The organism is Modestobacter sp. VKM Ac-2979 (assembly GCF_026967995.1).
In the GTDB taxonomy this organism is placed as follows: Bacteria; Actinomycetota; Actinomycetes; order Mycobacteriales; family Geodermatophilaceae; genus Modestobacter.
Genome location: NZ_JAPVBO010000007.1, coordinates 56542 through 114212 on the forward strand (window position 1 = coordinate 56542; position 57671 = coordinate 114212).

The 57671-nt window shown below is 72.0% G+C and carries 52 protein-coding genes (2 of these 52 only partly in view); 32 read left to right on the plus strand and 20 right to left on the minus strand.

Going from position 1 to position 57671, the window contains the following annotated elements; genetic code table 11:
* On the minus strand, positions 1 to 1160 hold the 5' portion of the coding sequence (locus O2W15_RS19865; RefSeq protein WP_269180647.1) for a DUF349 domain-containing protein. Its footprint begins 535 nt before the window's first position; only the first 1160 of its 1695 coding nucleotides appear in the window; it begins with the start codon at positions 1158 to 1160; the stop codon falls past the left edge of the window.
* 40 nt (positions 1161 to 1200) lie between these two features.
* Here O2W15_RS19865 and O2W15_RS19870 point away from each other — a divergent pair, with 40 nt between their 5' ends.
* Genes O2W15_RS19870 through dapF form a run of 3 tightly spaced genes read left to right on the plus strand, consistent with a single transcriptional unit; the run spans position 1201 to position 3748 of the window.
* Positions 1201 to 1893 (plus strand): hypothetical protein, encoded by a 693-nt coding sequence (locus O2W15_RS19870; RefSeq protein ID WP_269180648.1) that lies wholly within the window; start codon positions 1201 to 1203, stop codon positions 1891 to 1893.
* Positions 1890 to 2864 (plus strand): tRNA (adenosine(37)-N6)-dimethylallyltransferase MiaA, encoded by a 975-nt coding sequence (miaA, locus tag O2W15_RS19875; protein WP_269180649.1) that lies wholly within the window; start codon positions 1890 to 1892, stop codon positions 2862 to 2864. The genes O2W15_RS19870 and miaA overlap by 4 nt, the downstream gene beginning before the upstream one ends.
* A complete protein-coding gene (gene dapF / locus O2W15_RS19880) occupies positions 2861 to 3748 on the plus strand; it encodes a diaminopimelate epimerase (protein WP_269180650.1) in 888 nt (295 codons plus the stop codon). Before miaA ends, dapF begins: the two co-directional genes overlap by 4 nt.
* A 24-nt stretch (positions 3749 to 3772) precedes the next feature.
* Here the strand turns inward: dapF and O2W15_RS19885 are convergent, their stop codons facing one another.
* Positions 3773 to 3973, minus strand: a complete 201-nt coding sequence (locus O2W15_RS19885; RefSeq protein WP_269160231.1) for a hypothetical protein — start codon at positions 3971 to 3973, stop codon at positions 3773 to 3775.
* A gap of 72 nt (positions 3974 to 4045) precedes the next feature.
* On the minus strand, positions 4046 to 5359 hold the full coding sequence (locus O2W15_RS19890) for an MFS transporter (RefSeq protein WP_269180651.1): 1314 nt from the start codon (positions 5357 to 5359) through the stop codon (positions 4046 to 4048).
* A gap of 70 nt (positions 5360 to 5429) precedes the next feature.
* Here O2W15_RS19890 and O2W15_RS19895 point away from each other — a divergent pair, with 70 nt between their 5' ends.
* From O2W15_RS19895 to O2W15_RS19910, 4 genes are all read left to right on the plus strand, one after another.
* On the plus strand, positions 5430 to 6020 hold the full coding sequence (locus O2W15_RS19895) for an ArsR/SmtB family transcription factor (RefSeq protein ID WP_269180652.1): 591 nt from the start codon (positions 5430 to 5432) through the stop codon (positions 6018 to 6020).
* Positions 6021 to 6069: 49 nt separating this feature from the next.
* Complete coding sequence (gene hflX / locus O2W15_RS19900) at positions 6070 to 7566, plus strand: GTPase HflX (protein ID WP_269163573.1); 1497 nt, start codon at positions 6070 to 6072, stop codon at positions 7564 to 7566.
* Between the two features lie 106 nt (positions 7567 to 7672).
* Positions 7673 to 8401, plus strand: a complete 729-nt coding sequence (locus O2W15_RS19905) for a phosphatase PAP2 family protein (protein WP_269180653.1) — start codon at positions 7673 to 7675, stop codon at positions 8399 to 8401.
* Positions 8373 to 9443, plus strand: a complete 1071-nt coding sequence (locus tag O2W15_RS19910) for a hypothetical protein (RefSeq protein ID WP_269180654.1) — start codon at positions 8373 to 8375, stop codon at positions 9441 to 9443. The genes O2W15_RS19905 and O2W15_RS19910 overlap by 29 nt, the downstream gene beginning before the upstream one ends.
* 27 nt (positions 9444 to 9470) lie before the next feature.
* Here O2W15_RS19910 and lexA read toward each other — a convergent pair whose 3' ends face one another.
* A complete protein-coding gene (gene lexA / locus O2W15_RS19915) occupies positions 9471 to 10295 on the minus strand; it encodes a transcriptional repressor LexA (RefSeq protein ID WP_269163576.1) in 825 nt (274 codons plus the stop codon).
* Between the two features lie 554 nt (positions 10296 to 10849).
* On the opposite strand from lexA, the gene O2W15_RS19920 reads away from it, so the two are divergent.
* From O2W15_RS19920 to O2W15_RS19955, 8 genes are all read left to right on the plus strand, one after another.
* Positions 10850 to 11134, plus strand: a complete 285-nt coding sequence (locus O2W15_RS19920; RefSeq protein ID WP_269180655.1) for a LysM peptidoglycan-binding domain-containing protein — start codon at positions 10850 to 10852, stop codon at positions 11132 to 11134.
* 336 nt (positions 11135 to 11470) lie between these two features.
* Positions 11471 to 12082 (plus strand): transcriptional regulator NrdR, encoded by a 612-nt coding sequence (gene nrdR / locus O2W15_RS19925; protein ID WP_269163578.1) that lies wholly within the window; start codon positions 11471 to 11473, stop codon positions 12080 to 12082.
* A 130-nt stretch (positions 12083 to 12212) separates the two neighbouring features.
* On the plus strand, positions 12213 to 15098 hold the full coding sequence (locus tag O2W15_RS19930; protein ID WP_269180656.1) for a vitamin B12-dependent ribonucleotide reductase: 2886 nt from the start codon (positions 12213 to 12215) through the stop codon (positions 15096 to 15098).
* 979 nt (positions 15099 to 16077) lie between these two features.
* Complete coding sequence (locus O2W15_RS19935) at positions 16078 to 17586, plus strand: DUF3375 domain-containing protein (protein WP_269180657.1); 1509 nt, start codon at positions 16078 to 16080, stop codon at positions 17584 to 17586.
* Positions 17583 to 18308, plus strand: coding sequence for a DUF4194 domain-containing protein (locus tag O2W15_RS19940; RefSeq protein ID WP_269180658.1), 726 nt, complete (start codon positions 17583 to 17585; stop codon positions 18306 to 18308). Before O2W15_RS19935 ends, O2W15_RS19940 begins: the two co-directional genes overlap by 4 nt.
* The gene (locus O2W15_RS19945; protein ID WP_269180659.1) at positions 18305 to 21700 is read left to right on the plus strand and encodes an ATP-binding protein; all 3396 of its coding nucleotides are present in this window, start codon (positions 18305 to 18307) and stop codon (positions 21698 to 21700) included. The genes O2W15_RS19940 and O2W15_RS19945 overlap by 4 nt, the downstream gene beginning before the upstream one ends.
* On the plus strand, positions 21700 to 22848 hold the full coding sequence (locus O2W15_RS19950; RefSeq protein WP_269180660.1) for a Wadjet anti-phage system protein JetD domain-containing protein: 1149 nt from the start codon (positions 21700 to 21702) through the stop codon (positions 22846 to 22848). The genes O2W15_RS19945 and O2W15_RS19950 overlap by 1 nt, the downstream gene beginning before the upstream one ends.
* A gap of 140 nt (positions 22849 to 22988) precedes the next feature.
* Positions 22989 to 23294: a hypothetical protein gene (locus O2W15_RS19955; RefSeq protein WP_269180661.1), complete on the plus strand. Its 306-nt coding sequence runs from the start codon at positions 22989 to 22991 to the stop codon at positions 23292 to 23294.
* On the opposite strand, the gene O2W15_RS19960 is transcribed toward O2W15_RS19955, so the two are convergent.
* Both O2W15_RS19960 and O2W15_RS19965 read right to left on the minus strand, forming a co-directional pair.
* Complete coding sequence (locus O2W15_RS19960) at positions 23254 to 23922, minus strand: SH3 domain-containing protein (RefSeq protein ID WP_269180662.1); 669 nt, start codon at positions 23920 to 23922, stop codon at positions 23254 to 23256. The genes O2W15_RS19955 and O2W15_RS19960 overlap by 41 nt on opposite strands.
* Before the next feature lie 85 nt (positions 23923 to 24007).
* Positions 24008 to 24613 carry a hypothetical protein gene (locus O2W15_RS19965; protein ID WP_269180663.1) on the minus strand — a complete coding sequence of 202 codons (606 nt, stop codon included), beginning with the start codon at positions 24611 to 24613 and terminating at the stop codon, positions 24008 to 24010.
* Between the two features lie 287 nt (positions 24614 to 24900).
* Between O2W15_RS19965 and O2W15_RS19970 the strand changes: the two genes are divergently transcribed.
* The 4 genes from O2W15_RS19970 (at position 24901) to O2W15_RS19985 (ending at position 27847) form a co-directional block, all read left to right on the plus strand.
* Entirely contained in the window at positions 24901 to 25185 is a 285-nt protein-coding gene (locus tag O2W15_RS19970) for a hypothetical protein (protein ID WP_269180664.1), read from the plus strand.
* Positions 25186 to 25200: 15 nt separating this feature from the next.
* A complete protein-coding gene (locus tag O2W15_RS19975; RefSeq protein ID WP_269180665.1) occupies positions 25201 to 25878 on the plus strand; it encodes a TetR/AcrR family transcriptional regulator in 678 nt (225 codons plus the stop codon).
* Positions 25879 to 26047: 169 nt separating this feature from the next.
* Positions 26048 to 27031, plus strand: a complete 984-nt coding sequence (locus tag O2W15_RS19980) for a DUF4238 domain-containing protein (RefSeq protein WP_269180666.1) — start codon at positions 26048 to 26050, stop codon at positions 27029 to 27031.
* 408 nt (positions 27032 to 27439) lie between these two features.
* On the plus strand, positions 27440 to 27847 hold the full coding sequence (locus tag O2W15_RS19985; RefSeq protein WP_269180667.1) for a BlaI/MecI/CopY family transcriptional regulator: 408 nt from the start codon (positions 27440 to 27442) through the stop codon (positions 27845 to 27847).
* Here O2W15_RS19985 and O2W15_RS24100 read toward each other — a convergent pair.
* The gene (locus O2W15_RS24100) at positions 27844 to 28131 is read right to left on the minus strand and encodes a cupin domain-containing protein (RefSeq protein WP_442929954.1); all 288 of its coding nucleotides are present in this window, start codon (positions 28129 to 28131) and stop codon (positions 27844 to 27846) included. The two genes, O2W15_RS19985 and O2W15_RS24100, sit on opposite strands and share 4 nt — an antisense overlap.
* A 59-nt stretch (positions 28132 to 28190) precedes the next feature.
* Between O2W15_RS24100 and O2W15_RS19990 the strand changes: the two genes are divergently transcribed.
* Entirely contained in the window at positions 28191 to 29249 is a 1059-nt protein-coding gene (locus O2W15_RS19990; RefSeq protein WP_269180668.1) for a GIY-YIG nuclease family protein, read from the plus strand.
* Positions 29250 to 29613: 364 nt separating this feature from the next.
* Here O2W15_RS19990 and O2W15_RS19995 read toward each other — a convergent pair whose 3' ends face one another.
* On the minus strand, positions 29614 to 30984 hold the full coding sequence (locus tag O2W15_RS19995) for a type II toxin-antitoxin system HipA family toxin (RefSeq protein ID WP_269180669.1): 1371 nt from the start codon (positions 30982 to 30984) through the stop codon (positions 29614 to 29616).
* Entirely contained in the window at positions 30974 to 31267 is a 294-nt protein-coding gene (locus O2W15_RS20000; protein WP_269180670.1) for a helix-turn-helix transcriptional regulator, read from the minus strand. Before O2W15_RS20000 ends, O2W15_RS19995 begins: the two co-directional genes overlap by 11 nt.
* A 974-nt stretch (positions 31268 to 32241) precedes the next feature.
* Here O2W15_RS20000 and O2W15_RS20005 point away from each other — a divergent pair.
* Positions 32242 to 33021 (plus strand): hypothetical protein, encoded by a 780-nt coding sequence (locus O2W15_RS20005; RefSeq protein ID WP_269180671.1) that lies wholly within the window; start codon positions 32242 to 32244, stop codon positions 33019 to 33021.
* Between the two features lie 180 nt (positions 33022 to 33201).
* Here the strand turns inward: O2W15_RS20005 and O2W15_RS20010 are convergent, their stop codons facing one another.
* Complete coding sequence (locus O2W15_RS20010) at positions 33202 to 34692, minus strand: hypothetical protein (protein WP_269180672.1); 1491 nt, start codon at positions 34690 to 34692, stop codon at positions 33202 to 33204.
* Between the two features lie 404 nt (positions 34693 to 35096).
* On the opposite strand from O2W15_RS20010, the gene O2W15_RS20015 reads away from it, so the two are divergent.
* The 5 genes from O2W15_RS20015 to O2W15_RS20035 all read left to right on the plus strand — a co-directional run bounded on the left by O2W15_RS20015 (position 35097) and on the right by O2W15_RS20035 (position 38502).
* Positions 35097 to 35447 carry a hypothetical protein gene (locus tag O2W15_RS20015; protein WP_269180673.1) on the plus strand — a complete coding sequence of 117 codons (351 nt, stop codon included), beginning with the start codon at positions 35097 to 35099 and terminating at the stop codon, positions 35445 to 35447.
* A 267-nt stretch (positions 35448 to 35714) separates the two neighbouring features.
* Positions 35715 to 36551 (plus strand): TIGR02587 family membrane protein, encoded by an 837-nt coding sequence (locus O2W15_RS20020; protein WP_269180674.1) that lies wholly within the window; start codon positions 35715 to 35717, stop codon positions 36549 to 36551.
* A 7-nt stretch (positions 36552 to 36558) separates the two neighbouring features.
* Entirely contained in the window at positions 36559 to 36975 is a 417-nt protein-coding gene (locus tag O2W15_RS20025; protein WP_269180675.1) for a hypothetical protein, read from the plus strand.
* A gap of 148 nt (positions 36976 to 37123) precedes the next feature.
* Complete coding sequence (locus O2W15_RS20030; protein ID WP_269180676.1) at positions 37124 to 37699, plus strand: GNAT family N-acetyltransferase; 576 nt, start codon at positions 37124 to 37126, stop codon at positions 37697 to 37699.
* Positions 37700 to 37887: 188 nt separating this feature from the next.
* Entirely contained in the window at positions 37888 to 38502 is a 615-nt protein-coding gene (locus O2W15_RS20035) for a hypothetical protein (protein WP_269180677.1), read from the plus strand.
* Positions 38503 to 38524: 22 nt separating this feature from the next.
* On the opposite strand, the gene O2W15_RS20040 is transcribed toward O2W15_RS20035, so the two are convergent.
* The 5 genes from O2W15_RS20040 to O2W15_RS20060 form a co-directional block, all read right to left on the minus strand.
* The gene (locus O2W15_RS20040) at positions 38525 to 39760 is read right to left on the minus strand and encodes an AI-2E family transporter (protein ID WP_269180678.1); all 1236 of its coding nucleotides are present in this window, start codon (positions 39758 to 39760) and stop codon (positions 38525 to 38527) included.
* Between the two features lie 31 nt (positions 39761 to 39791).
* Positions 39792 to 39959, minus strand: coding sequence for a hypothetical protein (locus tag O2W15_RS20045; RefSeq protein ID WP_269180679.1), 168 nt, complete (start codon positions 39957 to 39959; stop codon positions 39792 to 39794).
* A gap of 182 nt (positions 39960 to 40141) precedes the next feature.
* Entirely contained in the window at positions 40142 to 40762 is a 621-nt protein-coding gene (locus O2W15_RS20050; RefSeq protein WP_269163599.1) for a CAP domain-containing protein, read from the minus strand.
* A 127-nt stretch (positions 40763 to 40889) separates the two neighbouring features.
* Positions 40890 to 42377, minus strand: coding sequence for an amidohydrolase family protein (locus O2W15_RS20055; RefSeq protein WP_269180680.1), 1488 nt, complete (start codon positions 42375 to 42377; stop codon positions 40890 to 40892).
* Complete coding sequence (locus tag O2W15_RS20060; protein WP_269180681.1) at positions 42377 to 43783, minus strand: serine hydrolase domain-containing protein; 1407 nt, start codon at positions 43781 to 43783, stop codon at positions 42377 to 42379. Before O2W15_RS20060 ends, O2W15_RS20055 begins: the two co-directional genes overlap by 1 nt.
* A 159-nt stretch (positions 43784 to 43942) precedes the next feature.
* Between O2W15_RS20060 and O2W15_RS20065 the strand changes: the two genes are divergently transcribed.
* The 5 genes from O2W15_RS20065 to O2W15_RS20085 all read left to right on the plus strand — a co-directional run bounded on the left by O2W15_RS20065 (position 43943) and on the right by O2W15_RS20085 (position 51132).
* The gene (locus O2W15_RS20065) at positions 43943 to 45331 is read left to right on the plus strand and encodes a serine hydrolase domain-containing protein (RefSeq protein WP_269163602.1); all 1389 of its coding nucleotides are present in this window, start codon (positions 43943 to 43945) and stop codon (positions 45329 to 45331) included.
* Between the two features lie 124 nt (positions 45332 to 45455).
* On the plus strand, positions 45456 to 47039 hold the full coding sequence (locus O2W15_RS20070; protein ID WP_269180682.1) for an ABC transporter substrate-binding protein: 1584 nt from the start codon (positions 45456 to 45458) through the stop codon (positions 47037 to 47039).
* A 43-nt stretch (positions 47040 to 47082) separates the two neighbouring features.
* Positions 47083 to 48129, plus strand: a complete 1047-nt coding sequence (locus O2W15_RS20075; RefSeq protein WP_269163604.1) for an ABC transporter permease — start codon at positions 47083 to 47085, stop codon at positions 48127 to 48129.
* A gap of 4 nt (positions 48130 to 48133) precedes the next feature.
* Positions 48134 to 50158, plus strand: a complete 2025-nt coding sequence (locus O2W15_RS20080; RefSeq protein ID WP_269163605.1) for a dipeptide/oligopeptide/nickel ABC transporter permease/ATP-binding protein — start codon at positions 48134 to 48136, stop codon at positions 50156 to 50158.
* Positions 50155 to 51132, plus strand: a complete 978-nt coding sequence (locus O2W15_RS20085; RefSeq protein WP_269180683.1) for an ABC transporter ATP-binding protein — start codon at positions 50155 to 50157, stop codon at positions 51130 to 51132. Before O2W15_RS20080 ends, O2W15_RS20085 begins: the two co-directional genes overlap by 4 nt.
* Before the next feature lie 21 nt (positions 51133 to 51153).
* Here the strand turns inward: O2W15_RS20085 and O2W15_RS20090 are convergent, their stop codons facing one another.
* On the minus strand, positions 51154 to 51687 hold the full coding sequence (locus tag O2W15_RS20090; protein ID WP_269180684.1) for a DinB family protein: 534 nt from the start codon (positions 51685 to 51687) through the stop codon (positions 51154 to 51156).
* A 92-nt stretch (positions 51688 to 51779) separates the two neighbouring features.
* On the opposite strand from O2W15_RS20090, the gene O2W15_RS20095 reads away from it, so the two are divergent.
* Positions 51780 to 52742, plus strand: a complete 963-nt coding sequence (locus O2W15_RS20095) for a helix-turn-helix transcriptional regulator (protein WP_269180685.1) — start codon at positions 51780 to 51782, stop codon at positions 52740 to 52742.
* 19 nt (positions 52743 to 52761) lie between these two features.
* Here O2W15_RS20095 and O2W15_RS20100 read toward each other — a convergent pair whose 3' ends face one another.
* The 4 genes from O2W15_RS20100 to O2W15_RS20115 form a co-directional block, all read right to left on the minus strand.
* On the minus strand, positions 52762 to 54456 hold the full coding sequence (locus tag O2W15_RS20100; RefSeq protein WP_269180686.1) for a helix-turn-helix domain-containing protein: 1695 nt from the start codon (positions 54454 to 54456) through the stop codon (positions 52762 to 52764).
* Positions 54457 to 54549: 93 nt separating this feature from the next.
* Positions 54550 to 55656, minus strand: a complete 1107-nt coding sequence (gene menC / locus O2W15_RS20105; RefSeq protein ID WP_269180687.1) for an o-succinylbenzoate synthase — start codon at positions 55654 to 55656, stop codon at positions 54550 to 54552.
* Positions 55653 to 56621 (minus strand): GNAT family N-acetyltransferase, encoded by a 969-nt coding sequence (locus O2W15_RS20110; protein WP_442928884.1) that lies wholly within the window; start codon positions 56619 to 56621, stop codon positions 55653 to 55655. Before O2W15_RS20110 ends, menC begins: the two co-directional genes overlap by 4 nt.
* A 40-nt stretch (positions 56622 to 56661) precedes the next feature.
* On the minus strand, positions 56662 to 57671 hold the 3' portion of the coding sequence (locus O2W15_RS20115; RefSeq protein WP_269180688.1) for a M20 family metallopeptidase. 181 nt of this gene lie beyond the right edge of the window; only the last 1010 of its 1191 coding nucleotides appear in the window; the start codon falls outside the window, past its right edge; it ends in the stop codon at positions 56662 to 56664.

Genomic DNA, 57671 nt, shown 5'->3' on the forward strand with positions numbered 1-57671 from the left:
GCGCTGGTGGGGCCCCACTCGGTGGAGGCGGACAGCCGCTCGGCCTCGGCGATCAGCTCGCTCTTGGCCGCACGCGACTCACCCCGCTGCTTGTCCAGCTCGGCGAAGTGGGCGCCACGGCGGCGACCGAAGGCGTCCCGCGCGGCCGCGAAGCGCTGCCACAGCGCCTCGTCGGTCTTGCGGTCGATGCCCTTGATCGTCTTCCACTCCTCGACGATCGCCTTGAGCCGGTCACCGGCGGCCTTCCACTGCGTGGAGTCCGCGGCGATCTGCTCTGCCTCGGCGGCGAGCGCCTCCTTGCGCTGGACCTGCACCGCGCGCTGTGCCGCCTTCTCGGCCCGGTTCGCCGCGACGGCGGTGTCGGCCATGCTGACCATCGCCCGCGCGCGGGCCGACAGGCTGTCCAGGTCGCCGACCGCCTGGGCGAGCGGGATCGAGTCGGCGAGCTCCTGCGCCTTGGTGCGGATCTCGCCCGGGTTGCCGGTGTGCGCGGCCAGCCGCGCCTCGAGCAGGGTGACCTCGGTGGCCAGGTCGTCGAAGCGGCGGCCGTAGTGGGCCAGGCCCTCGGCCGGGGCGCCTGCCTGCCAGGAGCCGACGGTGCGCTCGCCGGTGGCGGTGCGCACGTAGACCGTGCCCTCCTCGTCGACCCGGCCCCAGGCGGACGGGTCGGAGGCGGGCATGGCCGGGATGACGGTCGGGACGTCGGCCGGCCCCGAGCTGCTGGCGGTGCTGGACGGCGCGGGGGAGGGGGAGGGGGTCGGCCGTGGGGCGGACGCAGGGTCGTCGCCGGTCGGTGCGTCGCCGGTCGGTGCGTCGGTGGCCGGGAGGTCGGTGGGGACGTCGGTGGTGGGGGCGTCGCTCGTCGGGTCGGCGACCGCGGCATCGGCCGGGGCGGCGGCGGCAGGGGTGCCCGCCTCGGGGGTGACGGCCGCGGAGGCGGTGTCATCGGGCTGCGCAGCCGGGGGCTCGGCGGCCCCGGGTCCGTCGACGGCGGGGCCGCTGCCGTCGGGCTGCGCGTCCGCCGGGACGGCGGCGCCCGGGGTCGCGGCCAGTGGCCCCTCGTCGGCCGACGTCACCTCGACGACCGCATCCTCAGGGCGCTCCTCGGGGGCGGCGGTGGCCTGCTGGGTCCGGTCTCCGGTGTTCTCCGTGCTCGACACGTGAGCAGTCTCCCACGATGCATCCGCGACACTCCCTGGCGTGAGACCTCCTCCTCCGGTGACCGTGGCCTTCTGCCCGCAGTCACCCCTGTTGCTCCCCGCGGTCGCCGGTGCCCCCAGCTACGCGCTGTCGGTGCTGCGCGCCGCCGTCTCCACCGCCGTGCAGACCGTCCTGGAGCACCAGCCGGAGGTGGTGGTGGTCGTGGGGGAGGGCGCCGACGGCCTCCGGTTCGGTCCCGGGGACGCCGGTGACCTGCGCGGGTTCGGCATCGACCTGGAGGTCCCGTTCGCCGGCCGGGTGCGGCCCGGCGGGCACCGCGTCCCGCTGCCGCACCTGGTGGCCGCCTGGCTGCTGGACCGCGCTGGGCACACCGGCGGCCGGCTCGGGGTGGGGCCGGCCGACCTCCCCGCCGCGCTGGCCGACCTGCCCGGTCCCGTGGGGTTGCTGGCGATGGGGGACGGGTCGGCCCGCCGCACCGAGAAGGCGCCCGGTGCGTTCGACGCCGCTGCCGGCCCCTTCGACGCCGCGGTCGCCACTGCGCTCCGCGCCGGGGACGCCACCGCCCTGGCCACCCTGGACCCCGCCGCGGCGCGGCGACTGCTCGCCGCCGGGACCCCGGTGTGGCGGGCGGTGGGCGCCGCGCTGAGCGGGCGCGTCGTCACCGCCGAGCTGCACCACGACGACGCCCCGTTCGGCGTCGGCTACCCCGTCGCCACCTGGCAGGCCCGGTGAGCGCCGTGGACGGCGGCGGGCCGCCGGTCACCGCCGTCGGCGGGCCGCCGGTCATCGCCGTCGTCGGGCCGACCGCCACCGGCAAGACCGCGCTGGCCGTCGCGCTGGCGCACCGGCTGGCCCGGTCCGGCGCCGGGGGTCAGGTGGTCAACGCCGACTCCATGCAGCTCTACCGGGGGATGGACATCGGCACCGCCAAGCCGACCGAGGCCGAACGCGACGGCGTGCCGCACCACCTGCTGGACCTGTGGCACGTGCGGGAGCCGGCCTCGGTGGCCGAGTACCGGCAGCGCGCCCGCGCCGAGGTCGACCGGCTCCGCGCCGTGGGCGTCGTCCCACTGCTGGTCGGGGGCTCCGGGCTGTACGTGCGCGCGGTGCTGGACGAGCTGGACTTCCCCGGCACCGACCCGGTGGTGCGGGCCCGGCTGACCGGCGAGCTGGAGGCCCAGGGCGCGGCGGTGCTGCACGCCCGGCTGGCGGCGCTGGACCCGGCCGCCGCAACCGCGATCCTGCCCAGCAACAGCCGGCGGGTGGTCCGGGCGCTGGAGGTGATCGAGCTGACCGGACAACCGTTCACCGCGACGCTGCCCGCCCCGCGACCGCACTACCCGGCGATCACGGTCGGACTGGACCGGGCGCCCGACGAGCTCGACGACCGGGTGGCCCGCCGGGTCGACGCGATGTGGGCAGCCGGATTCGTGGCGGAGGTCGCTGCGCTCGCCGACGACGGGTTGCGCGAGGGGCCGACCGCATCCCGCGCCCTGGGGTACGCGCAGGTGCTCCAGCAGTTCGACGGGGTGCTCACCGCGCAGGAGGCGCGCGAGCGGACGGTCACCAGCACCCGCCGGTTCGTCCGCCGGCAGCGGTCCTGGTTCCGCCGCGACGCCGGCACGGTCTGGTTCGACGCGGCCCGGCCGGACCTGCTCGACGTCGTCCTCGCCCTGGTCGCCGACCGTACGATCGACCGGTGATCGACAGCTCCGGCCCGCGGGTCCTCCTCGGCCACGGCACCGAGAACGACTTCGTCGTCCTGCCCGACCCCGACGGGGACGTGTGGCCGGAGGCGCGCCTGGACGCGGACCTGGTGCGCCGGCTCTGCGACCGCCGCGCGGGCCTGGGCGGGGACGGCGTGCTGCGGGTGGTCCGGAGCCGGCACGTGCCCGACGCCCCCGGCGTGCTCGGTGCGGCACTGGCCGACTGCGAGTGGTTCATGGACCACCGCAACGCCGACGGCTCGTACGCGGAGATGTGCGGCAACGGAATCCGGCTGTTCCTGCACGTGCTGCTGGCCGAGGGGCTGCTGGAGCGGGCAGTGGCCGAGGCCGGCGTCCTGGTCGGCACCCGGGGCGGGCCCCGCCGGGTGGGCGCCCGGCCCGACGGCGGCTACTGGGTCGACATGGGCCCGGCGGTCCCGCTGGGCCGGAGCGAGGCGCGCGTCGCCGGCGTCGCCCACCCGGGGCTCGGGGTGTCGATGGGCAACCCGCACCTGGTCTGCCTGACCGACGTCGAGGTCGACACCCTGGACCTGTCGGTGCTGCCCGGGGTCGACGACGCGATGTTCCCCGAGGGGGTCAACGTCGAGCTGGTGAACGTGCTCCCGCCCGAGGGCGCCTGCGCGCACGTGCGGCTCCGGGTCCACGAGCGCGGCGTGGGGGAGACCCGCTCGTGCGGCACCGGTGCCTGCGCCGCGGCCTACGCCACGTTGGCGGACGGCGGACGCGACGCCGGGACGGTCCTCGTCGACGTGCCGGGCGGCCGGCTGTCGGTGCAGTTCGACGGGACGACGACGGTGCTCTCCGGCCCGGCCGTCGTCGTCGCCACCGGGACCCTCAGCCGGGAGTGGCTCGCCGGCTGAGGGTCCTGGCTGCGCAGTCGCAGGTCAGGGACGGTCGGGCTCGTCGGCCCGCGTCTCCGGGTCGTCGGTGGGCGCCTCGGGCTTGTCGCCGGGGCCCACGTTCCCGGTGCCGCGGGGTGCTCCGCGGCCGGTGTCCTGGTCCGCGCCACCGAAGACGTTGCGCGGTGGGTCGAGGCCGGCGGGGTCGCGGCCTGGGTCGTCGAGCTCCTCATCGGGGCTGGTCATCGTCGTCCTCTCGAGCGGTGGACCGTGCCCCGCCGCCCTACCCGGCACCCGGCCGGCCAACCCGTCGGCTGCTCAGCCGGACCGCTCGGGATCGCTGCCGGCGGTCGGCGCCCGCGCCTCGGGCACGGTCGTCACCTCGCCGGCCGGGGTGTCCGGGCCGTCGGGCAGGTCGCGCATCCGCAGCAGGGGGCTCGCCACCACCCAGCCGGCCGCGAGCAGCTGTCCGGCCGCGGCGATCCACAGCGTCGGCAGCACGCCGAGCCAGGTGCCCAGGACGCCGCCGAGCAGGCCGCCCAGCGGCATCGTGCCGTAGACCAGGAAGCGCACCGAGGCGTTCATCCGCCCCAGCAGCGCCGGTGGGCACAGCCGCTGGCGGAAGCTGACCTGGGTGATGTTGTAGACGACCACCGCCCAGCTGAAGCCGAACTGGCCGAGCGTCAGGAACACCAGCGGGGCGCCGGTGGCGGCCAGCGGCGTGAGAGCGGTGAACGGCACCAACACCATGACCGCCAGCGGGATCGCCCGGCCCTCGCCGACGGTGCGGGCGAAGCGCGCGGCCGTCGCCGCGCCGACCAGGCCGCCCACCGCGCCGGCGGAGAAGACCAGGCCCAGCACGCTCTCGGACAGCTCGAGCCGGCGCAGCGCGTAGAGCACCAGCAGGGTCGTGGTGATCGTGGAGAACAGGTTCGACGTGCCGGTGCAGGCGACGATCCGGCGGAGCAGTGGCTGGTGGACGACGAAGGACAGTCCCTCGCCGATCTCGGTGCGCAGCGACCGCCGGCCGGCCCGGTCGGGGACGGTGTCCGGGCGCTGGATCCGCCCGATGAAGAACGCCGAGAGCAGGAAGGACGCCGCGTCGACGGCGATCAGCAGTGGCGCGCCCAGCACCCGCAGCAGCACGCCGGTGATGCCCGGCCCGGCCACCTGGGCGACGGCCCGGCTGGCCTCGAGCTTGCCGTTGCCGTCGACCAACTGGTCGCGGTCGACCAGGGCGGGCAGGTAGCTCTGGTAGGCGACGTCGAAGAAGACGGTCGCCGTGCCGGTCGCCGCCGCGACGACGAACAGCTGCCCGAGGGTGAGGGCGTCGAGGAGGTACGCGATCGGCAGGGTCGCCAGCACCGCCGCGCGCACCAGGTCGGCGGTGACCAGCACCCGACGGCGCCGCCAGCGGTCGACCCAGGCACCGGCCGGGAGCCCGATGAGCAGGAAGGCGGCGGTCTCCAGTGCCGTCAGGACGCCCATCTCCAGCGGCGTCGCCTCCAGCAGCGAGACCGCCAGCACCGGCAGGGCCAGCAGGGTCACCTGGGTGCCCACCTGGCTGACCGTCTCAGCGGCCCACAGCTGACGGAAGTCGTGGTGCCGCAGCAGGCTCCGGTCGCGGGTCACCGGCGCAGCCTCCCGCCACTGATCGGGGGAAGTCAATCACTGAGCCGTGTCGACGTCCTAGGCTGCCGGGATGGACGAGCCGGAGGCCGGTGCGAGCGAGGCGGTGGCCGGTGCGGGGGCGCGGCGGTTCGTCGGGGAGCGCCGGCCGGCCACCGACGCCGAGGCGCGCGCCCTGGCCTCCGCCGTCCGGCTGCGGATCCTGCGGCTGTGCCTGGACGAGGCGCTGACCAACAAGGAGCTCGCCGCGCGGCTGGGCCGCAACCCGGCGACCGTGCTGCACCACGTCCGCACCCTCGTCGACACCGGCTTCCTGGTCGCCGAGAGCGCGCGGCGGGGCGCCCGGGGCGCCCGGGAGGTGCCCTACCGGGCGACCGGGAAGAGCTGGCTGATGGACGGCGCCGGCGCCTCGGGCGCTGCCCGGGACGCCGCGCTCGCCGCCTTCCTCGAGGAGGTCGCCGCGGTGGGGGAGAGCCACCTGGAGAGCACCCGGTTGGGCCTGCGGCTGGGTGCGGCGGACCTGGCCGAGTTCCGCGAACGGCTGCACCGGTTGCTGGACGAGTACGCCACCCGGCCGGCGGACCCCGGGGCGGAGCGCTGGTCGCTGTACCTCGGGATGCATCCGGAGGTCCGAGGTGTTGTACCGGGCGATGACAACAGGTGATGTGACAAGTCGGTCGCCCCAGGACCAGGGGCATGCCACGCTGGAGACGATGACGACAGCCCAGAACCGCGCGATCCTCGACGAGGCCGAAGCCCGTGTCGACAAGGCGCGCGCCAGCATGCCCGACACCAAGCCGGCACCGGCCGGTCAGTGGGACGCCGCCGACGACACCACCGGCTCCTACGTCAAGGAGGAGCGCGGCGCACTCCGCCGGGTCGCGGGGCTCGGCACCGAGCTCACCGACGTCACCGAGGTCGAGTACCGCCAGCTCCGCCTGGAGCGGGTCGTCCTGGTCGGCGTCTGGACCGAGGGGACGGCGGCCGACGCGCAGCGTTCGCTGACCGAGCTCGCCGCGCTCGCCGAGACCGCCGGTTCCCAGGTGCTCGACGCGCTGATGCAGCGCCGGGACAAGCCGGACCCGGCCACCTACGTCGGCTCGGGCAAGGCCGCCGAGCTGCGCGAGGTCGTCGCCGCCACCGGCGCGGACACCGTGATCTGCGACGGGGAGCTGGCCCCCGGCCAGCTCAACCAGCTGGAGAAGGTGCTCAAGGTCAAGGTGGTCGACCGGACCGCCCTGATCCTGGACATCTTCGCCCAGCACGCCACCAGCCGAGAGGGCAAGGCCCAGGTCGAGCTGGCCCAGATGCAGTACATGCTGCCCCGGCTGCGTGGCTGGGGTGAGTCGCTGAGCCGGCAGGCCGGTGGTCGGGTCGCCGGCGGTGGCGGCATCGGCACCCGTGGTCCGGGTGAGACGAAGATCGAGACCGACCGTCGCCGGATCCGCTCCCGGGTGAGCAAGCTCCGCAAGGAGATCGCCGGGATGGCGACCGCCCGGACGACGCAGCGCAACTCCCGCGACCGCAACGCGACGCCGAGCGTGGCGATCGCCGGCTACACGAATGCCGGCAAGTCCAGCCTGCTCAACCAGCTCACCGGGGCCGGCGTGCTGGTCCAGGACGCGCTGTTCGCCACCCTGGACCCGACGGTCCGTCGCGCGCAGACGCCCGAGGGGCGCGAGTACACGATGACCGACACCGTCGGCTTCGTGCGCCACCTGCCGCACCAGCTGGTCGACGCGTTCCGCTCCACGCTGGAGGAGGTGGCCGACGCCGATCTGCTCGTGCACGTCGTCGACGGTTCCGACTCCGACCCGCTGGGCCAGATCGACGCCGTGCACACGGTGCTCAACGAGATCGACGCGTCCGCCGTCCCGGAGCTGATCGTCGTGAACAAGGTCGACGCGATGACCGAGGAGGACATGCTGGCGCTGCGCCAGGCGCTCCCCGGGGCGATGTGGGTCTCGGCCCGGACCGGCGAGGGCATCGAGGCGCTGCGCGACGTGATCGCCCAGCGGCTGCCGCACCCGCACATCGACGTCGAGGTGCTGGTGCCCTACGACCGGGGTGACCTGGTCGCCCGGGTGCACCGGGACGGCGAGGTCGTCGAGGAGGCGCACGAGGCCACCGGGACCCGGCTGACCGCGCGCGTCAACGCCGGCCTGGCCGCCCAGCTCGACGATTTCACCGCGCCGGCCACCGAGGACTGACGGAGGGCCCCGCTGCCGCTCGCACGTTCGTGCCGGGCTCCCGCAGCGGGGCGAGCGGACAGCCCGGCGGATCACGACCAGGTCACGGCCCCGGTACCGTGACGCGATGACCAGGGGAGCGGTGGACCGGACGGCGACCGCTGCCGATCGACCGGTCGCACCGGTGGTCGGGGTGGGCCGGCCGCCGTGGTGGCTGCTCGTCCTCGCCGCCCTCGTCACCGTCGCGGTCACCGTCAACCTGCTCAGCCGCGGGTGGCTGGAACGGATGGACCTGCGGGTCTCCGAGGTGACCAGTGTGTGGGCGCTGCGGGACTCGTGGGCCTACTGGCCGATCTGGGTCGTCACCCAGATCGGCGGGCGGGTGACGATCCTGGTGGTGCTGGCCGGGCTGGTCGGGTGGCTCGCCGTGCGGCAGCGGACGCTGGTGCCGCTGGTCCGGGTGGTCGTTGCGCTGGCCCTGCTCACCACCGTGGTCTACGCGTTCAAGTGGGGCACCGGTCGTACGGCCCCGGCCTTCCCCGGGTCGTTCTTCCACACGGACGGGGCCAGCTACCCCTCGGGGCACGTGGCGAACGCCGTCCTCATGTGGGGGGTGGCCCGGTGGCAGGCCGTCGAGTTCGGCCTGCCCGCGGGCGTGCAGCGGGCCACCTGGCTGCTCAGCGTGCTGGGGCCGGTGGCGACGGGTGTGGCCATGGTGGCGCTGGACTTCCACTGGGTCACCGACGCGGTGGTCGGGCTCGCGGTCGGACTGCTGCTGTTGGGCGTGGTTCACGCACTGGACGCTGTCGCGATGTCACGCTGGGTTCGTGCCAGAGCCGGCCGATCCCAGGCGTAGCAGCGCCACCCGCCGCAGGACGACGGCCGGCGCCGCCCTCTGTGCGCCCGTCGGCCTGCTGGTCGCACTGCTGCCTGCCGGGCCGGCGGCCGCCGACGACGGGACCGCTCCCTACGGCGAGCCGACCACCCGGTGCGAGATCACCGACCCGCGGCTCCCGGAGCTCTCCGGCCTGGCCAGCGCCGGGGAGTCGATGCTCGCGATGAACGACGGCGGCGACCGCGCCGAGGTGCTGGTGCTCGACGGAGCCTGTGCGGTGGGTGAGGTGCGCACGGCGGAGGTCGACCCGTACGACCCCGAGGACCTCGCCCTCGCCGCCGACGGGACCATCTGGCTCGCCGACATCGGGGACAACGCGCAGAGCCGGGAGACGGTGGCGCTGATCGGTCTGCGCCCCGACGGGACCACCGTGCTGACCAGGCTCACCTACCCCGACGGTCCGCACGACGCGGAGGCCCTCCTGCTCGCGCCCGACGGCACCCCGTACCTGGTGACCAAGGAGGTGCTGGGCGCCAGCTCCGTGTACCGCCCGGATGCGCCCCTCGGCGACGGAGCCACCGTGCCGATGAGCAAGGTGGCGGCGCTCGGGCTCACGTTGACCGGCACACCGGGCGGCCCGGTGGGCCGGGCCGGCCAGCTGCTGGTCACCGGTGGCGCCGTGTCGTCGGACGGCTCGCGGATCGCCCTGCGGACCTACACCGACGCCTATGTCTGGCCGCTGAGCGGCTCCGACGTCGCCGGGGCGTTGGCCGGGCCCCCCGTGCGGGTGGCGTTGCCGGAGGCCCCACAGGGCGAGGCCATCGCCTTCGCGGCGAACGACCGGGACCTGCTCGTCGCCGGCGAGGGACTCCCTGCGGTGGTCACCCAGGTGCCGGCCACCGGTGACCTGACGGGGACGGTCCCGGCGGAGCCCACCGAGGCCGCCGACGGGTCGCTGGCGACCGCCGGTGGGGTCGAGCCGCTGACCGCCGGTCTCATCGCCGCGGCCGTGGCCACCGTGTTCGTGTGGGCCGGCGGCAAGCTGCGGCGGAGCCCGGCCTGAGCACGGGCCCGGCGCCCGTGCCCGAGGTCAGACCCGACGGAGCACGGTGACGACCCGGCCGAGGACCGTGGCGTCGTCGCCCGGGATGGGCTCGTACGCGGCGTTGTGCGGCATCAGCCACACGTGCCCGTCACGCCGCTTGTAGGTCTTCACCGTCGCCTCGCCGTCGATCATCGCGGCGACGATCTCGCCGTTCTCCGCGGTCGGCTGCTGCCGGACGACGACCCAGTCGCCGTCGCAGATCGCCGCATCGACCATCGAGTCACCCGCGACCTTCAGCATGAACAGGGTGCCCTCGCCGACCAGCTCGCGGGGGAGGGGGAAGACGTCCTCGACCGCCTGCTCGGCCAGCACCGGACCGCCGGCGGCGATCCGGCCGACCAGGGGCACGTACGTGGGTCGGGGGGCAGTGGCGTCGTCGACGCCACTGGCTGCACCGGAACCGGCCAGCGCCTCGGCCGTGGCCTCGTTCGTCGTCGCGGTGCTGTCGCCGGGGAGGCGCACGTCGAGTGCGCGCGGCCGGTTCGGATCACGGCGCAGCCAGCCCTTGCGCTGCAGCACTGACAACTGGTGGGCCACGGACGAGGCGGAGGAGAGACCGACCGCCTCACCGATCTCGCGGACCGAGGGCGGGTAGCCGCGGCGCTCGATCGAGTCACGGATGACCTCGAGCACCCGGCGCTGCCGCTGGGTCAGTCCGTCGCCGTCGGCGGCCCGGTCGGGGAACTCCCGCACCGCTGCTCCCGCCCCCGCTGCAGCCGTGGGCGCTGCGCCGTCGGCGGGTGCCGGGCTGGACGCTCCACGCCGCGAAGGGCTCTTGCCGCCGCGCGCCTTCGGGCCGTCGACCGCCATGTGTCCTCCTCGTCCGGCTGCCTCGGCAGCAGTTCCCGGTGGCGTCCTGCCGTACCGACGGCCGTGTCGCCACGGCGAGCCGGGACCTCGGACGCTGTCCTCGATCGCCTCGGAACCGTATCGCCTCAGGCCTCTCCGTTCAAACACGTGTTCGAAGAAGTCGCCGTGTCGGCGTGTTCCTGTCGGGGGTGTGCGGTAGACATCGCCCAGACGTTCTGTTCGAACGCCTGTTCGACCACCCGGTACCGCGAGACCTCTGGAGCACCCCGATGGCCAGTCCGCAGCTCGAGCTCCCCGTGGCCGCCCCGGCCTCGATGGCGGTCGTGCTCCCGTTCCCGGGGGCGCGCCAGGTGGCGCACTCGCCCGGGTCCGTGGTGCGCGGTCGGCCTGCACCCCTGCCCCGGGCGGCTCGCCCTGCGGCGGCCCTGCGGGGTCCCGGGCATCCCGACGTGCGCCCTGGTCGGCGGGTCGGCGTTGCGGGCGGGGGCGCCGCCGGCTGCGCGAGGCGCACGGGAGGGGGTGGCGGTGGGGCCGCCTCGGGTGCACAGGCGCCGTTGCGGCTGACCCGGCGCGGGCGGCGAGTGGTCGCCGGGCTGTCCATCGCCTTCGGGGTGTCCGTCGCCGCGGCGACGTTCGCCGCCGAGTCCGGCGGCCCCGGCGGCGGCCTCGAGCTGGCCGGCTCGACGATGGTCGTCGTCCAGTCCGGGGACACCCTGTGGTCGATCGCCGGCGAGATCGCGCCGGAGGAGGACCGTCGCGCGGTCGTCGACGCGCTCCTGAACGTGAACGGCCTCTCCGACGTCGACCTCGTCCCCGGTCAGGTGCTCGAGCTGCCCTGACCGGCGGCGCACCGGTGTCCACCGCGGTGCGAAGGGCCCGGCCGAGGCGCCGGTGGTTGTGGCGGGAGGGGCTCCGAGGGGCGCCCGGGTCAGATGCGGAAGACGACACGCTCGCCAGGGCTTGCACACCTGTAGGGGTGGTCGTACGGTTCCACCACAACATCTAGTAGTTACAGAGCTGTAAGCCATCCACAGTCGTTCCACACGTTGTCCCCGGCGCATCCACCGGATGTCCCCGGCCCAGTCCACAGCACGGCCATCGGGTCGGGGCCCGGTCACGGTGTCACGACGCCGCGGCGAGACCCTGCGCGACACCTCGGGAAGGAGGAGATCGACATGCGTTGTCCCTTCTGCCACAACCCCGACAGCAGGGTCATCGACTCGCGGGAGACCGACGAGGGGGCGACCACCCGCCGTCGACGCTCCTGCCCGGGCTGTGGACGCCGCTTCACCACGGTGGAGGAGGCGGTCCTCGCCGTCGTCAAGCGCAGCGGCGTGAGCGAGCCCTTCGCCCGGGGCAAGGTCGTCGCCGGGGTGCGGCGGGCGTGCCAGGGGCGGCCGGTCGACGAGCACCAACTGGCCCTGCTGGCCCAGCAGGTCGAGGACGCGGTGCGCGCCACCGGCTGCGCCGAGATCCCCAGCCACGAGGTCGGCCTGGCCATCCTCGGCCCGCTGCGCGACCTCGACGAGGTCGCGTACCTCCGCTTCGCCAGCGTCTACCGCAGCTTCTCCTCGGTCGCCGACTTCGAGAAGGAGATCGCCGAGCTGCGCGCCGCACCGGCCCGGAGCACTGCCCGCGCCGGTGACGCGCCACCCGTCGAGCGCGACGCGGTCGACGGCGACCAGGAGACCCCCGCGACCGGGAGCCCCGCGACCGGGACCACCACCCGCCGGCGAGCCCCCGAGCGGCCGCGACCGGCCGACACCGGCAGCGCCGCCGGCCCGTGAGAACTGTCCGACCCCTCCGCTAGACAGGTCTCGACGAGGAGACCGCACGACCCGGCTCCGGCACCCGCCGGCTTCCCCAGCCGCTCCGCCCGCACCACCGCACCAGTCCGACCCAGGGAGCCCTCGCACGATGACCGAGACAGCTGACCGCCTCACCACCAGCCGGAACCGCCGCACCGCCAAGGCCCCCAGCCGGGGGAAGGGCCTGAAGGTCAAGCGCGTGTTCACCACCGCGGGGGTGCACCCCTACGACGAGGTCGTGTGGGAGCGCCGCGACGTCGTCATGACCAACTGGCGGGACGGCTCGATCAACTTCGAGCAGCGTGGGGTCGAGTTCCCGGCCGAGTGGAGCATCAACGCCACCAACATCGTCACCACCAAGTACTTCCGGGGTGCGGTCGGCAGCTCGCAGCGCGAGACGAGCCTGCGGCAGCTCATCGACCGGGTCGTCCTGACCTACGGCGCGGCCGGCCGTGAGCACGACTACTTCGCCAGCGAGGGCGACGCCGAGGTCTTCGAGCACGAGCTGACCTGGATGCTGCTGCACCAGGTGTTCAGCTTCAACTCGCCCGTCTGGTTCAACGTGGGCACGGCCTCCCCGCAGCAGGTCAGCGCCTGCTTCATCCTGGCCGTCGACGACCAGATGGACTCGATCCTGAACTGGTACCGGGAAGAGGGCCTGATCTTCAAGGGCGGCTCGGGTGCCGGGCTGAACCTCTCCCGCATCCGCTCCTCCAAGGAGCTGCTCTCCTCCGGTGGCACCGCCTCCGGGCCGGTCTCCTTCATGCGCGGGGCCGACGCCTCCGCGGGCACGATCAAGTCCGGTGGCGCCACCCGCCGCGCGGCGAAGATGGTCGTCCTCGACATCGACCACCCCGACATCGAGGAGTTCATCGAGACCAAGGCGCGCGAGGAGGACAAGATCCGCGCGCTGCGGGACGCCGGGTACGACATGGACCTGGGCGGCAAGGACATCACCAGCGTCCAGTACCAGAACGCCAACAACTCCGTCCGGGTCAACGACGAGTTCATGCGCGCGGTCGAGGAGGGCACCGACTTCGGGCTGCGGGCCCGCGGCGACGGCTCGGTGATCGAGACCGTCGACGCCCGTGAGCTGTTCGGCAAGGTCACCAAGGCGGCCTGGGAGTGCGCCGACCCGGGCATCCAGTACGACGACACCATCAACGACTGGCACACCAACCCCGAGACGGGGCGGATCAACGCCTCGAACCCGTGCTCGGAGTACATGAGCCTGGACAACAGCTCGTGCAACCTGGCGTCGCTGAACCTCATGAAGTTCCTCAAGGACGACGGCACCTTCGACTCCAAGAACTTCGTCAAGGCCGTCGAGCTGATCATCACCGCGATGGACATCTCGATCTGCTTCGCCGACTTCCCGACCGACCCGATCGGCGAGACCACCCGGGCCTACCGCCAGCTGGGCATCGGGTACGCCAACCTCGGCGCGATGCTCATGGCCACCGGCCACGCCTACGACTCCCGCGGCGGGCAGTCCCTGGCCGCCGCCATCACCTCGCTGATGACCGGCACCGCCTACCGTCGCTCGGCCGAGCTGGCCGGGGTCGTCGGTGCCTACGACGGCTACGCCCGCAACGCCGACGCCCACGCCCGGGTCATGCGCAAGCACGCTGCCGCCAACGACGCGATCCGCCCGGTCGGCGCCGACGACGCCGACGTGCTCAAGGCCGCGACCGCTGAGTGGCAGGAGTGCCTGGCGACCGGCACCGAGAACGGCTGGCGCAACGCGCAGGCCTCCGTGCTGGCCCCCACCGGCACGATCGGCTTCATGATGGACTGCGACACGACCGGCATCGAGCCGGACTTCTCGCTGGTCAAGTTCAAGAAGCTGGTCGGCGGCGGCTCGATGCAGATCGTCAACCAGACGGTCCCGCGGGCGCTGAAGAGCCTGGGCTACCAGGACGAGCAGGTCGAGGCGATCGTCGAGTACATCGCCGAACACGGCCACGTCGTCGACGCCCCGAGCCTGCGCCCGGAGCACTACGAGGTGTTCGACTGCGCGATGGGCGAGCGGTCCATCTCCCCGATGGGCCACGTGCGCATGATGGCCGCGGTGCAGCCGTTCATCTCCGGCGCGATCAGCAAGACGGTGAACATGCCGGAGTCGGCGACCGTCGAGGAGGTCGCGGACATCTACTTCCAGGGCTGGAAGATGGGCATCAAGGCGCTGGCCATCTACCGCGACAACTGCAAGGTCGGCCAGCCGCTGTCCGGTGGCAAGGGCAAGAACGACGGCACCAAGGACGAGGCCCCCGTCGCGGCGGCCGCCCCGGCCACCGCGCTGGCGCACCCGGTGCGCAAGCGGCTGCCGAAGAAGCGGACCAGCGTCACGACGTCGTTCAGCGTCGCCGGTGCCGAGGGATACATGACCGCCGGGATGTACGAGGACGGCAGCCTGGGCGAGGTCTTCCTCAAGCTGGGCAAGCAGGGCTCGACCCTTGCCGGTGTGATGGACGCCTTCTCGATCGGGATCTCCCTGGCCCTGCAGCACGGGGTGCCGCTGGAGACCTACATCCAGAAGTTCACCAACATGCGGTTCGAGCCGGCCGGCATGACCGACGACCCGGACATCCGGATCGCCCAGTCGGTGATGGACTACATCTTCCGTCGCCTGGCGCTGGACCACCTGCCGGTGGAGAAGCGCGCCAACCTGGGCATCTTCACCGCCGAGGAGCGCTCGGCCCAAGTCGCCGGCTCCTACGGCACCTCGGCCTCGACCCCGGCGGTCGAGGAGGACGACGTCGACCTGGAGCAGCTGCGCGGCTCCGCGCCGATCGAGACCGCCAAGGTGGAGGAGAAGGTCACCCCGGCCGGCCCGACCTCGGTCAAGGAGGCCCACTCCTCGGCCGAGCTGCTCGAGCTGGTCACCGGCACCGCCACCGACGCGCCGCTGTGCATGACCTGCGGCACGAAGATGCGCCCCGCCGGCAGCTGCTACGTCTGCGAGGGCTGCGGCTCCACCAGCGGCTGCAGCTGATGTTCTTGTGCACAGTCTCATTGAGCCTGGCCGTGCACTAATGAGACAGGCATTTGCACAGATGAGACTGCTTCTGCACAGTCTCATCTGTGCGAACGTCACCGCTTCTGCGGTGTCTCATTAGCGACTAGGGCGGGGAGACCTTGAAAGGGCCTCCCCGCCCTAGTCGTTTGGGCTGAGCCGCCGGGTGTAGGTCCGCTCCAGCGTCGCGCCAGCGAGGCGGGGGGCCGGAGTCACCCATGACGGAACCCTTTGGTGCCGATGCTGCGACACCACGACCACTCCTGGAAAACTCCGCGTACTGCCCTAAGCACCTCAAGGAGCGCAAACCCTTTCTGAAGCGGCTCCGCCGCCAAGGGCCCGCACTGACGCGAGGACCCGTGCGTCAGTGCCGCCGGCCATCCCCGACGGCAGTGGGTGCTGGTCCCAGTCGAGGCCCTGCTACTGATCGCCAACAGGGCGGCGCAGAGGTCATCCACGGCGCCTGCGCCCCCGAGCACAACCACGCATTCCGCGAACGAGACGGCCGTGACCCCGTGTGGCTGAACAACCTCATGTAGAGCGCCAAGCGTCTCGACGCCGCGATCCCCAGCCGTCTGCTCAATGGCGAGGTGCTCCCGGCCCACCGAGTGCCCACCCGCCTAGAAGCGCGAGCAGGCCAGTCGCGGACACCCGTCGCCCCGCCGCCTGTCATAGCCCTGGCATACCGTCCGGCCCGTCCCCGCCTACAGCGGACGGCCCGAGCCTTCGCACGGAGTGCCGGGCCGTAACACGTCATCCCCGCAGGGCTACCTGGCCGCAGGCGGACATCAAGATCCATGGCGACTGACCAGTCTTGGCACCCCGACCCGCACGTAGCCACTCTCACCCGATAGTTGATAAGACTCGGGGCCATTTCCTCGCCAAGGACTCAGATTGTCGGTGCTCATCCCTAAGGTGATCCGAGCCTGAGGCGTCCGCCTCGGCGCGGGAGGCTGGTATGAGCGGTATCATCCGGGACTTGGCCCGCGCCCGCGCGGCTTTCGACAAGCCCACGCTCGCTCTGCTCAGCCGCCGCAAGTCAGCGCCGCTGGTGCTGGCCATGTTTACCAGCCAATTCACCCGCGAACGCTCTCGGATCCCGGCGGACCGGTTTCATGTCCAGGTCGAGACCGCCCTGGACGAGTTGCGGCTGCACGGCCATGAGGTCCCCGACAAGCCCGCCCGTGACCTGTGCCGCGAATGGGTCGGAGACCGGTGGCTGTCGCTGACCAGCAACGAGGCCAACGTCGAAGAGTACGCGCTCACCAGCCACGCCCAGGAGGCGCTGGACTACGTCGAGCGGCTCGCCGGAGACCGTGCCTTGTTCGGTGAATCGCGGATCATGACCATCCTCGACGCCGCCCGACGCTGCGCGACCGAGGCCACACCCGACCGGGAGAACCGGCTGCGCCGCCTCAACGACCAGATCGAGAAGTTGACCACCGAACGCGACCGTATCGCTGCCGGAGGCGACATCCCCTCCGCATCCGATGACCAGATGCACGACGAGTACCTCAACCTGCACAGCCTGCTCGCCGCGCTCCCTTCGGACTTCATGCGCGTCTCCGAGGCGGTCAAGGAGATTCACCGCGGCATCATCGCCGACTTCCGCGCCGACGAACGCCGCTCCGGCGAGGTGCTCGACGACTACCTGGTGCGCGCCGACCGGCTGATGAGCGACTCCCTGGAAGGGCGGGCGTTCACCGGCGCCGTCCAACTGCTGCGCAACGACGACCTGCTGGAATCCCTCGCCGCCGACCTCGACGCGATCCTCGGGCACGCCTTCGCCAGCACCCGGCTCACCGCTGCCGACCGGACCAACCTGCGGCGCACCGTCACCGGCATCCGCACCGGCATGGAGGTCGTGCTCACCCAACGCCGCCGCCTATCGGGCACGCTGCGCACCCACATGACCCGCCACGATCCGCTGCGGGACAAGGAACTGGACGAGGCGCTGCGCCAGTGCGGCTACGAACTCGGCCGCTGGATGGAGACCGCCGGGCCGCGCGCCAAGGTCACCCTCGACCTCGGCCTGCCGCTGATCGAGGTCGGGCACCTGCGGGAACGGCTCTACGATCCGGCCGATCACACCCCGCCACCACCACTCCAGGACCCCGACGATGACGAAGGTCTGGTCGGGATGTCCTTCGACGACCTCCGCAAGCAGGGCGGCCCGGACCTGCGCGCCCTGCGCGCAGCCATCGACGCCTGGCTGGACGAGACCGGATCGGTGACCCTCGCCGAAGTGTTCGCGCACCTGCCCGACAACCTGCGCCGACCGGTCGAAATCCTCGGCCTTATCCACCTCGCGGTCACCGACTCTGGCGTCGAGCCGACCGCGGACACCCCGAACGCCGCGTTCGAGACGATCCGCCCCAACGGCGAGCGCCGCACCTTCCGCGCACCCGCCCTCACCCTCACCGTCCCGCCCACCGGGGACCCCCAGTCCAAAGGAGCCGGCCGATGACCACCACCTTCGAGGAGGACGCGGAGTACGTCGGCGCCGAGGACTACGGCGGCCCGTCACCGCTGTTCACCGGCGACACGGGCCAATTGGCCCAGGACGTGCGCGAAACCCTGGTCACCCTGCTCAAGCGCCGCTACATCTCCAGCGAGCGGCACGGCAAGGACTGGCGGATCGTGCAGGAGAACGAGGCCGCGCTGCGGACCCGGCTCAACGACCTGTTTCTCGACCTGGTGATCGATCGGAACTACGAGGTCGCCTACAAGCGGCAGGCGATCTCCGACACCGGCGCCAAGTTCCCGACCTTGCTCTACGACCAGGCGTGGAATCGGGAAGAGACGATCCTGCTGATCCACCTGCGGCGCATGATGCGGAGCACCCAGCAGTCCGGTGACGACGCGGTCTTCGTCGACCGCAGCGCGCTGGTCGAGGAGGTCAGCAACTTTCGTCCGGCGTCGTCGACCAACGAGGTCCGCGACGAGAAGGCCGCGAACAACGCCGTCGATGCTCTGATGAAGAACGACATCCTTCTCCGCACCGCCGAGAGCGACAGGTATCTCGTCTCCTCAATCATCGAGGTCTTGCTGCCGGTCGAGCGGGTGCAGGATCTCGCCGCCTGGCTGCGCATCCAGAACGGCAGACCCGACGACCCGATAGACCTCACCGACGATGGCGACCCGACCGATGACCCCGCCGACGCTGACCAGGCCGAGGAGCGCCCGTGACCACCTTCTTCGACCAGCCCATCCCCGGCATGGCCGGCGCCGGAGCCACCCCCGACCAGTGGCACGCCGACTCGGTGCAGATGGTCAACTGGGGCGGGTTCGAGGCCCACCACCGGGTCCTGCTCGACGTGAACTCCACCCTGCTCACCGGCGCGTCCGGCACCGGCAAGTCCACCATCCTCGACGCCTACATCGCGCTGATGATGGACTCCAACACCGCGTTCAACGGCGCCAGCAACGACAATGTCATGGGCCGCGCCCGCTCGTCGGAGCAGCGCAACCTGCTCTCATACACCCGCGGCAAGATCAACGAGAGCCGCGACGAGGCCGGACGAACCCACGATCAGGTACTACGCGGCGACGGTCAGACCGTCTGGTCCGGGGTGGCGATGACCTGGCGGCACGACGACGGCATCAAGGTGACCGCGCTTCGGCTGTACTACGTGCCCGCCTCGGCTACCAGCCCCCGCGACGTGCGCAGCCACATGGCCATCTACCGCGGCGAGTTCGACCTGCGCGCCGCCGACCCGTTCGCTCAGATCAACTTCCACCACGGCCGGATGGGCGCCCAGTTCCCCGGCCTGGGCTTCCACGAGTCCTACGCCAAGTTCGCCGCCGCCCTGCACAAGATCCTTGGCATCGGGAAGAACGGCGACGGTTCCGCCGCGATGAAACTGCTCGCCCGCATCCAGGGCGGACGGCAGGTGGCCTCCGTCGACGGGCTGTACAAGACCATGGTGCTGGAGAAGCCGAAGACCTACGACGCCGCCGACCGGGCCATCGACCACTTCGCCACCCTAGAGTCCTCCCACCAGACGATGAAGACCGCTGAAGAGCAGGTCGCCACCCTCCAGCAAATCCCCGACCACTACGCCGCCCTCCGCGACGCCGAGACCGAAGCCGACCTGATCGACACGTTCCGCGTGTTCGAACCGGCCGACGCCGACACCCCGCTCACCCTGTGGATCTTCCGCGCCGAAGCCGACCTGCTCACCGCCGAGATCGCCACCGTCCGCCGCGGCCTCACCGAGGCCACCGAAGCCCTCTCCGTCGCCACCGGCAAGGTGCACGGACTGGAGGTGCAGATCGCGGAGAACCAGCGGTTGCAGCGGGAGAACGGCGGCGACGCCCTCCAGGTCGCCGAACAGGAACTCAAACTGCTCACCGACACCCTCGCCGCCGTCGAGCAGGCGCACACCCAGTTTCTCGCACGGACAGAACCGATCGGCACCTTCCCGACCAGCCGCGAAGAGTTCCTCGCCCTCCGGGCCGACGCCGAACTGTTCCTCGCCGCCTTCCCCGACCGGATCCTCGCCCTCGACGAGCAGATCAAGGCCCTCACCCGGACCGCGTACCCGCTCGACGGGGAACGCAAGGCCCTCGTCGCCGAGCGGGCCTGGCTGGCGGGCCGCAACGACCTGATCCCGCAGTACCTGCACGAGGCCCGGGTCGCCATCGCCTCCGCCGTCGGCGTGCACCCCGACGACCTGCCGTTCGTCGCGGAACTGATCGACCTGCACCCCGACCACGAGCCGTGGCGCGAGGCCGCCGAACTCGTGCTCGGCGGGTTCGCCCGCACCATGCTCGTCGACCGCCGGGTCGGCCGCGGGTTCCGCGCCCGGATTAACGCGCTGCGGCTGAACACCCGGATCAACTTCAATCTCGCCGAACTCGACCGGCCCGAACGCGACCTGGACCCCGACCTGCTGCCCGGACGGTTCGTCTTCCGCGACGACTCGCCGTTCGTCGGCTGGCTCACCACCGAACTCGACCGCCGGTTCGACTACGAGTGCGTGCCCGACGGTTCATCGTTCGCCGACGACGACCGCAAGCGGATCACTCTGTCCGGGCAGATCCAGAACGGCGACCGGGGTGCCCACGGCGGTCACGGGCAGCGATTCATCCTCGGCTTCTCTCCGACCCGCCGCCTCGAAGAAGTCGACGCCCGCCTCACTGAGGTCCTCGCCGAACTCGGCGGGCTAGCCCGCGAAGAGCAGGCCCTCGGCCAGCAGAAGACTGCCCTGGACGCGCTGCGGAACGCCCACCAGTACCTGACCTACCGAACCTGGGAGGAGATCGACCTCGCCGCCGCCCAAGCCCGGGTCACCGGCAAGCAGGACCAGATCGACCGACTGCTGGCCACCAGCGACACGCTGCACGAGTTGCGCCGCCAGGAGAAGACCCTCAAGGACGACCTCGGCGAAGCGCAGCGCACCCAGCACCGCACCGAAGACGAAGTCGATCGGCTGGACAAACGCCGCGGCATCCTCCTCGATCGCGAGGATGCGGTCAAAGACCGCCTCGAAGACCTCGACGCCAACCCGCTTGTCGCGCTCACCGACGAGCAGGTCGCCCGGCTGACCGCTGAGTACCAGCGGCTGACCAACAGTGGCACGGCGGAGGAATTGCGGCTGCTCGTCCCGAAAATCAAGGACGCCCTCGCCGTCCAGGTCCGGCAGGCCCGCCGAGACGTGGAGACCTACACCACCGCCCTGACCAACGCGTTCGAGACGTTCCAGCACCGCTGGCCGCGCCCCAACCTCGGCACCGGCGTCGACTCCTACGACGGCTACCGAGAGATCCTCGACGACCTGATCGCCGAAGGACTCTCCGAACGCAAGGAGAAGTTCACCGAGAAGGTCATCGAGTGGTCAGGCGAAGACCTCCTCGGCCTGCACTCGGCGATGCGCGAAGCGATCGACGAGATCATCGACCGGCTCTACCCGGTCAACGACATCCTCCGCCGGTTGCCGTTCGGCCCCGGCAAGGACCGGCTCTACATCAACGTCCGCCCGATCCGCGGCGAGGACATCACCGCCTTCCGGGCCGAACTGAAGGCGCTCGCCTCCGACACCACCCGGCTGGACACTGCCGAGGCGGTCGAGAACCGGTTCAAGCACCTCCAGCGGTTCATCAAGCGGCTCCGCAAACCCGACGCCCAAGGAACGGGGGAGCGGGACTACCTGCTCGACGTGCGCCGCCACGTCCACATTGACGCCGAACGCCGCGACAAGGACACCGACGCGCAGTTGGCCATCTTCGACAGCCTCGGCGGCAAGTCCGGTGGCGAGACCCAGGAGTTGATCGCGTTTATCGTCGGCGCCGCGCTGCGCTACCAGCTGGGCAACGAGAACCAGTCCCGACCGGTCTACGCCCCGGTCTTCCTCGACGAGGGCTTCGTCAAGTCCGACGCCGAGTTCGCCGGACGGGCGGTCGACGCGTGGCGCGGCCTCGGCTTCCAGTTGATCATTGGGGCGCCGCTGGACAAGGTCACCGCGATCGAGCCCTACATGGACCGGATCATCCACGTCACCAAGTCCAGCCGCGGCTACTCACACCTGAGCTACATCACCCCCGAGACCCCGGCCCCGCCGGTCAACCCGCTCGGCTGATGAAGACCCCTCAGCGCATCCTCACCGAACTGGAACGCCGACTCGACGCCACCTGGCACCAGACGATCGCCAATGCCAGCGACGGCTGGCCGCTGCGGTTACCGCTCAGCAAGCCCAGCACCGCCGACATGACCACCCGGTTCCCCGAGGTGCAGCGCTGGGCGATCGACTGGCGAACCTGGGCAGCCGAGCGGAGCCTCACCCTGGACTGGGGGAACCGGCTCTCCTCCGGCACGCGCCAGCCGGTGCCCACCCACGTCACAGTTCCCGACATCGACACCGCCGCCACACTCCTCGGTGCCCCGTGGCCCGACCGGCTGCACCGGGGTCGTGACCACTGGATGGTGCTGCGCGACCGGTTCCCGCACGCCGCTACCCCCGAACGACTACGCGCCGTCGACCCGCTCAATGACGTGGACTTCGGTCTTCTGTGCACCGCCGCCGCGTGGTTCGCCACAAACGACGCGACTGGGCGCACCCCCCGGCAGGTGCCCATCGAGGGCCTCCACGGCAAATGGCTCAACCGCTACCGCGGTCTGGTCACCGCCCTCGCAGGTAAGGACAGCCTCGGGCTGGTCGACCGGCCGAGCCGGGTCCACATCACCTACCTCGACCCCGAGCACTGCGCCGCCGGAGGACGGAAGCACGACAGCATCACCCTCGGCGATCCGATGGCCCCGCCCTACCTGCCCTCTATCGCGGTCATCACCGAGAACAAGGACACCGCCGTCTACTTCCCGCCGCTGTCCGGCGCCATCGCCATCGAGGGCAACGGCGACGCCGCTCCCGCTCGACTGCCCCGCATCCCGTGGCTCGCCACCGTGCCTCGGCTTATCTACTGGGGCGACATCGACGCCGACGGCTACGAGATCGTCGATGCACTCCGCCGCAACGGCTTGCCCCTCACCACCATCCTCATGGACCAGGACGCCTACACCGCCTACGAGCGATACGGCGCCTGGACCGACGACCGCGGTAACCCCATCCCGTGCGCACCCCGCAAGAACTTGCCCAACCTCACCTCGGCCGAGCGCGCCGTCTACGAAGCCCTCACCGATCCCGCGTGGACGCGCACTCGTCGTATCGAACAGGAGCGCATTCCGCTGGAGGTAGCCCGCGCGCACCTCGCCGCACCCGCGGTCGCGTAGCCGACCGGCTGAGCAGTCGGTCGTAACCGAGTGATTGGACCGAGACGCGCGGTGCCGATGGCAGAGCCGTCCCGACGCGGCGAGGGAACGTCATGTCGGTAGGAGGGACGATCGACTCACGCCAGCACGGACCAGGGCGCTTGATCACCGACACCGACACCGACACCGACACCGACACCGACACCGACACCGACACCGACACCGAACACGGGATCGCGTCCGCGGCGGGTGTCGACTTGGAGTCGAGGGACGAGACCCAGCGCCTCCTTGTGGAGCAGGCGGCACGGGCAGACCGACTGGCCGTGGCCCCCGTCGAAGGCGTGCCCGAGGACTTCGTCGTGTTCACCGGCGCTACCGACCTGGCCGCGGTCCTCGCCACGTTGGACAAGGCAGGAGGTCAGGTCCTCACCAGTCGGCGACTGTCGAGGTCATGCCGTTGGCGATGACCCAGTGGGACGGGCCGTCGCTGGACCAGCACTGGTCCTGAACGACGGCACTGCCGGCGCCATCGGTGTATGAGGTGAAGGTGTAGAAGGGGATCGTCGAGTCGACGGAGTCAAAGCACTCAACGAGGACCGCCGCCTGCGGGGCGAAGTTGCTCAGCGAGATGTTGTAGCGGTAACCCGTGTCGACAGGCGCGCCCTGGTCCAGGATCACGGATGGCGACGGAGTGGCCGGCCAGGCGGTGAGTTCATCTGTGCAGAACGGTGTCGGCTGCTGCTGGGCGACGAGATCAGACCACATGTAGCCAACTTGGCCGGCTCCGTCGCGCACCCAGAACCAGCGCGGTGAGGTGCCCGGCGACGGTGGGTTGCCGTCGATCCAGCACACCATGGTGATGGAGGTGCCGTTGGGGATCACGGTGATGACTCCGCAGCCGGTGGTCTGTCCCTGGTTCGGCAGGCCGGGGCAGGAGCGCAGGTTGGCCCCGGTGCTGTCGGGGCCCGCGTCGACGACGCTGAAGTGGGAGGGGTCGGCGGCAGCGTCGGTTGGTCCTGTTGCCCACAGGGCGCTCACGGTTGCGAGCCCGCCGACGGTGGCCAGCGCAACGCGGGTGACGATCTTGTTGGCCATGGCATCTCCTCCAGGTCGTCGGTGGGTTGGATTAGACGTCCGGTGGGCTGGTCGTCGACGTGCGGCTGCGGGATAGAGCCGGTCGTCAGCAGTCGCGGATCTGGCTCTCGTCGCCGAAGGTGAAGAGGTATCCGCTGTACGCGTACGCCTCGGCCGGGTCGCCGGGGGACGAGTTGTAGAACGTCATGCCGAGCTCGCTGGACGGCCAGTGCACGCGGTACCAGATTGAGCCAGCGTCACTGTCTGGGGCCGGGTTGAAGCCGCTGTCGACGCGGCAATCGACCCAGACGGTCGCGCGGTTGTTCGCGCTCCCGACCTGTTGGCCCTCCAGGTAGGGGCTGTTCCGGATGATCAAGCCGCGGCCGGCTTCGGTGTTCAGAACGACGGTGGGGTACGGGCCGGTCGCGGGAGGCTCGCTGGCCGCCATCTGCTCGGCGATCTCGGCGTCGCTCAGGTCGGCATCACCATTGATGTCGCAGTCGTTCTCGCTGCCGTTGATGACGCACTGTTGGATCACGCCCGGTTCGCGGGGGGAGTGCTCGGAGTCCGTGCTTGCCGTTGCAGCCCAGGCGATCAAGGCCGCCAGGATTGGGACGACCGCCGCGGTCGCGGCGATCTTCTGACCGCGAGTCCAGCCACCGGTGTTGTCAGGTCCAGGCCCTGTTGCGCTTCCTTCGGCCTGCTCGGTCATGAAGTCTCTCCCGCCGTTCTGCGCGCCCCTGGTTCTGCCCCGGCCGGGTGCGGCCCGTTGTACTGCCGCCACCGCCCGCGCGCCCCGGCTGTGGGTGCGGTGGCCTCGCTAGTAGGAGTAACGCTCCCACTATGAGCGTGTTGACTGCCTCTTGGCAAGAGCGTGCCTTCGCGCATCTGCGCCTGGAGGACCCGTGGCCGCAGCGGCGCTACGGCGCCTGTCCTGTTGACTCCTACCGAAGGCCATGTCAAGGTGCGCGTGCTGGCTGCTTCTCAGAAGGAGGCGCTATGGGTTACGTGGCGACACCCGAGGGGTGCGGCGACGACGAAGCCGTGCTTCTCCGCGGTTTGGGCCTTAAGGCCGCGCCGATGGCTGCCGATGTCCTAGCGTCCGCGGTTGCGCACTTGGAGCGGTACAAGGAGTCGCTGGAGGCCTTCTCGATCGGTGGAATGGCCGATCTTTGGAAGCTGCAGGAGGCGACACTGCCAGCCGGCGGAGAGTTCACCACCTCGCCCTTCACCCACATGCAGGCGGCGAAATGGCTTTCGCGTCAACTCGCGCCGACCGAGTAGCTCCACACAGCTGTCATGCACTTCGAAAGGGACCTGATGCCTGCTCATTCGTCGCGAACTCGCTCAGACGTTCGCGAGCGCATCCTGCACGCGACACTGACCCAACTTGTGGCGAGCGGTCCCCGCTCTCTCAAGAGTGGCGAGATCGCTCAGCATGCCGGCACGAGTGAGAGCACGCTCTTCAGGCACTACAAGGACGTCTCCGACCTCCTCCACGCCGTCTACGAGGACTGCTGGAGCCGGGTCAACGAGCACCTTTATCTGGCGAACTCGCGGGACCCGGGGTTCGGCACGCCCGAGCAGGTGATCGCCAAAGAGTTCGACCACCTCTGGTCGCTGAAGGACGAAGCCGACCTGCGGGACCTCGTGCTCGTGGCCATGACCTACTTCCAGCGTCCGCAGGCGCTGGGCTCAAACCTGCCGTGCGACAGTCAGCAGCGCTTCCAGGAGCGGATCACCGGCCTTTGTCGTGGATACGTCCGCGAGCACCACCTCACGATCAGCGCCGAGGGCTTGCAGGAGCTTCTGACCAACTTCGCCGCAACTGTGTTCCTAACCTGGACATTCTTCCCCCGCGACGATGCCGACCTGACCCCCGCCGAGGCGCGGCTGAGCATCATCGGCCTGCTGCGCGGCCTGTCCGCGGAAAGCCCCTCCCGGGTCGATGCACCCTCTCCGCTGGCCGATGCCTGACGCGCAACCGCAAGACCAGGCAACGACGCGCGCCGGTGCAGGAAGCAACCTCGCCGGCCTCACCGCAGTAGTCGCGATGCGGCTCCGACGCCGATGCTCCACGCCGGTGGCCGACAGGCGCGCAACATCCACGATGTGGCCGGTGGTGGCGCGGGCCTAGCGTGTCCGGGTGCCCCGCCACCACCTCATTCCGCAGATGTACCTGCGGAACTTCGCCAACGAGCGCCGCATGCTGCGCGTCGCGGACCGGGACAACCTGACCCGCACATTCCTGAGCACGGTGAACCGGGCGTGCAATGAGGTCGGCTTCTACGACTGGCGCCCCGGCCTGTCAGCGGAGGAGGTAGACGACCCCAAGGTCCTCAACCCGAGCCACATCGAAGGGCTACTCAGCGTCTTCGAAGGGCGAGCGACTGGACCGATCAGCCGGATCCTCACCAGCGGTCGACCACCCCGGACGGCACAGGACCGCTACGACATCGTCCATTTCGTGGCGCTGCAGGCTGCGCGCGGACGACGGTTTCGCGAGGACCTCAGTCAGGTCGCGACGTGGGCTGCGCGGCGTCACGCACGTGAATCCGACGACGTAGCCGAGTGGCTGCGGAAGCGCGGTGACTCCCACACGCCGCACGATGTCGACGCATTCTTCGACCGCGTTCTGGGACCGGACGGGCCAACTCTGCAGCCGGACAAGACCTTCGCGATCCAGCAAGCGCTCGCCTTCGCCTACCGACAACTCGCCCCACGCCTGTGGACGCGCCCTTGGCACGTGGTCCGCTTCAACGAGCCGGCACTGCTCACCAGCGACGAACCGGTCGTGGCCTGGCACCCCGATGACGAGCCGGTCACGGCCGTGAACGCACCGATCCTTTGGCTACCGCTGGGCCGCCAGCACCTCCTTGAAATTCACGGTGACGACGCTCAAGGTCCCGACGCCACCCGAGTCGCCGACCGCAGCGAAGCGAGCCGAGTCAATGCGCTTGTCGCTACCCAGGCGGAACGCTGGATCCTGCACCACCCCGGCGACGACGCGCTTAGTTCAGCGCTCACAGTCGGACCCCGCACGCGATGGTCCGAGGAAATCCTCGATTTTCGAGTTGAAGGGGACACAGTCCGCGAGTTGCGCCGCGTTCGCCGACTCCCGATCGATTAGGCGCACAAGCCGGCCACCGGACCGTTCGTCTCGCGGCCGGCGACGCCGCGACTGAGGTCCCTCGCTTCCGCGACCCCGTCGAAGGATCACGAGACCTAAACCAGGATCGGCGGCAGATAGTACCGATCAACCCGCTGTCACCCCGCAGCATCGTGTAGATGAGCCGAGGTTGCAGGCGGCGCGGCCAGGCAAGCCGCCAGGTGACTGGCCCGCCGGCTGCGCAGATCGCCAGACGCGGAGACGTTATGGACGGTGAAGCCCTCCCACCTCTGGTGGCGAAGGCTTGCCTGGGACCGAGGTGCTCGGCCTTCTACACTCGGCCGCGTCGGTTGCCAGCCGAACTGGCACGGCTGCGGTACGGGAGCCAGCGTCGTCGGTGCGCGTCGGCGGGCTCAGAAGGGTGAGCTCATGCGACCGTTCGGAGAACTCGAAGCCGCAGTCATGACTGTCCTTTGGGATCGGGGCGAACCGACAACCGTCCGCGATGCGCTTGCCTCGCTCAGACCGACGCGTGACGTGGCGTATACGACAGTCCTGACGGTCATGGACAACTTGCACCGCAAAGGACAGGTAGAGCGTGAGATGCGGGGTCGCGCCTGGCTATACCGGCCGGTCCGGACCCGCATAGAGCATGCAGCGGCCTGCCTGCAGGGTGTTCTAGATGAGTACGAGGACCGGCACGAGGTGCTGATGCGCTTCGTCGCCGAACTGGATAGCGACAGTGTTGCGCAATTGCGGACTGCGGTAGAGGCCGCCCGGGGGCGCAGCAGCCTCGGGGCTGACCTGGTCGACCGGACGTCGTCGCGCGCCTCTTAGAACGCTGCGCTCGAAGCGACGTTTGAAGCCTCCAGGCGCGAATACGCACAGAAGTGACCGGACTCGCTCCCGAGGTTGGCCAGCGTGTCCGGCGTGTTCCGCGGGGCGAACAGCCACGAGCCTGGCCCGGCGGTGATCACTTCCGAGCCGACCTGGAACGAGAGCAAACCGGTCAGGACATAGAACCGCTCGCCGTGTGTGGGGTGCACGTGCAGCGGCGGCCCGCCAAGCTGGCGGCTCCTGACCCGACCCGTCCATGACCCGGCGCCCTGCCTTGGCAACACCGGCGGTCACTCCGCCCGCCTCGCCGACATCGCGCGCTCATCCCACTAGCGTCCCCGGAGTGGTCGACCAACCAACGGATACCGAGGCCGTGACTGACGAGATAGCGGACGCCCAGCTGTCGTACGACGAACGGGTAGCCAGCGGCTACTACATCTACGGCTTGGTCGACCCGCGCGCCCTGCGAGAGACCGGCGGCGACCCTCTACTCAGCGTGTTCTACGTCGGCAAGGGAAAGAACGACCGATGGGCAATGCACGAACGCGACGTGCTCAACACCCTCACCCGGGAAGAATTGCTCCTGGAGCGCCGGTCGTCGAAGGCGGAACGAATCCGCATGATCCTCGATCGCGGGGAGCAGGTACCGGCCATCCGACTGTCGGCCGGATACCTGGACGACAAGGACGCCTACTACGCCGAAGCGCTCGCCATCGACACAGTAGGAGCGGTCCTGGCCCAGGCAGGACGGCCACCGCTCACCAACGCCACACCCGGCCATCACGCCGGCTTCGTGTGGCTGCGCGACCACTTCGTGTTCACCGAGACGGTAGAAGAGGAACTCCGAGGGGAGCCGCCCACCAGTGGCCTGCCCACCGCGGCTCCGACTGAAATCCTCGTCAAGGGAACAGTCGAGGAGCTGATCGTCCCTGGCCAGCGCGTCACCGACCCGGCCCGGTTGCCCCACGACGTAGCCGCATTCGGAGCCCGGGTTATTGCGCTGCACATGCTCGACGACGCCCACCCGGAGACCACCACCCGGCGGGGCTGGGATCCGCTCGATCCCTGGACGGACCTTGAGGCCCGGGACAGAGCCCGCCGCTACTGGCCCATCGCGCCGCACCGCGTCGCCACATGGCTGCGCAACCCCGACACAATGCCGCGCAGCCTCCTCCTAGCCATTCCCGAGCCCGGTGGCCAGACCGTTGTCCGCTACGCCTGGAGCATCGACCCGCTTGGAACATGGGAGTACTACCCCGACGCCGGCCGCTGGGGGCTGCCCCTCGGTGATCGCCTCTATGAACACCTCAGGCTCGGCCGGGCGTTGTACGACAATCGTGATGGGCGGCGAGTTCAGGTTCTCCACGGCTACGCCTCGGGCATCCGGGTCATCGACTCTTGAGCGCCACAGGCAGCCTAGGGAGTCTTCACCTGCGCCGAGAACGTCCCCTGCTCGACGACTCGTATTGCGAATCTCGTTCCGGACCACCCGACGCCGCAGGCATGGCCACCTTCCGGGCCGGGGGAGCCGTCGACGACCTCGCCAACCCCTACTTCGCCGCCTACCGACTTCTCGAGCATGCCTTCCGGCTGCTTGACCGCCGCGGCGGGAGCCCCTCGACCCACGCATGACCACGCCATGCGGTTCCTCCATCACGCAGCAAGAAGCGGCCGACCGTCCTGGCCGTTGATGCCCTCGGCTGAGCACGGCTCCGCGCCAACCGGGTCGCACCGGCCAGCGCGGAGTCCGTGTCTCGCCGTGGCGGTCAAGATTCGGGGTAGGAGGCGTAAGGGTTGAGAATCTCTCTACCCCACAACTGGTCACGTTCTGCGCGCGTCAAATGGGCCTCATCGCACACCTCGGCCCAGGACGCGTGGATGCTCTCAACGACATGGTCGATGACCTCCTGGCCCTGTGCCGTCGTCAAGCCGAAGTCGACCGCAGCCTCCTTGGCCACCCAGAACTGGCTGTATTTGTTGCCGCGGGCCGTCAGCGCGATGGCGTGGGTGGCAACTTGTGTCGACCGTGGTTGCGGTGAGACGTCATACGCCGGCGTCAACCGCAGACTCTGGCCGTCCCAGAACGCCGCATGATTGCGCAGGTGGTCATCGGTGTTGGAGATGGCAATGTTCACGACCATCCGGGTGTACAACTCCTGCAGCTGAGACCGGACATCGCTCCAACCGGCACTGCGAATCGACTGCACCAGATCCGGATACCCGGCGTACCGAGCTTCGTGGGCGCGGAGTCCCAGGATGGTCAGTGCGGACACCATCAGCCGTCGTCCGCCGTTGGCGGTGCGGTCGAAGCGGTCGACCAGTAAGACATCCTTGCCTGCCGCGTGGACGATCTGTACGCGGGGCACCTCGATGCCGACTCGGCCGGCCAAGAGCATGCCAACGGCTTCGGCCTTGACGACAGGTCGGGTGTCGGTGGAGGAGGAGAACTTCGCGATCACGCCGGGGCCGTCGTCGGAGAGAATGGCCTTGGGTCGGGCGCCACCGATCGACGTTCCATGTCCAGCCGCCGCGGCCAGCTCCTCAGGGATCGGCTCGCCCGCCTCGACGAGTGCTGCGGCGTTGATGAGCTGCTCCAGGGTCGCCGATTCCCCGCGAGGCTCGTACGTCGAGGGGGAGGACTGGAAATCCAGTGCCCCGATCCGGTCGCTGGACGACGATTGCAGGTAGGTCATCTCCGTCAGGTAGGCCTCCGGATCGGCGGCCAGGCGCAGGTTGATGACCCGCCGTCCCCAGGCGTCGGGGGCCGCGTCCCGAAGGCAGCCGGCCAGCGGGACGGCGGAGCGGTCCTGCGGTCTGGGCAACCCCAGCCACGGTTGGCCTCGTAGATCACGGACCGCCACACCTGGACGTGTCGGGTTGATCGTGCCCGTTCCCAAGGGCAGCTCCGGTGGGAACAGTGCAATGGCGTCCTTCCGCTCCCGGTAGCTGCGCGCATAGGTGAACGCGATGACCGGCTCGCCTTCCAGGCTTGCGCCGGTGGGTTCGATTGCCCCGGCGGGGACGGGGTCGGTGGCGCCAGGAAGCCACACCCAGACGTACAGGCGTGCCGAAGAGCCGGCCGATGACCCTCGTTGTGGAGCCTTGGTCGCCGGTGAGGCCGCGGCGTTAGAAGTCATCGTCGATCTGGACGGTGTGCTGACGCACGCGGGTCGGCAAGAGGGCAGCACGGTCGCGTTCGGCTTGAGCCAAATCTCGGAGTGCTGCCGGGTTCGAAGGATCACGTCCGAACAAGGGCACGCCGCACAGGACGGCGGCCTCCAAGACGGTGCCGATCTGAGTGGTCGGATGCCCCTTCTCCAACCGGGAGATCACCGGGGCGCTGACACCCACGCGTTCGGCCAGCTCGGCTGCAGTCCACCCGAGCTCCCGTCGGGCTGCCGCGATCTGCGAGCCGAGCACTGACGCAGCCTCCAACGTGGCGGGCAGGTACCGTCGTCCACGACGAGCCATGGCTCCTCCATAACATAAAACGACAATAAGAGGTCTAACTGTCGTTTTATGTTATCTGCTGGCGGTTGAGGTAGGCAATAACCTCCCTCAACGGGGGCGCCTCCGGCGCAGCCAGGGAGCGCCGGGTCCACCCAGCCGAGCGTCGAGGCTGAGGCGGCCGAGGCGGCTGAGGCGGCCGCCTGGGACCGTTGGTCGATCGGGCCAAGGGGCGTCAGTCGTATGACCATGAGCATGTCTGGCCCGGTAGATCCGGACGAGATCCGCCAACTACCGACACCTGATCTGGCGCTACGCCTGCTCCGAACCCTGGTCACGGGAAGAAGCGTCAACTCGAACAGCACGTTCCGCGGGCCCCTCCGGCCGGCGCCCGCGCGATGCCGTCCGACCGATGCCCTTCCCGCACCCTCGATCGACGGCCGGCGCAAGTCCCAAGAGCCGACCCCACGTCTCGCGCTGCCTCTCCGACGCGCATCACATAGCGGGCACACCCGGTGCCCCTGCCTTGCCGGGGCGCAGAGCACCCGGCTGCCGAACCGCACCAGCCCAGCACACTTCCAACTCCCGCGGTGACATCAATCGAAGGCGCACCCCGCCGACTTGACCCGAACCTTCAGTCGCTCGCCGCTGCGCTGGCTCACGGCCCTTAGGGTCAGAGCATGGAGTTGGAGGGCCGCGGGGGAGCGGTGCACCGCCTGGCCGAGCGGTGCACCGCCTGGCCGAGCGGTTCCGCCAGGCCGCGGGTTCGTACGACGTGCCCAACCATGTGGTGCGCCGCATCGCGTACACGCTCGCCGGCGAACCGGCAGTCTTCGTCGATGTTGACCTAGCCGAGGTCGAGATGCTGCTTACTGTTCACCGAGCGGCACCTCGCTGTCGCGAAGGTGAACGGGCTTACCGACCGGCGTGAGGACGACGCTGGCGAGGTGCGATTGACGGTCGTACCGCGTCGCACGCTGACGGCTATCGAAGTCGCGCCCATCGGCAACCCCGTCCTCAACAACGTGATGGCCTGGCGGCCCGATCGCAGCGGGTTCGCAGACAGCGGCTGGCCGACGCGCGCCGCGGTATCACTGGCCTACCCATCCCTCGGCTCCGCCGTCGTGCTACCCAGGCGACGAAGCAACGAGAACTTCGACGCGTTGCTGCCCTCCCTGCTGGACGACCTGGCCGCCAGCGCGAACCGGCGTCTTCAATCGCCCCGAAATCGTCAATCTGTCCAACAGGTACGAGACGATGACGTCGATACATTCGGCATGGAGATCTACGAGTTCGACGGGGACGATGCCGAGGCCGACCTCCTCCGCCACCTTGTCACCAGCGAAGTACACCGCCTCCGCGTCGGCGGCGCTGTGCTCATCAGTGGATCAGAGCCAGTTCTTGCGGAACGGCTTGCCGTCGCGCTGGCCACCGCCACCGGAGGTGCGTTAGTCAGCCATCTGCCGGTCGCACGCCACACGCTCTATCAGCACGCCATCACCAGCGGAACACCCGTCATTCTGCTCACCGAAGTGACGCCCGGCCGCGCGCTTGCCTTCGCCCTCGCCGGCGGGATGGTCGACTTCGGGTGGCCTGAGGGTGCCCGGGCCGTCCAGGCCCTCCTTGCTGTCGGACCCCGCTACACCCATCTCGCTTGGGACAACGACCTGGAGTGCCTCCGCGCAACGACTGGAGTGCTGACCGAGTTGCTGCCCGCGCTGGACTGAAGCGCCTGGAGGGTGACGCATGCATGCGCAGGGCGGAGATCATCGCGGGGGACGTGGACACCGGATCGAGGACCGCCTATCCAGGGACCCCGGACGCTGCCGGACCGGTCGAGCGGCACTCCCTTTCGCCCGCGCTGACCTCGGCTCACACCGACGCCAACGGCGGCATGTGACCGTGATTCAGGGAGTGGCCGCCCAAGGGACGGGTTCGGTGACTCCCTCCCAGATGTTCTCGGCCCACGCCGAGCGGTGCCTTCCCTGGTAACCGACCGTGTTGAGGATGGCGAGCAAGAGACAGTGGGCTGCGTAGTCCCCGGCCTCGGACCACTCGTAGGCACTCCAGGTTCCCGGCTTGGTACTCGTCGGGTGAATGATCTTGTTGCGGAGCAACATGACGCAGCCGAGCGCATCTCGCGGTGTCGGCGCTTGCTCTGAGGATTGAGCCTTGCGGCTGACTCCCCTCAGGTAGCCATGAGTGGCGGGTATTCCTGTCGGAATCTTGCAGTCGTCGAGGAGTAGGCGGATCTCGTTCTCCGTGGCGGGCAGGGCCTTCCACTGCTTCTTCGTGTGACTGCGACGCTGCTCGACGAAGCGGTTGTAGGCGAGCAACTGCATGCCGGAGACAGGAAGCGCGACGCCGAGTTCAACGTCCACGTCGTACGTCGCGGTCACGTAGTACGACGTGGCGTATTGCAGAACGTCCAAGCGCTCGGGGACCCGGCAGTAGTCCACCACGCGCTCAATCAGTTCGCGCAGTTGCTCAACCCCGTCCTGCCGGTCGAGAAAGTGGCCGGTGTTCAGCACGCGGTCGATGTGAGCGCCGCCCCACCGAGCCCATACGGCGTGCCGTCCTCGCCAGCCGACGGGCAAGAGCGGGGTGACGGTGCGTCCGACCGCGAGGCTGAAAGCCAGCCGTAGGGCTTGAAGAACCGGCTCTGCGTCCTCGGCGTCGAAGGAGGAGCCATCGTCTCGGGCGATTTGGCCGATGTGGGTCACCGCGCTCGCGTTCTCGTCCCGCAGCCGTGCCCAGAACTTCCTGTTCACCTCGGGACGGCGGTCGATCGTGATGTGCCACCCGGTAGGGAACGCTTCGAGCCGCCCATGCCAGTAACGCCTGAGGTCTGCCGGATCCGCAACGCCCGATCCAAGCGGTGTATCCCAGCCATTGGGCACGAGGAAGGTCAGCCGATCGATCGCACTGCCGTCGCCGATGACCTGCGGAGCGAGACGGTCGGTTCGGCGCCTTCCACTGTCCATAGGCTGCGTCGTCGGGCCGACGGGCTGCGCCGGAAGAACGCCGTCCTTCAGTGGGACCTCGATCGACGGCATCTCCACCCACTCACGCTTCCCAGACGCCCGGATGTCCATGAAGTCCGTGACATCCCGACTTGGGCTACTCGCGGAGGACAGCACATGGGGGCTGGGATACCAGATCAGGGCGGCCCGTCCGAACCAGGTCCGCCCCTCGTCATCTCCAGCGAACTTGAAATCGCCGTCGTAGAGAGGGACCGACTCCCCGGGGGACGTTGGCATGTACTGGTGGACTAGGGCGTCCGGGAAATCGTGCTCGTGCACAAACTCGCCCCCGCCAGGCCGCTGCTGTCGGGTGCTGACGATGCGCCTGCCCCCCTCAAACCGGACCTCGATGGATGGCTGGCGGACGTCGCTCATGCGGCTTCACCGTGGGCGCGCCGGCAGTCCTGGCACAGTGCCCTTGAGGCGTCAGCGTTCGAAAGCTGGACGGGCACGATCGGACGGTAACCGGCCGGGGCGACAGGTCCGTAACGTGAGACGCGGTGCCGCGTCGCGCGATCCAGAAGTCGTCTGGTTCTGCTCGGCCGGCCCGTCAGAGATAGGCCCTGCTGTCCTTCGGAACGCCGCGCACTCGTTGGGCGTGTGACGCCCTTCCCGTAGGGGTCGACCGTTGCGGCGACCCGGTGGACCGTCCGCAACCACCTGCGCCGCTAGCCCGTCTGGACCGCGTACCACTACGTCCTCGCCGACGACTCCTTCCATCGGGTCACCACCAAGCAAGAGCCCTCACCTCAGCGCACACAAGAGCCGACTGCGGACACATGACCTTCAGCCTGCCGACGACGCCGCTGTCTGTGAGGCGCGCTCCCATACATGACGCGCGCCTCGTCCTGCCCTTCGCCCTTCATGGAGGCCAAGAGGTCGCGCTGCTGGCGCTGCGGCACACCGAAACCAAGCGCCTCGCCCTTGCGCTTGTCGACTCGGAGTGTCACGCCTATGCATTCGACGCTTGGTACGAGCCCAGCAGCGATGTCTGGAGCACTAGTCGCGCCAACCCAAAGCAGGCAGCAGAGGACCTCCTCGCCAGCGCCGCAACCAACGAGGACGGTGCGCAACTCTTGGCCGCCGACTCCGGCCAGTTGATCGTCGAGGACCACGTCCTCCTGCACTAGGGAAAGTGCAAGACACGGCGCGGCACAGTGTCACCGCACGACTCGCCGTGCCCCTCGCGGCAGGGCGCGTCCGTCGGAGGGTGAGACTGCGCAAGGGCCATGACGTTCCGGGATGAGACTGTGCAAGAGCCCGTCTCATGTAGTGCACAAGAACAGCTGACCCCTGACCCGGGCAGTCCCCTCACCGGGAGAGCCCGGGCCGTCTCCGGGCACAGCGCGGCCGTCCCCCCAGGTCATGTCCTGGGTGGCGCCCTCTACGTTGGCCGGGTGGCGGATCGGGGCGACCAGGCAGGGCCACCCCGGACCGAGAACGAGCACCTGCTGGCCAAGAGCAGCGGCCGTGCGTTCGGCGGTGCGCTGCTGTTCGCCCTACCGCTGTTGATGACCATGGAGATCTGGGAGCTGGGTCTGTCCATCCCGAGGTACCGCCTCGGCCTGCTCCTGGCGGCGACCGTGCTGCTCGTCGTCTTCCTCTCCCAGCACTTCGGCGCCGGGATGCCCGGGGTCGGCTGGCCCGGCTACCTCGCCGACGCGGGAGTGGCCTTCGTGATGGCCGCGGTGGCGACGGCGCTGGTCCTCGGGGTGCTCGCGGTGATCAGGCCCGTGCAGGGCTGGCAGGACGCCTTGTCGATCATCAGCTTGGAGATGCTCCCGGCCGCCGTCGGCGCATCGTTCGCACGCAGCCAGCTGGGCGTCGGCGGCCGTCGGGTCCCGACCACCACCTACGGCGGCGAGCTGCTCCTGATGGCGGCGGGTGCGGTCGTCTTCGCGGCCAACATCGCCCCCACCGAGGAGGTCGTGCTGCTAGCGGCGGAGATGGGCGCCTGGCACCCGGTGGCCCTCGTCGTCCTGTGCCTGCTCCTGATGCACGGCTTCGTGTACTCGGTGGGGTTCCGGGGGCAGGAGCCGGCCGTCGGCGGGGTGCTGCGCTCGTTCCTCACCCTGACCGTCGTCGGCTACGTCATCGCGCTGGTCGTGTCGGCCTACCTGCTGTGGACGTTCGGCCGGTTCGACGGGGTGGGTCCGGCCATGGCCGTCACCGAGGCCGTCGTCCTGGCGCTGCCGGCGAGCCTGGGTGCGGCGGCCGCCCGGCTGATCCTGTGAGGACGACGTGAGCGACGCCGATGACCGGGACGAGACCGGGACCGCCGACAGCGACACCAGCCGCGGCGAGTACCTGCTCGGCGCCCTCGGGGCCGTGGTGGTCCTCTTGGTCCTCGCCTTCCTCGTCCACCAGGCCGTCGTCGTGCGCGACGGCGGCCCCCAGCTGTCGGTCACGGCGGCGGCGGCGCAGCAGGTCGAGGGCGGCTGGGCAGTGCCCATCGAGGTGGTCAACGAGGGTGGCCAGACGGCCGAGCAGGTCGAGGTGACAGGGGTGCTCACCCGCGACGGCAGCGAGGTCCAGCAGGCGACCGCCACGTTCTCCTACCTCGCCCCGGACAGCCGGCAGTCGGGGGCCCTGCTGTTCTCCGAGGACCCGACCGACGGCAGGCTGGAGATCCGTCCCGCCGCCTACGCACTGCCCTGACCGTTGGACGGACATCCGAACGGCCGGTGACAGCTGACGCAGGCGGCACGACGCGTCCTGCGGTCGGAGCTCCGTGGCTGAGCTCCCCGCACGGCTCCGGCGGGGGACGGCGGCGCGGATCGTCGGCAGGTCGTGGTGGAGTGCGTCCATGACCTGGGAGACGCACCCCGTGACCCCGGACCGTTTCGAGGACTTCGCTGACGTCGTCAACCGCACCCGCCGTGCCAACCACTGCTGGTGCCTGTCCCACCGGCTGCGTGCCGCCGAGATCGAGGAGCTCGGCGGGGGGAGCCGGGAGCAGGCCATGCGGCGGTTGTGCGAGCGCGATCATCCTCCGGGGGTGGTCACCTACCGGGACGGTGAACCGGTGGGCTGGTGCAACATCGGCCCGCGCGCGGAGATCACCCGGCTGGCCGGCTCGCGTCTCATCCGGCCGGTCGACGACCTGCCGGTGTGGAGCATCGTGTGCGTCGTGGTCCGCTCGGGCCACCGTCGTCAGGGGGTGACGGCGCCACTGATCGAGGGGGCGGTCGCCTTCGCCGCCGAGCACGGTGCCCCTGCGGTCGAGGCGCACCCGGTCGACCCCCCGGGGCGCATGGACCTGACGATGTCGTTCGTCGGGACCCGGTCGATGTTCGAACGAGCCGGCTTCCGCGTGGTCGGCACCACCGACGCCGTGGCGAGCGGGATGCCACGCCTGGTCATGCGGCGGGACCTGCGCTGACCAGCTCGGGCCACCTCGCGCCATCCCCGGGGGGTGCGGTCGGTCGCCGGGTGCCGGAGAGGTCCTGCCCGACCGTTGCCGTCTACGTTGGCGGCCTACCTGCTGCCCCGACCGGGTAGGCCCTCGGGGACGGACCGCCCACCGGTCGCGCAGACCCCCGGCCGACCGCTGACGAGCGAAGGAGCGAGATGACCAGGGACCACCGTCGGCTGCGAGGACCTGCTGCCGGCTGGCGGCGTCGGGCGCTCCCGCTCGGCGTGCTCCTCGTCGTCACGACCGGCCTCGTCGGTTGCGGGCAGGACCCGGCGCCGGTGGAGCCCGAGGTCACGGCCGAGGAGCTCCAGGACGTCCGGGACGAGATCGAGGCGCTGGAGCGGCGGGTCGGGGCGCTGGAGTCCGAGTCCACCGCCGAGCCGACGGCCGAGCCCGACGAGGGCGACCCGACCGAGCCGCCCGTGGAGCCGACCCCGCAGTTCACCGACGGCGAGGACGTGTCCGTGCGGGCCGAGGTCGTCGGCCTGATCGCCACCACCGACATCGGCACCGCGTTCCGCGTCTCCACCGGCTCCGGGCGAGCCGTGGCGGTGGTGTCGGCGACCCCGGTCCCGCCGCTGGCGGTGCAGGACGTCGTCCGGGTCACCGGCACCGCGACGACGGTGGACCCGGAGACCTTCGAGCGGGACTTCGGGATCGCCGCGGCCGTGGTCTTCGACGACCCGGACGCCTTCTTCGCCGGCGAGGCCGGGCAGATCGCCATCGCCGCCGACCAGGTGGAGCTGACCGGGGCGTCGGCCGTCGACTGAGCCGCCCGGGGGCGACCGCCGGTCAGGCCGGGGGAGCCGCGGCCGGCAGCGGGCGGTCCGACCCGTCGAGCGGCTCGTCGGACGCGGGGTGAGTCCGCAGGTGCTCCACGACGCGGTAGACCACCGCGAGCATCGGGACCGCCAGCAGGGCACCGGGCACGCCGGCGACCAGGCCTCCGGCGGTGACCCCCAGCAGGATGACGACCGGGTGCAGCCGGACCGCCCGGCCCATGATCAGCGGCTGCAGCACGTTGCCCTCGACCTGCTGGACCACCAGCACGACCACCAGCACGATGACCGCATCGGTCACCCCGTTGGTGACCAGGGTGACCAGCACCGCCACCGCGCCGCTGACGGTCGCGCCGACGATCGGGACGAAGGCGCCGATGAAGGTGAGCAGCGTCAACGACAGCCACAACGGCACACCCAGGACGAGCAGCGCCAGTCCGATGCCGACGGCGTCGATCAGGGCCACCACGATCACGCCGCGGACGTAGCCGGCCAGCGTGTCCCAGGCCGCGAGCCCGGCGCCGTCGACCCTCGCCCGGCTCCGGTCGGGCACCCGGGCCAGCAGCCAGGCCCACATCCCGGCGCCGTCCTTGAGCAGGAAGAACACCAGGAAGACGATCAGCACCAGCCCGCCCAGTGCGAACAGGCCCAGCTGTGCCCCGGCACCCGGGCTCGGGGTGGCCTCGTACAGCCGTGTGACGATGTCGTTGCGGACGTCGGCGACCTGCTGCGCGTCCAGCTGCAGCGGACCCTCGATCAGCCACACCCGGATCCGGTCGATCCCGGCCGCCAGCGGCCGGGTCAGGTCCTGCAGGGTCGCGGCGGCCCGGAAGCCGATCAGGAAGCCGATGCCGGCCAGCACACCCAGCAGCAGCAGGACGGCGCCCAGCGCCGCCAGACCGCCGGGCACGCCCACCCGCCGCAGCCGGCCGGCGACCGGGGCGCTCAGCGCGGTCAGCAGCACCGCGACCGCCACCGCGAAGGTCAGCATGGGCAGCCGGAAGAGCAGCCAGAAGACCAGCCAGACGACGGCCGCGAGCGCCAGCGTGGCCCCGCCCACGGCCATCGTCCGCAGCGCCCAGGCGGGCATCACGCTCGGCTGGACCGGTGCGGCGACGGCAGGTCGAGTGGGCGAGGGGACGGTGGGGGACTCCGTGCTGGCCGGCCGCTCGGCGTGCTCGTCGTCGGCAGGAGGGCCGCCGTCCAGGTGGCGGTCTCGGCGGCCGGTGGCCCTCGCCCGGCGGATCATCGTCTGCTCCTGTGTCCCGTGCCCCGCACGATCACGTCTTCTCGGACTGGTGTCGGCGCGGCGCCCGACGCAGCATGACCCGGTACCCGACCAGCAGCATCGCGTCGGCCAGCAGCCGCCAGAGTCCCAGGAGGACGGCGGTGGCCGGCGACGTGGTCCCGTACCGCTCGGAGAAGGCGGCGAAGGACTCCAGGTACACCAGGTGGCCGCAGGTGGCCGACCGCCCCCGCAGGCCGCGGCCGCCGGTCGCGGGTCCGTGCCAGCCGACCGCGGGTCCGGGTGAGCGCGCGCAGCTGCGGCACGGAGAGGGCGGAGGTCATCGGGGCGGGCCTACCCGACCGGAGGCGTCGGGCAATCCCCGGGCGGCGGAGCGGGCCGGCGTCAGCAGGTGGGGCCGTCGTCGGCTGGGCGGGTGATCGGCTCGACCGGCGGCGTGGTGCTGGCGACCGCCGGCCGGTCGGCACCCGCCGTCCGGCCGAACTCCTGGGTCGCCCACACCGACCCGTCGGGGCCGCAGTGGACGCCCACCCCGAGCCGGTCCCAGCCGGGGTTGAGCACGTTGGCCCGGTGGCCGTCCGAGCGCATCCAGCCGGCGTGGATCGTCCCGGCCGGCACCGGGCCGGTCGCGGAGAAGATGTTCTCGCCCACCGCCCGGAACCCGGACAGCTCGTCGCCCTGCAACAGCGACTGGATGTCCTGGTGCTCGAACTGCCCGGTGTCGGCCATCTCCGTGCTCCAGTCGCGGGCGACCGTGGCCAGCGCGTCGTTCCAGGCCACCGGTTCCAGCCCGCGGGCCTCCCGCTCCTCGTTCACCCGGTCGAACACCGCCCGGGCGATCTGGTCCTCGGCCGGTGCCGCCGCATCCCCGGCGGGTGCCGACTGCGGTGCCGGGCCGGACGCGACGAGGGCGTCGGACCCGGAGGGCGAGGCGACGACGCACCCGGTGGAGCCGAGCAGCACGGCCAGGGCACCGGCGACGAGCGCCGGGCGGATGCGGATCACCCACGAGGCGTACCCGGTCGGACCCGGCGCAGCCCTCACCGGGCTCGATCGCGGCCGATCCGTGACCCGGTCCCCGGTCCGGTCCGTCGCCCAGGCGGCGCAGGCGGCGCAGGCCGCGGCAGACCCGTCAGACCGCGCCCGAGCGCACCGCCCGGCCGGGCAGCACGTCGGTGCGCAGCTCCCCGTCCCGGACCACCGGCGTCCCGGCGACCAGCACGTGCCGGAAGCCGCTGGACGGCGCGACCTGGGTGTACGTCGCGTGGTCGGTGACCGTGTCCGGGTCGAAGACCACGAGGTCGGCGTCAGCGCCGACCTGTACCCGGCCCTTGCGGCGCATCGCCGGGACGGCGCCCTCCAGGATCTGTGCCGGCAGCAGCGACGAGCGGCGCAGCGCCTCGGTCAGGCTGAGCAGACCTCGTTCACGCACCAGCCAGCGCAGCGTCCGCGCGTAGGAACCGGCCGAGCGCGGGTGGGTGACCATGTCCGGTCGAGGTGGCCAGGAATCCGGTGCGGGGCCTCCGCCCGGGGCGACCAAGGGCATCGCGTCGGTGGCGATCGCGGTGTCGGCCAGGGTGAACGACCGCTCCAGGACGGCGAGGTCGGCCGGGTCGTCCTCGTCGAGGAAGTGCACCACCACGCCGCCGCCGGGGTCGGTCGCGCGCAGCTCGGCCAGCCGGCGGTCGTCGGCGACCCGCTCCCCGGTGGGCAGGTAGGTCAGCTGCCGTGGGCCGATCCCCAGCCGGGGCAGCAGCTCGGGGGCGAGGAACGCCGCGCCGATGACCGTGGCGCCGGCGCCGTAGGGATAGGCCTCGGTGCTGACGCTGACGCCGCCCACCCGGGCGGCGTCGATCGCGCCGGCGACCTCGTCGATCATCCGGGTGGAGGTGCTGTTCACGTGGCACATGTGCATGTGCGCCCCGGTGCCGGCCGCGGCGGCGATCACCTCCAGGGCGCCCTCCAGCGAGGTGCCCGGCTCGGCAGTGGAGATGAAGCGGGTGTGGGTGAAGGTCGGCACGCCCAGTCGGGCGGCGAGACCGGCCAGCCGGAAGTACTCGGCCCGGCCGCTGTCCGGTGCGTAGCCGACCAGCACCCCGATGCCCAGCGCGCCCTCGCCGACCGCGTCGGCCAGCAGGTCCAGGATGCGGCCGACGTCCCGGTCGCTCGCCGGACCGCGCCAGTTCGGCAGCGACTGGTGGGTGGCGAACAGGTCCAGCGAGGCGTCGGCCACCAACGGCACCCCGTCGAGCACGTGCATCCGGGCGTCGGCCCAGGACGCGGAGAACCCGAAGTTCACCGGCCGGCCCTCCGCCTCGGCCCGTGCGTAGGCGCCGGCGACCGGCAGCACCCCGGCCTCCAGCTCCAGCGCGGTGGTCACGCCGTCGAGGGCCTGCAGCCGTAGCCCGGTGGTGCTCTGCGCATGGCTGTGCAGGTCGATGAAGCCGGGCGCCAGCACCTGCCCGGCGACGTCCCACACCTCCCGGGCCGGCGGCGCCGCCTCGCCGACCGAGGTGATCGCGCCGCCGGTGATCCCCACCGCCCGCACCCCGTCCAGGCCGGTCTCCGGGTCGATGACCCGGGCGCCGGTCAGGACGAGGTCGGCCACCGGTGCGGGCATCAGGCCTTCCGCGGTTGCGCGCGGGCGCCGTAGTGCAGGTACTCGCTGCCGTCGGGCAGCGAGTAGAAGACCGCCGCCATCCAGGTCTCCTCGCCCGGCGCCCGGGTGGCGTACAGGCCCTGCTCGACCGGGTGCAGCTCCATCTCCTCCACGGTCGCGCCGGTGGACAGGGCGACCTCCCCGGTCGGGATGATCCGCAGCACCAGCCCACCGTCGCGCTCGAACACCTCGGTGGTGATCGAGCTGCGCTCGTAGGTGCCCACGTAGCCGGAGTGGTCCACGTCCGGCGCGGTGGCCGGCGGCTCCAGCTGCCCGGCCATCTGCACCCCGGCGAGCTCGGCGAACAGCTCGCGGTACAGCTCGCTGTACAGGTCGCGGGGGTGGCCGCCGTTGGTCAGCAGCGCCACCGCGAGGCCCTGGGAGGGCAGCACCCGCAGGAAGGCGTTCTGCCCGATCGTCGTCCCGTCGTGGCCGTAGAGCCGTTCGCCGTCCCAGTCGAACCGGATCCAGCCCAGCCCCCACGAGTCACCGAGGGAGTACTTGTCCGGCAGGTCGGTCTGCAGCTCCTGCATCCGGGTCGTGGCGGCCGCGGACAGCAGCACGTCGCCGTCCGGGCCGCGGCCGTCGCGCAGGTGCAGCCGGGCGAAGGCGGTGACGTCGCGGGCGGTGGCGTTCACCAGGCCGGCCGGGCCGAGCGAGCGGGGGAGCAGCCAGGTGGTCGTCGGCTGCAGGTCGGCGTCCTCGCCCGGCTCGATGTGCCCGACGGCGGCGCGGTGCAGGATCGCCTCCTCCGGCAGCGTGGAGGTGTGGGTGAGCCCGAGGGGCTCGATGATGCGCTCGCGCAGGGCGGCGTCCCAGGTCTTGCCGGTGAGCACCTCGACCACCCGCCCGGCGAGGTTGAACCCGGAGTTGCAGTAGGAGAAGGTGGCGCCCAGCGGGTGGTTCTGTGCCACGTCGGCCAGCGCCGCGACGTACTTCTCCAGCACGTCGTCGCCGCGGCCGGTGTCGGTGAAGACGTCGCCGTCGATGCCGCTGGTGTGGGTGAGCAGGTGCCGCATGGTCACCTGCTTGGCGACGTCGGGGTCGCCGAGCTGGAGCTCGGGCAGCACCTCGACCAGCGGGGCGTCGAGGTCGAGCTTGCCCTCGTCGACCAGCTGCATCACGAGCGTGGCGGTCCAGACCTTGGTGATCGAGCCGATCTGGAACACCGAGTCGGTGGTCACCTCCACCCCGGTCCCCATGTTCAGCACACCGGTGGCGGCCTCCACCAGTTCGTCCGCGCCGCCGTCGGCGCCCAGCCGCAGGACGGCGAGCGTCGCGCCGGGCACCCCGTGTCGCCGGGCCAGCTCGTCCAGTCGCTGCTGCCAGTGCTGCTGGTCGATCGCAGGGCGTGTGGCCGTGGTCATCTGCTGCTCCGTCCGGTCGGCGTCCGGGGCCGGTCCGACCCACGGGCGCAGCCTGCCGCGCCGGCCGTCACGGATCTTCGTCGGCGCCGACGAAGGCGCCCGCGCAGCGCTGGCCGCGACCACGAACAACCAGCTGACCAGCGCTCCTACGGTGCCCGCATGACGAAGCTGGACGAGGTCGGAGCCTGGATCCGCGACCGCCTGCCGGCGCTGCTGGCCGAGCACGGGGTGCCGGCCGCCGGGGTGGCGGTGCTCGCCGAGGGTGAGGTGGTCGACGCCGCCGCCGGGGTGCTCAGCACCGTGACCGAGGTGGCCGCGACACCGGACACGCTGTTCCAGATCGGCTCGATCACCAAGGTCTGGACGGCGACCCTGGTGATGCAGCTGGTCGACGAGGGCCTGGTCGCCCTGGAGGACCCGGTCAGCCGGCACCTGCCCGGCCTGACGTTGGCCGATGAGTCGGCGGCACGCACCCTCACCGTGCGCCAGCTGCTGAGCCACACCGCCGGCTTCGAGGGCGACGTGTTCACCGACACCGGCCGCGGCGACGACGCCCTGGAGCGCTACGTCGCCGGGCTCGGCGACGTGGCACAGCTCTTCCCACCCGGCGAGCAGTTCTCCTACAACAACGCCGGCTACTGCGTCCTCGGCCGGCTGGTGGAGGTGCTGCGCGGCAAGCCGTTCGACGAGTGCCTGGCGGAGCGCCTGTTCACCCCCCTCGGCCTCACCCACGCCGCGGCCAGCCCGTACGAGGCGATCGTCCACCGGGTCGCGGTCGGCCACGTGCGCCCCGAGCCGGACGCCGCGGAGGTGCCGGCACCGATGTGGGCCATGGCCCGGTCCAACGCCCCGGCCGGCTCGATGCTGTCGATGCGGGCACGGGACCTGCTCGCCTTCGCCCGGATGCACCTGGAGGCGGGCAAGGCCGCCGACGGGTCGAGCGTCCTGGACGCCGGCACGGTCGCGGCGATGCAGGAACGCCAGGTGGACCTCCCCGACATCCGGGTGATGGGCGACGCCTGGGGGCTGGGCTGGGAGCTGTTCGACGGCCAGGGCACCCCGGTCATCGGGCACGACGGCAACACCATCGGCCAGGCCTCGTTCCTGCGGGTCCTGCCCGAGCAGGGCATCGCGGTCGTGCTGCTCACCAACGGCGGGGACCCCTACGGGCTGTACCGGGACGTCGTGGGCCACGTGCTGCGGGAGCTGGCCGACGTGCAGCTCCGGGCGCTGCCGGTGCCGCCGGTCGACCCGCCCCGGGTCGACGCGACGCGGTACGCCGGCACGTACAGCAGCCGGGTGGCCGACCTGGTCGTCAGCCAGGACGACGACGGCCGGATCTGGCTGGAGATGCGCCCCAAGGACATCGCCCTGGAGATGGGCGAGCAGCCCGAGCGCAGCGAGCTGGTCTCCTTCGCCCCGGACACGCTGATCCCGGTGCAGGCCCAGTCCGGCCTGCACGTGCCCTTCGCCTTCCTCGGCGACGACGGCGCCGGTCATGCGCGGTTCATGCACATCGGCCGCGCCGTCCCGCGGGTCGCCGGATGACACCGCCCGGCCGGCTCGTCACCCACGACGAGCCGGTGCGGTCGGCCTCGTCCGTCCGGACGAAGAACCTGCGGCTGTCGCGCGGCAGCCTTCTCGCAACCGCCGCATCAGGAGAGGACACACCATGAGGCTCATCCGGACCGGCGTCGGCGTCTCCGCCGCCACGCTCCTCCTCGCCGGGTGCGGTGGCGGAGACGACGGGGGTGGCGGCAGCGGTGAGGTCGTCGACGGCGGCACCTTCACCATGGCGCTGTCCTCCGACCCGGGGAACCTCGACCCGCAGGCCTCGGCGGCCAGCGACCTCTTCCAGCTCAGCCACTTCGCCTACGACTCCCTGGTGTTCATCGACAGCGAGGGGGAGGTCGTCTCGGGGATCGCCGAGGAGTGGACGGTCGACGCCGAGACCGTCACCCTGACCATCGGCGACGACGTCACCTGCTCCGACGGTTCGCCCTTCACCGCGAGCGACGCGGCGGCCAACCTCAACTGGATCGCCGACCCGGCCAACCAGAGCCCGTTCCTCGGGGTCTTCGTGCCGGCCGGCGTCCAGGCCACCGCGGACGACGCCACCGGCACCGTGACCATGGACCTGGCCGGGCCCGCGCCCTTCGTGCTGGAGGGCCTGGCCGGCGTCCCGATGGTCTGCGCCGCAGGCCTGGAGGACCGCGACCAGCTGGCCGCGGAGACCCTCGGCACCGGGCCCTACGAGCTCACCGAGGCCGTCCCCAGCGACCACTACACCTACACCCTGCGCGAGGGGTACACCTGGGGCCCCGACGGCGCAGGCACCGACGTCGAGGGCATGCCCGACGAGATCGTGGCGCAGGTCGTCGGCAACGAGACCACCTCGGCGAACCTGCTGCTGTCCGGCGGGCTCAGCGCCGCCCAGATCCTGGGCCCGGACGCCGAGCGGCTGGCCGAGGAGGGCCTGTTCGACGCGACCGTCACCGCGGTGCTGGGCGAGATGTGGTACCACCACGGCGAGGGCCACCCCACGGCCGACCCGGCGGTGCGGATGGCGCTGACCCAGGCGGTCGACCTGGACCAGCTGGCCGAGGTGATCACCGCCGGCCGCGGCGGACCCGGCACCACGTTCGCCGCCTCCGCCCCGGCTTCCTGCCCCGGCGACTCGATCTCCGGCGCGCTGCCCGAGTACGACCTGGCGGCCGCCCAGCAGCTGCTCGACGAGGCGGGCTGGGAGGCCGGCGCCGACGGCGTGCGCAGCAAGGACGGCCAACGGCTGGAGCTGACGTTCCTCTACGACAGCGCGCTGGGCGCGCCGGGCTCCGCGGCCGCCGAGCTCGTCGTCGCCGCCTGGACCGAGCTCGGCGCCGAGGTGACGACGACGCCGAAGGACGAGACCGCCGCGGTCGAGACCATCTTCGGCACCGGTGACTGGGACGTCGCCTGGATCCCGGTCAACGTCAGCAGCCCGGACCAGCTGGTGCCCTTCCTGTCCGGCCCGACGGTGCCCGACGGCAACAACTTCGCCGCCATCGACAACGCCGACTACACCCAGCTGGTGGCCGAGGCGATGACCATGATCGGCACGGAGGGCTGCGACACCTGGCTGGAGGCGGAGGCCGCCCTGGTCCGGGACGCCGACGTCGTCCCGTTCGCCAACCAGGACGTGAGCTTCTTCGGCAGCGGCGCGGAGTTCGAGGTCGTCGACGTCCTCCAGCCGACCAGCATCCGGATGGTCGACTGACCCGGCCCCGGACGACGACGCAGGCGGCGGGGAGGGGGTGACGGTGACGAGCACGACGACGACGACCGGCACGGCGACGGCGACCGGCGCGACGGCGGCGCCCGGCGCGACGGCGGGGCGCCGGGGGGTGGACGCGGCACTCGACAGCCCGTGGCTGCGGTTCGCCGCCCGGCGCGCCGGCCGGCTCGTCGTCTCGCTGTGGGTGCTGGTCACCGCGTCGTTCCTGATGATCCACCTGATCCCGGGTGACCCGGTCCGGGCGGCGCTGGGGCCGACCGCGCCGGCGTCGCTGGTGGCGGCCCGGCGGGCGTCCCTCGGCCTGGACGACCCGCTGTGGCTGCAGTACGTGCACTACCTGCAGGGCGTCCTCACCGGCGACCTCGGGACGTCGCTCACCTCCCGGCTGCCGGTCTCGGAGGTGATCTCCCAGCGGCTGCCGGCGACGGCGCAGCTGGCGGTGCTGGCGTTCCTGGTGGTCGTGGCCCTCGCCGTCCCGATCGGGGTGGCGATGGGCGTGCTGACCCGGGGTGGGCGCGCCCGTCGCCGCGAGCTGGCGTTCTCCTCGGCGAGCGTCGTCGCCGGGGCGGTCCCGGACTTCCTGCTCGGCGTCGGCCTGGTCTACGTCTTCGGCGTCCAGCTGGGCTGGCTGCCGGTGGCCGGCCAGCGGGGTGCGAGCTCCTACGTCCTGCCGGTGCTGGCCCTGGCCGTCGGGCCGGCCGCCGCGCTGGCCCGGATCCTGCGGGTGGAGATGCTCTCGGTGCTGCAGGCCGACCACGTGCGCACCGCCCGGGCCAAACGCCTCCCGGCGCCGAAGGTCTACCTCCGGCACGCCATGCCGAACGCGCTGACCGCGACGATCACGCTGGGCGGGCTGCTGCTCAGCGCGCTGGTCGCGGGCACGGTGCTGGTGGAGAACGTCTTCGCCTGGCCGGGGCTGGGCAGCACGATCGTCTCCTCGATCCTGCTCAAGGACTACTCCGTGGTGCAGGGCATCGTGCTCGTCTACGGCGCCGGGGTGCTGCTGGTGAACCTGACCGTCGACGTGGTGCTCGCGCTGCTGGACCCGCGCTCGGCCATCCGGGAGAGCTGAGTCGATGACGACCGCACCGATGCCGCCCACCGCCGCCGACCAGCCGGCCGCCGCCCCCACCCGGCGGTCGGCGGCGCGGGCCCGCTGGCTCGCCGTGCTCCGCACCCCGGTCGGCGCCGGCGCGGGCCTGCTGCTGGCCGTGGTGCTCCTGCTTGCGGTGTTCGGCCCGGTGTTCTGGTCCGACGCGGCCGACACCGTGGACACCACCGCAGCGATGCAGGGCGCCTCCGGTGAGCACTGGGTGGGCACCGATGCCCTGGGCCGCGACCTGTTCGCCCGGGTGCTGGTGGCGACTCGGCTGTCCATCGGCCTGGCGCTGCTGGCGACGCTGATCGCGGTGGTCCTCGGGTTGCTGCTGGGCACCGCGCCGCTGCTGCTGGGCCGGCGCGCCGGGCGGCTGGTGACCGCAGGGGTCGACATCGCCGTCGCCTTCCCCGGGCTGCTGCTGGCGCTCTTCTTCGCCGTCGTCTTCGGGGTGGGGGCGACCGGGGCGGTGCTGGCCATCGGCTTCGCCGGTGCACCCTCCTTCGCCCGGCTCTCCCACACGCTGGCCGCCGGGATCGCCGACCGCGACTTCGTCGCCGCCGCCCGCATCGCCGGGGTGGGCCGGGTGCGGGTGCTCCTGCGGCACGTGCTGCCCAACATCGGCGAGCCACTGGTGGTGAACGCGACGATCGGCGCCGGCGGCGCACTGCTGGCCTTCGCCGGGCTGTCCTTCCTCGGTCTGGGCGTGCAGGCGCCCAGCTACGACTGGGGGCGGCTGCTCCAGGACGGGCTCAGCGGCATCTACATCCACCCGGAGGCGGCGCTGGCCCCCGGCGTCGCGATCGTCGTCGCCGGCCTGGCGTTCAACCTGTTCGGTGAGGCGGTGGCCAAGGGCATCGGGCTGACCGCCGCCGTGAACGGGGCGTACCCGGTGCCCGGGGGCTCCCGGGCCGACACCGTGCCGGCCCCGGTCACCGACGACGGCACCCCGGCCACCGACCCCGGCCCGGCGGCGGACCGGCCGGTGCTCGACGTCCAGGACCTCTCGGTGACCTTCCCGGGGCCCCGTGGGCTGGTGCGCCCGGTCCGCGGGGTGAGCTTCCGGATCGGCCGGGGCGAGGCGGTCGGGGTCGTCGGGGAGTCCGGCTCGGGCAAGTCGCTCACCGCACTGGCGATCGCCCGGCTGGTCGAGCAGCCCGGCGAGGTCACCGCGGACCGGCTGGAGTTCCAGGGCACCGACCTGCTGACCGGGTCCGAGCGCAGCCACCGCCGGCTGCTGGGCACCTCGTTCGCGATGGTCTTCCAGGACCCGATGACGTCGTTCAACCCGACCCGCCGGATCGGGCGTCAGCTGGCCGAGGTCGCCGAGGAGCACCAGGGGATGAACCGGCGGCAGGCGCTGGACCGCGCCGTCGACCGGCTCCGCAGTGTCCGGGTGCCCGCGGCCGAGCGCCGCGCGCACCAGTACCCGCACGAGTTCTCCGGCGGGATGCGGCAGCGGGCGATGATCGGCATGGGCCTGATGGGCGAGCCGACGCTGATCGTCGCCGACGAGCCGACCACCGCGCTGGACGTGACCGTGCAGCGGCAGGTGCTGGACCTGCTGGCCGCGGTGCGCGCCGCCGACGGCGTGGCGCTGCTGCTGATCAGCCACGACGTCGCCGTCGTCGGGCAGGTGTGTGACCGGGTGCTGGTGATGTACGCCGGCCGCGTGGTGGAGGACCTGCCGGCGGCCGAGCTCGACACCGGAGCCCGCCATCCCTACACGCGGGCGCTGGTGGCCGCGGTCCCCGACATGGACGTCGACCTGGACGCGCCGCTGCCGGTCATCCCCGGCCGGCCGGTCGACCCGGCGCACCAGCCGCCGGGCTGTGCCTACGCGCCCCGGTGCCCACTGGCGTCGGCGCGGTGCACCGACGAGGACCCGGCCCTCGCCGACGACGGGGCCGGCTGGCGGGTGGCCTGCTGGCACGCCGGTGAGGTCACCGACCGCGCCGTCCCCGGTGCTGCGCCGGTGGCGGTCTCCCTGGGGGAGCGGGCATGAGCGAGCTGCGGTTCGACGACGTGAGCGTCCGGTACGGCTCCCGGCGGCGGGCGATGACCGCCGTCGACCGGGTGAGCCTCACGGTGCCGGACGGCGCGGTCGTCGGCCTGGTGGGGGAGTCCGGCTCGGGCAAGTCGACGCTGGCCCGCGCGGCCGTGGGCCTCACGCCGCTGTCCGGGGGTCGGATCCTGCTCGACGGGGAGCCGCTGCGGCACGGATCGGGCCCGCGGCCGGTGCAGATGGTCTTCCAGGACCCGTACTCCTCGCTCGACCCGCGGATGACGATCGGGGACAGCGTCGCGGAGGCGGTGCCGCGCGGGGTCCGGTCGGCCGAGCGGCGGCGTGAGGTGGCCCGGCTGCTGGACCTGGTCGAGCTGGACCCGGCCCGGGCCGGCGCCTACCCCGGCCAGCTGTCCGGCGGTCAGCGGCAGCGGGTGGCGCTGGCCCGCGCGCTGGCCGCCCGGCCCGCGGTGGTCGTCGCCGACGAGATCACCTCCGCGCTCGACGTCTCCATCCAGGGCACGGTGCTGAACCTGGTGCGCCGGCTGCAGCGGGAACTGGGCACCTCGATGTTGTTCATCTCGCACAACCTGGCCGTCGTCCGGTACGTGGCCAGCGAGATCGCCGTGATGTACCTGGGCCGCATCGTCGAGCACGGGCCGGCCGAGCAGGTGCTCGCCGACCCGCAGCACCCCTACACCCGGGACCTGCTCGCAGCCGTGCCCGACTCCGCGCACGCCCGCTCGGATCGGCCCGCCCCCGACCCGACGCCGGCGGTGGTGGCGGCCGCGGAGCCCGCCGACCCGCACGCCCCGCCACCGGGGTGCCGGTACCACCCGCGCTGCCCGATCGGGCCGCTCGTCCACCCGGAGCGGGAGGTGTGCCGGACCACCGAGCCGACGGCCGACCACCGGCACGCCGCCGCCTGCCACTTCGCGCCGGCGCACGAGCCGCTGGCCGGCCGCCCCAGCTGACCGGGGTGCGCCGGCCCTCGGTCAGCCCATCGACTTCTGGCCGTCGATGGTCTCGCGCAGGACGTCGGCGTGGCCGGCGTGCTGGGCGATCTCGGCGATCATGTGCAGCACGACCCGGCGGGCGGACCACCGGGCGCCCGGCTCGAACCACGGCGCCGCCGGCAGCGGGTACGTGACGTCCAGGCTCGGCAGGGTCCGGACCAGCTCGTCGGTGCGCTGGGCGACCGTGGCGGCGTCGGCGAGCAGCTCGGCCAGCGTCTGGTCCGGGCCCATCACGAACTCCGCCGCCCACTCCTCCGCCGTCGACTCGTCGAACGCCGGGAAGGTGGCCGGGCCGGTCACCATGAACTCCGCCCACATCCGTTCCATGGCGGTGACGTGCTTGAGCAGGCCGCCCAGGGTCAGCTCGCTGACGGTGGGCCGCAGCCGGGCCTGCTCGTCGGTCAGCCCCTGCACCGTGTGGATCAGGAACATGCGGTGCTTGGCGAGCGACTCGAGCAGGTCTGCCCGCTCGCCGGTGACAGGGGTGGGGGTGGTGGTCTGGGTGGTGGTCATCGGTGTGCCCTCTCGTCGATGGGATCTTGTACCGACGATGCTGCCGGGCATCGGTGCCAGATCCTGTCCGCGATGGATGGCAGTCTCAGCGCATGGTCGACCCCACCTCCCGTGCGCTGCGCCTGCTCTCGCTGATGCAGGGCCGCCGCGACTGGGCCGGCGCCGACCTGGCCGGCCGGTTGGGCGTCTCGCTGCGGACGCTGCGCCGGGACGTGGACCGGCTGCGCGAGCTCGGCTACCCGGTGGAGGCCCGTCCCGGGGTGGACGGCGGCTACCGGCTGGCCGCCGGGGCCGCGCTGCCGCCGCTGGTGCTCGACGACGACGAGGCGGTGGCGCTCACCGTGGGGCTGCAGGCCGCGGCGGCCGGGGCGGGCGCCGGGATGGCCGAGCCCTCGGTGCGGGCCCTGACCAAGGTGCTGCCGGTGCTGCCCGCCCGGCTGCGCCGCCGGGTGGAGGCGCTGCGGGCGATGACCGTGCCCGCCCCACCCTGGTCCGACGGCGGCCCCGCGGTCGACCCGGGCGTGCTGGTGGCGGCCGCCCAGGCATGCCGGGAGACCGAGCGGCTGGAGTTCACCTACACCGCGGCCGGGAGACCACCGGCGGACCGGCTGGTGGAGCCGCACCGGCTCGTGCCGCTGGGCCGCCGCTGGTACCTCGTCGCCTACGACCCGTCCCGTGGTGACTGGCGCACCTTCCGGCTGGACCGGATGTCCGGGCTGCGGGGCACCGGGGCCCGGTTCGCCCCGCGACCGCTGCCGGCCGAGGACGCCGCAGCATTCGTCCGGGCGGGCATGGACCAGTTCCGCACGCCGACCGTCGTGGAGGCGGTGGTCGAGGCCCCGGCGGCGGTCGTCCGCGACCGGGTCGGTCGGTGGGTGCGGGTCACCGACGAGGGCCCGGACCGCTGCCGGCTGCACCTGGAGACCGACGACCTGGACTGGCCGGCCCTGGTGCTGGGCGCCGTCCGCGCGGAGTTCACCGTGGTCGCCCCGGTCGAGCTGCGGGAGCGGCTCGCGGAGTGGTCGCAGCGCTTCGCCCGCGCGGTGGCCGGCTGAGCACCGGTCACCGAGCCGTTCACCAGCGCAGCAGCCGCAGCTCCAGCATCGCGGCGAACCGGGAGTCGGCGTCGCCCAGGTCGATCCCGCCGACCTCGGCGATCCGGCGCAGCCGGTAGCGGAAGGTGTTGGGGTGCACGTGCACCTTCGCGGAGGCGGCGATCGCGTCCCCGAAGGCGTCCAGCCAGGCGCGCAGCGTCTCCACCAGTTGGGCGCGGTGCGCGGCGTCGTACTCGGCCAGTCGGGCGACCGGCCCCGAGGCCTGGTGTCCCTCGGCGGCGGCCAGGTCGGCCAGTTGCAGCATCAGCGACTCGATGTGCACGTCGCTGGCGCGGGCCACCCGGCGCGAGGTGGTGCCGTTGCGCAGCACCCGCAGGGCCCGGTCGGCGGCGTCCCGGGAGCGGGTCAGCGCCGAGACGTCGAGGGCGACGGTGCCGACGCCGATCATCCCGGGCACCCGGCCACCGGTGCGCTGCAGGAACTCGGTGGCCACCGCGGCGGCCCGCGCGTCCGCCGTCGGTGCGTCCGCCCCGACCGGCAGGACGCCGTAGCAGACCCCGCCGACCAGGGCGACGACGGAGCCGGGGTGCAGTGCGGTCAGGTGCACGGCCAGCGCGTCCGCGGAGCGCTGCCGCTCGGCCTCGCGCCGGGCCAGGGTCAGGGTGCCGTGCTCGTCGGTGTTCTCGGTCAGTCCCATCGCCAGCACGATGAGCGGCCGGTCGGCCAGCCCCAGCCGGCTCAGCGCGTCGACCGTGCCCGGCCCGCCCTCCAGCGCCGTGGCGACCAGTTCGCTGGCCAGCCGCCGCTCCACGTCGGCACCGGCCCGCATCCGCAGCAGGTGCAGGGCGACCAGCTTCGCCGCGTCGACCAGGCTGCGCTCGCGCGAGGGGTCCAGCGGCTCGTCGACGGCGGCCCAGATGGTGCCGAGGATCTCGTCGCCGGCCCGCACCGCGACCGCCACCCGGGCGATGGTCACCTCCGGCATCCCGAGCACCTCCGGTGCCATCCACACCGGGCGGTCGGTGGCGTACAGCTGCCGGAACACCCCGTGCGCCTCGAGCCGGCGGGTGAACCGGTCGGGCACCTGGCGGCCGAGGATGGTCTGGATGCGCGACTCGTCGGCCTCGTCCTGGCGGCCGGAGAAGGCGAGGATGTGCGAGCTGCGGTCCTCGATGGTCACCGGGGCGTCCAGCAGCGAGGCGATCGCGTTGGCGAGGGCGAACAGGTCCCCGCCCGGCACCCCGCCCAGCGACTCGGCGCCCGCGGTGCCGACCCCGCCCTCGCCGAGCAGCGAGCGGACCAGGGTGGCCAGTTGGTTCCAGCTGGCGCCGCGGGTCAGTGCGAGCAGCACGGTGCCGGTGCGCTCGGCGACCGCGGAGATCCGTGGGTCGGGGGGCGCCGGCGCCCGCACGATCAGCCCGGCCCCGCCGGCGGCGGCGGTCTGCTCCAGCAGGTCGAGGACGGCGTCCGGCTCGTGCACGCCGACGCCCAGCACCAGCGCCCGGGAGGGCAGCGCCGGAGGGTCGACCGGGTCGTGGATGACCAGCCCGCCGACGCCCTGCTCGGCCAGGTCGGCCGTCGGGTCGCCGGCGGCCACCTCGAGCAGCGTGGTGCCCAGGTGGTCCAGGACGTGGCCGAGGCTGGCCCGGTGCGCCGCCGCCGGGGCAGCGGCGAGCGTGGACAGACCCGGGACCGAGCTCGCAGGCAGGCTCACCGGGCCGACCCTAGGGGCGGCGGCGGCCGCGCGGACAGTCCTCCCGCACGACTCGGAGGTGCCCGGTTCGTCCGGTCGGACGAACCGGGCACCTCAGCGCAGGTCGATCTCCTCCACCGAGGTGGTGACCTCCTCGAGCAGCGCGGCGTCGGGCTCGACCCCCAGGCCGGGGCCGGTCGGCACCCGCAGGTGCCCGTCGTCGAGCCGGAACGGCTCGGTGATGTCGGTGGCGTAGTACCGGTCGGAGGCCGAGGTGTCCCCGGGCAGGGTGAAGTTCGGCAGCGCGGCCAGTGCCACGTTGGCGGCGCGGCCCAGCCCGGTCTCCAGCATCCCGCCGCACCACACCGGCACGCCGTGCGCGGCGCACACGTCGTGGATCCGCCGGGCCTCCAGGTACCCGCCGACCCGGGCGGGCTTCACGTTCACGATCGAGCAGGCGCCCAGCCGGATCGCCGCCGCGGCCGAGCGGGCCGAGGTGATCGACTCGTCCAGGCAGATCGGCGTGCGCACCGTGCGGGCCAGCTCGGCGTGGCCGAGCACGTCGTCCTCGTCCAGCGGCTGCTCGATCAGCAGCAGGTCGAAGGGGTCCAGTCGGGCCAGGTGCCGGGCGTCGGAGACGGCGTAGGCGGTGTTGGCGTCGACCTGCAGCGCGACGTCGCCGAAGCGCTCCCGGACCGCGCGGACCGGCTCGACGTCCCAGCCCGGTTCGATCTTGAGCTTGATCCGCAGGTAGCCCTGCTCCAGGTAGCCGCCGACGGCGTCGAGCAGCTCCGGGATCGAGTCCATGATCCCGACCGAGACCCCGCAGGGCACCCGGTCGACGGCGGCGCCCAGGAACGAGCCGAAGGAGCGCCCGTCCGCGCGCAGCTCGGCGTCCAGCACCGCCGTCTCGATCGACGCCTTGGCCATCCAGTGCCCGGAGTACGGCGCCAGCGCCCGGCCGACGGCGTTGGCGTCGAGCTCGGGGACGGCGGCGACGGCGGGGAGGAAGAACCGGCGCAGCACGTCGGCGACGCCGTCGACGTACTCGGCGGAGTAGCGCGGGTCCGGCAGCGCGGCGCACTCGCCCCAGCCCTCCGCCACGTCGGTCCGCGCCCGCACCAGCAGGATGTCGCGGGCGGTCTGACTGCCGAACGACGTGCGGAACGGTGCCACCAGCGGCATCCGGATCCGGCGCAGTTCCACGGCCTCGAGCTTCACGGTGTGGCCCTCCCGGCCTCAGGGGCGCCGGGGAGACCCGGGCCGTCGACGACGTACCAGCCCTCGCGGGCGAACCCCCGCACGCGGGCTCCTGCGGTCAGCGCACCGCCGAGGGCGGCCCGCACGGCGATGCGCCACTCCGCGGCCAGCGCGGCATCGCGGGCACGCAGTGTCTCGACGTCGGCCGGGACGGCGATCAGCGCGGGCACCCCCGGCGTCCCGGGCCGGGCCTCCGGGCGCCCGTCGGGCCCCACGGCCAGGACGGCGGACGCGCCGGCCGCCAGCAGGGCGGGCAGGTCGACCTCCACCGGCTGGCCGGCGACCGCTCGCACCACCGCGGGTGCCTCCAGCGACCAGCAGGTGAGCAGCCGGTCGGACTGGTCGGAGGCGTTGATCGTGTCGCCCATCGGGCCGTAGAAGTCCGGCAGGTACTCCACCGGGGTGGCGGCCAGCCGGCCCAGGTTGAACCAGGCGTTGCGCCGGACGAGCGGGTCGAAGGTCCAGCTGATCCGGTCGAGGCCGTGCTGCAGTGCCCACGCCCGCTGGTGCAGCTTCAGCGCCCGGCCGACGCTGCGTCGCTGCGCCGACGGCGCGACGCCGGTGACGTGACTGTGCAGGGCGGTGCCCGACGGGGCGGCGAAGAAGGCCACGCAGGCCCCGACCAGCTGCCCGTCGGCGTACGCACCGAACAGCGGGTTGCCGGCCTTGGTCAGCGCCCGCATCAGCTCCACGGTCACCGGCCGGTTGTCCGGGGCGGGGTGCCAGATGAAGTCGAAGAGCGCCTGGACGGCCCGCAGGTCGGCCAGGTCGGTGAGCGCGACGACCCGCACCCCCGAGGCGGCGGCGGCCTCCGCGGCGACCACCGAGGCCGCACCGGCGCCGGCGCGGGCCGCACCCTGACCACCCGGCCCGGTGGCGGGCAGAGGCAGCGGGGTCCCGGCGATCAGGTCGGTCACACCGCCCATGGTCCGTGCGGTGGTCCCGCCCGGGCTTGGTGCGGGGTGCTCATTCACCGGGGCGGTCTTCGTCCGGGACGCCAAGGCCCCCGCCGTCCAGCACTGCCTGCACCAGGCCGGCGAGGAGCGCGGCCCGGCCGGGGAGCTGGTCGGCGAGCACGTGCTCGTCGACGGCGTGCGCCCCGCCGCCGACCGCGCCGAGCCCGTCCAGCGTGGGCACCCCGATGCCGGCGGTGAAGTTGCCGTCGGAGGCGCCCCCGACGGTGACCCCGGCCGGCGCCGGCAGGCCCAGCTGGGCCGACACCGCTGTGGCCAGCGCGAACAGCCCGGCCGAGGCGGTCTCCTCCAGCGGCGGCCGGTTGATCCCGCCGCGCAGCTCGAGGACCGCACCCGGCAGCTGCGGCGTCAGCGCGCGCATCCCGGCGTCGACCCGCTCCTGCTCGGCGGCGGTGCGCGCCCGGACGTCGACACTGAGCCGGCCGGTGGCCGGGACGGTGTTCGTGGTGGTGCCCGAGGTGAGCACCGTCGGGGTGACCGTGGTGCCCAGCGCCCGGTCGGCCAGGTCGGCGATCGCCAGCACCTGGTGGGCGAGCTCGACGGTGCTGCTGACGCCCTTCTCCGGTTCCAGCCCGGCGTGGGCGGCCCGACCGGTCACCAGGAGGTCGTACATCGAGGCGCCCTTCCGGCCGGTCTTGAGCGCACCGCCGTCGGCGCTGGCCTCCAGCACGAGCACCGCGTCGCAGCCGGCGGCCTCGGCCCGGATCAGGTCGGCCGACGTCGGGGAGCCGACCTCCTCGTCCCCGGTGACCAGCACGGTCACCCCGTCCAGGTCCTCGCCCGCGGCCTGCAGCCGGGCCAGCGCGGTGAAGACGAGCACGATGCCGGCCTTCATGTCGAAGCAGCCCGGGCCGCGCACCACCCCGTCGGTCACCGACCACGGGATCTCCGCCAGGGTGCCCAGTGGCCAGACCGTGTCCTGGTGGCAGAGCAGCAGCACCCGGCGGGGGCCCGCACCGAGCCGCCAGCGCAGGTGCGTGCAGCCCTCGTGCAGCAGCACCT

Coding starts and splice junctions, on each gene's coding strand:
- O2W15_RS20015 (WP_269180673.1), top strand. CDS start 35,097: ATGACCTTCAGCCTGCCGACGACGCCGCTGTCTGTGAGGCGCGCTCCC.
- O2W15_RS19985 (WP_269180667.1), top strand. CDS start 27,440: ATGCGACCGTTCGGAGAACTCGAAGCCGCAGTCATGACTGTCCTTTGG.
- hflX (WP_269163573.1), top strand. CDS start 6,070: ATGACGACAGCCCAGAACCGCGCGATCCTCGACGAGGCCGAAGCCCGT.
- O2W15_RS20070 (WP_269180682.1), top strand. CDS start 45,456: ATGAGGCTCATCCGGACCGGCGTCGGCGTCTCCGCCGCCACGCTCCTC.
- O2W15_RS20110 (WP_442928884.1), bottom strand. CDS start 56,621: ATGGGCGGTGTGACCGACCTGATCGCCGGGACCCCGCTGCCTCTGCCC.
- O2W15_RS19930 (WP_269180656.1), top strand. CDS start 12,213: ATGACCGAGACAGCTGACCGCCTCACCACCAGCCGGAACCGCCGCACC.
- O2W15_RS19950 (WP_269180660.1), top strand. CDS start 21,700: ATGAAGACCCCTCAGCGCATCCTCACCGAACTGGAACGCCGACTCGAC.
- O2W15_RS20055 (WP_269180680.1), bottom strand. CDS start 42,377: ATGCCCGCACCGGTGGCCGACCTCGTCCTGACCGGCGCCCGGGTCATC.
- O2W15_RS19940 (WP_269180658.1), top strand. CDS start 17,583: ATGACCACCACCTTCGAGGAGGACGCGGAGTACGTCGGCGCCGAGGAC.
- lexA (WP_269163576.1), bottom strand. CDS start 10,295: ATGGCGGTCGACGGCCCGAAGGCGCGCGGCGGCAAGAGCCCTTCGCGG.
- O2W15_RS20035 (WP_269180677.1), top strand. CDS start 37,888: ATGACCAGGGACCACCGTCGGCTGCGAGGACCTGCTGCCGGCTGGCGG.
- O2W15_RS19975 (WP_269180665.1), top strand. CDS start 25,201: ATGCACTTCGAAAGGGACCTGATGCCTGCTCATTCGTCGCGAACTCGC.
- O2W15_RS20090 (WP_269180684.1), bottom strand. CDS start 51,687: ATGACCACCACCCAGACCACCACCCCCACCCCTGTCACCGGCGAGCGG.
- O2W15_RS20040 (WP_269180678.1), bottom strand. CDS start 39,760: ATGATCCGCCGGGCGAGGGCCACCGGCCGCCGAGACCGCCACCTGGAC.
- O2W15_RS19935 (WP_269180657.1), top strand. CDS start 16,078: ATGAGCGGTATCATCCGGGACTTGGCCCGCGCCCGCGCGGCTTTCGAC.
- O2W15_RS19995 (WP_269180669.1), bottom strand. CDS start 30,984: ATGACTTCTAACGCCGCGGCCTCACCGGCGACCAAGGCTCCACAACGA.
- O2W15_RS19885 (WP_269160231.1), bottom strand. CDS start 3,973: ATGACCAGCCCCGATGAGGAGCTCGACGACCCAGGCCGCGACCCCGCC.
- O2W15_RS20030 (WP_269180676.1), top strand. CDS start 37,124: ATGACCTGGGAGACGCACCCCGTGACCCCGGACCGTTTCGAGGACTTC.
- O2W15_RS20065 (WP_269163602.1), top strand. CDS start 43,943: ATGACGAAGCTGGACGAGGTCGGAGCCTGGATCCGCGACCGCCTGCCG.
- O2W15_RS19970 (WP_269180664.1), top strand. CDS start 24,901: ATGGGTTACGTGGCGACACCCGAGGGGTGCGGCGACGACGAAGCCGTG.
- O2W15_RS20010 (WP_269180672.1), bottom strand. CDS start 34,692: ATGAGCGACGTCCGCCAGCCATCCATCGAGGTCCGGTTTGAGGGGGGC.
- O2W15_RS20080 (WP_269163605.1), top strand. CDS start 48,134: ATGACGACCGCACCGATGCCGCCCACCGCCGCCGACCAGCCGGCCGCC.
- O2W15_RS19965 (WP_269180663.1), bottom strand. CDS start 24,613: ATGACCGAGCAGGCCGAAGGAAGCGCAACAGGGCCTGGACCTGACAAC.
- O2W15_RS19905 (WP_269180653.1), top strand. CDS start 7,673: ATGACCAGGGGAGCGGTGGACCGGACGGCGACCGCTGCCGATCGACCG.
- O2W15_RS20095 (WP_269180685.1), top strand. CDS start 51,780: ATGGTCGACCCCACCTCCCGTGCGCTGCGCCTGCTCTCGCTGATGCAG.
- O2W15_RS19895 (WP_269180652.1), top strand. CDS start 5,430: ATGGACGAGCCGGAGGCCGGTGCGAGCGAGGCGGTGGCCGGTGCGGGG.
- O2W15_RS19960 (WP_269180662.1), bottom strand. CDS start 23,922: ATGGCCAACAAGATCGTCACCCGCGTTGCGCTGGCCACCGTCGGCGGG.
- O2W15_RS20085 (WP_269180683.1), top strand. CDS start 50,155: ATGAGCGAGCTGCGGTTCGACGACGTGAGCGTCCGGTACGGCTCCCGG.
- nrdR (WP_269163578.1), top strand. CDS start 11,471: ATGCGTTGTCCCTTCTGCCACAACCCCGACAGCAGGGTCATCGACTCG.
- O2W15_RS20060 (WP_269180681.1), bottom strand. CDS start 43,783: ATGACCACGGCCACACGCCCTGCGATCGACCAGCAGCACTGGCAGCAG.